Raw genomic sequence first — 57,671 nt, 5'->3', positions numbered from 1 at the left:
AGCTGCGCGGGCCAGCGAGCTACAGGCCGTGATCTCGGAAATACAAACGAAAATTTTGGACTACTGTCTTACGGAAAAGGACATTTTTCCTCGTAAACGTGGCCGTCCATACAAGGCGGAAAAGGCAACCTTAGCGCCGAAATATCGAGACCCAAAAACGGGCAAGACCTGCCACTGTGGAAAACGTGGCCGACCGGCTCGAAGCCACTGCATGCCTGTGTCGACGTGCTCTTCCAGAACATGACGGCCATCGGCATTCCGCTGGAGACGAACGTCAGCTTCGCTGCATTCGGGTCGTCAGCGTTGCCCGCTTCGGGCTGCTTGGCACGTGTCTCTTGCTGCCGCACGGCGGTCTGGTCCGCCGGTGCACGCCGATGGGCGCAGCCGGTCAATACGAGCATTGACGCGAGAGTCGTTGCGATGACCAGTGTGGTCAGTATTTTTTTTGACATTTGGTCTGATTAATTCACGTTGGTTGCTGTGCCAGACCACCCTCGACTCACCAAAGGAGCGGATCATGGCTGACACCAATCTCAAATCAAGTGGCGCTCACCCCGAGCACCACGCCGCCATCCAGTAGTCGTAGCGATACCAACGGTTTTCGCTCCGCCCGCAGAAGCAGCCGCCCCTGCACCCATGGCTCAGGCTCGCCAGACGGCGACTCCACACCGCAGGCTTTAAACCCGGACAGCACGTCAGGATCGAGGTCCGCCACAGCAGGCTCGTCATCACGCTCACCATCTTCCCGCTCCTCGGATAGCACTGCCAGCAATCAGCAAACCCCGCCTCGTATGTGTACTTCTGACCTTCGTCCTGCAACGCCTGGAGCGTTGGACTGGCCGCATCGTTGTCCGCAATGCACCAGCGCGCACTCGGCCGCCGCCAGCCCGCGCTGTTCTTCCGGAGTCCGCAGCGATCGTCTGCTCACGGTTGTCCGTAATGGTTTGTCCCGCGATGCTCTGGATCGCGGATTGTGCGGCATTCAACACGACCACGGTCGACTGATAGGCCGAAGGATCGGCTGTCTGCGCTTTCAGTTGCGCCATTGCTTGGTCGAGCTGCCGTGCCGCCCCCTGGTCCAGATCCGCCGACGCCCCCACAACGTCAGCATGTTGGTCCAGGATGCCTCGATCGTCGGAACGTCCGCCGGATTGTGCGCTTCCTGCACCGCCATCTGGTACGCCTTGTTTTCAATCAGTTGCCGCTCACTCGTATGCAATTGCCGGTCGTAGAAGTCGATTGGTATTTTCCGTTGCACTGTGCGCCCTGACGAAATCAAGACCATCGGCTCCGGCGACAGGGCAAACAGGATCGAGCATCTCTATATACCCGTGCGGTATGCAACGATAAAACCGATAACTAACGTCACGACTCCGAGTAAAGACTGCACAATCAATCGGCGTCTCCATTTTGACGTGTTGGGAGGTACCGGTCGCCCTATCTTCCTTCGATATGGCACCCGAACCGACCATATGCACAAAGCATCAATGAGGCAAAGCAGACCTACCAAAAATACAAGAGCGAGCTCAATTTTGGCAATGCTTGGCTCACCCATACGTTTAAATGGCCCCGCCGCCAAAAATGCCATCGCGCACAAAAAAAGCAATCCATACAAAGTCAGTCGTATCCAATTAAGACATAATTTCAGGAAATTATTTTTCATTTTTGCGAATCTTTACTTGGAACAAAAGACGAGCCGCCTTGAACTAACGAACCAAGTGTCCCGCCTCCTGTCAATGGGAATGCGTTTGGTGCGCCTTGCAACAGGGCAGGTATGCTCGGATTATAGTTTTGAAAAACAATAGGCCGCACAAGTTGCGCCAACACTCGTGTTGTAATAAAGCTAGCACCGTATCCCGCAGCGCCAGATAGAGCTCCAACTGCGAAAGCATATGCTCCACTGCTCGATTCTCCATAATAGGCGTTGTTAAACAACGTATTTGCAGTATTGCTCGCCCCATAGAGCAACATATTACCGATCAAACCCAATTCAGCACCTATCGGTCCAGCAATGGCTCCCGTGCCGGTGGCAAAAACCGATTGTATGGGACGCACGGTTCCTGTTTGGGCATATTGGCCGGCAGCGTCCATGCCGCCGCTAGTCGTTGCGCCAATCGCAGCGAATCCCAAGCCCCCGACTGCTGTTGCAACCGGCAAGCCTGCGACTAGCACACCACCAGTTGCTGCTGCTATCACCCCCCCGCCCATGAGATTGCTGATTTGCTGGTCTCGGTTCGTACTATTGCTGATTTGTGATGCACTTGGTTGCGACAACCCGTTCTGTGCATAGAAGTTGTTAATTCCATTCTGCGGCAGGTAACTCGCATACATGCTGGCGTTCGCCTTCTGTGCAGCGGTCGCCTGAAACTTGTATCCCGGACCGCAGCTCGAACAGTTCGGGTCAGCGGGAAGTAACACATGCGCTTGGCTTAGAAACTCGCTTGCGGCCTCATCCCACTGACCCGGCACACCATTCTGGACCTGGCGGAAGGCCTGCTGCGCAAGTTCCTCCTGCGCGACAGCAATGTAAGCGCTCGATTTGTACCGTCTGTTCGTGGCGGCGGGAGGGGTGCAATCTGATTCCCATCAGATTTGATGGGAATCAGATTGATGAAGCAAATGGCACGAGGACGGCGGCCGGGATCGAAGAACTACACCCGGGAGTTTCGGGAAACGGTGGTCGCTGAGACGAACGATCCGGATCGCTCAATTGCCGAGGTAGCTCGCACGCATGGTTTGAATGCCAATATGGTTGCGCAGTGGCGGCGAAGATCACTGGAGGCGCAACTGGCAACACCGCAACCTTGCCTGGCGCTGCTGCCCGTCGATGTAGTTGATCTTCCAGAGGAAGATGCCGGCAACCACGCCGCATCGCAAGATCAGCGCGTGCCAGCGGTAGCTGCGAGGCCACCGGAGTGCGAGATCGAAATCGAGCTTGGTAAGCGGCGCGTTCGCATCTCCGGTCTTTCGATGGATCGCGCCGAGCAGTTTCTTCGGGATTGTCTGAAGTGATCGGACTCCCACAGAATACCCGCATCTGGATTGCGGCTGGCGTGACCGACATGCGCAGCGGGTTCAACTCACTATCCGCGAAGGTTCAGACCGTACTCGAGAAGGAGCCGTATTCGGGGCATATATTTGTGTTCCGCGGCAAGCGTGGCGATCTGCTGAAGTGTCTCTATTGGAGCGATGGCGGCCTATGTTTACTTGCAAAGCGTCTTGAGAAAGGGCGTTTTGCATGGCCGCGTGCCGACGCGGGCGTCGTGGCCCTGACGAGTGCTCAGCTTGCATTGCTGCTCGAAGGGTTTGACTGGCGACAACCGGTCGAGGCGGCACGCCCGCGCAGTGCTTTGTAAACGTCTGTTACCCGATGATCGGTGTGCGGCAGATGGTCGTAAACTGTCGCAATGGATCTGACCGATACCGACCTGCCCGACGACATTGATGCGCTCAAGGCGCTGGTTCGCGCGCATGCGGCGTCGGCTCATGCAAACGCGCAGCGGGTCGTCGAATTGCAGGACCAGCTCAGTTCCCGCGTAATCGAGATCGAACATCTGAAGCTGACGATTGCGAAGCTGCGCCGCATGCAGTTCGGTCGCAAGTCTGAGAAGGTGGAGCGTCAGATAGAGCAGCTTGAACTGCGGCTTGAGGACCTGCAGGCAGACGAAGGTGCGGCCACCCAGGCTGACTCAAAGAAGGCACAGCAACGGCGCGAGAGTGCCTCTCGCAAACCACTGCCCGATCACCTCGAACGCGAAGAGCGTGTGCATCGGCCCCTCGATGAACACTGCCCGGGATGCGGTGGCGCGCTCAAACCGCTGGGCGAAGACGTTTCCGAACAGCTTGAATACGTGCGCGCGCACTTCCGCGTCATCCGTCATCGCCGTCCCAAGTTCGCCTGTTCGTGCTGCGACTGTATCGTGCAGGCCGCAGCGCCGAGCCGGCCGATCGATCGTGGCCTGCCGGGTCCTGCTTTGCTCGCCCACATCACGACGTCGAAGTTCGCGTACCACATCCCGTTCTATCGCCAGTCCGTCATGTACGCGCGCGACGGCGTCGAGATCGAAGCGGGCACCATGGGCCACTGGCTGGGCAGTCTGACATGGTTACTCAACCCTCTGGTCGACGCGGTGCGCCGCCACGCGCTTGGTGGCACCAAGGTTCACGCCGACGACACCCCGCTGCCGGTGCTCGCGCCGGGCAATGGCAGGACGAAGACCGGCCGGCTCTGGGTGTATGTGCGCGATGACCGGTCCAGTGGTTCGGGCGAAGCGCCGGCCGTCTGGTTTGCCTATACACCGGATCGTCGCGGCGAACATCCACAGCGTCACCTTGCCAACTTCACGGGCGTACTGCAGGCAGACGCCTTCGCCGGTTATGCGGATCTGTACCTGGGCGGTCAGATTCACGAAGCAGCGTGCATGGCGCATGCACGTCGAAAGCTACATGATCTACACGCTGTTCGGGCATCGCCGATCACCAGCGAGGCACTCGAGCGCATCGGCGCACTCTATCGCATTGAAGAGCACATTCGTGGCAAGCCACCTGAAGAACGACGGCGCGTTCGCCAGGAGAAGGCTGTGCCGCTGCTTGATGACATGAAACGGTGGTTCGAGACGACGCTTCTCACACTCTCCGCGAAATCGGACACCACCAAAGCGATCCAGTATTCGTTGAATCGCTGGCCTGCGCTGGTCTATTACTGCAGTGATGGTCAGGCCGAGATTGACAATCTGATTGCCGAGCGCGCATTGCGCGGCGTGGCAATCGGAAGACGGAATTTTTTATTTGCCGGTGCGGACTCAGGCGGAGAACGTGCAGCCGCGATGTACAGCCTGATCGGATCTGCCCGCATGAACGGCGTTGATCCCGAAGCCTACCTGCATTACGTGATCGAGCGCATCGCCGATCACCCAGCGAACCGCATCGACGAACTGTTACCCTGGAACGTCGCTCCTTTGCTGCCCGCCGCCTCACACATCGATCCCGTTCGCTAGCAGCTGGCCTCTCGCCGGTCAACGTAATCAGTGACGGTCCTGTTCAAGTGCTTACACAGCAATCTGAGCGTCGCTTGGCGGAGTGCCGCCATTCATCAATTGAGCAAACGTCTTGGCATTGTCCTTGATCCACTGCTGCTCGGTCGGATGCAACTGCCGGTTGTATTCGTCTGCGAACTAGCGGCCGGGCTGCACTGCACCTCTTAAGCTCTATGACCTAGATCGCTTCCTGACAAAAAAGCAAACAACCCTGATGCCCTCGATCACAAGCGCAAACCCGAACAGAATTCTGAAAACGAATAGCAATCCCTCATGGTTGTTTGATTGCTTTTCTGACATAGGGCGGACATGCCAATGGACAGACGCCTTGGCGATAATATCTGGAAGATATAGAAGACCGAGATACACAAGGGCAATTCCGAAAACTCGAGTACAGGTTCCCTTCCATCCATCGTCGAGGATCAGTTGATCGAGTCTCGAATATCTCATTTCGGCGCCTCCTTACTCGGTACAAGTGACCCTGTGCCTGTGATTGTCGAACCCGTCACGGCACCTGCCAATCCCGGAATCAGGTTCGGGCTGCGAGGTTGCAACAATGCGGGAATCGCTGGATTCAAATTATCGTACACATAGGGGCTAACAATTTGAGCCAACCCCTTTGTCGTCACGGCACCGACGAGATAGCCACCTGATGCGGCAAGAGCGCCCACGCCAGCCGCATACGACAAGCTGTTTGACTCTCCATAGTACGTGTTGTTGAACGCGGTATTAATGCTATTGGTCGCAGCCCCCAACAATACGCTGCTGATGAATTTCACATTGGCACCGATCGGTCCCCCGACCGCCCCAGTTGCAGTTGCAAACGCCGTCTCCGCCGGGCGGATCGTACCAGATTGCGCATATTGACCAGCCGCATCCATGCCGCCGCCGGCCGTGGCACCAATTGCTGCGAACCCCAAGCCGCCGACCGCTGCCGCAACCGGCGCGCCAACAAGTAATGCACCGCCAGTTGCCGCCGCCAGCACGCCCCCGCCCATGAGATTATTGATTTTTTGATCCCGATTCGCGCTGTTGCTGATCTGTGAGGCGGTGGGTTGCGACAAACCATTCTGCGCGTAGAAATTGTTGATTCCGTTTTGTGGCAGATAGCTCGCATACATGTTGGCGTTAGCTTTCTGCGCCGCCGTCGCCTGGAACATGTACCCAGGGCCGCAACTCGGACAATTCGGGTCAGCAGGCAGCATTGCATGTGCTTGACTCAGGAACTCGCTCGCAGCCTCGTCCCACTGCCCTGACACGCCATTCTGCACCTGACGGAAAGCCTGCTGAGCGAGTTCCTCCTGCGCGACCGCGACCTGGGCATCACTCGGCGGATTGCCGCCATTCATCAATTGAGCAAACGTCTTGGCATTGTCCTTGATCCACTGCTGCTCGGTCGGATGCAACTGCCGGTTGTACAGGTACCTACGATCTATTTTTCTCGCGATAAATGGTTATAGTTGCAATGGCGCAAAATACCGCAGCAAGTACCAAGCCATTTACCAAAATTGATTTGGCATCCATCCAGGTCCATTGATACTTCCCGCCATGCATCCAAACAACAATAAAAATTGCCCAAATTTTTACCGCAGCCATTCCAATGAGCGATAGGATAATCAACTTAAGATAAATCGAAATCAGATGAGACATGCTCTATTTTCCCATATTGCTTTTTGCGTCATTGATGGCTTTGGTGCCCATCTCCGACCCCGCAGCACCTGCTGCACCTGCGCCAATGACGGGTATATTGTTCGGAATAAACCAGTTGGTCGCCGGAAGCAAATTCTGAGCCGTCAGGCCTATACCATAACCGATGATCGCTGCACCAGCGTTTACTAGTGACCCAGTAGCGATGCTATCGCTTTTTCCTAAAATCTTATTGTTTGTATAGGTATCCGCTGCTCCCGTTCCCGCATTGACAGCGATATTCCATAGAAGTCCACCGGCAGTACCTAGCCCACCAGCAAGAGCAGCATAGCCTACGTCAACAGGATTGACAGAGCCAGTCTGGATATACTGCGATGAAGCATTCACTGCGCCAGTGATAACGCCAATTCCAACAGGTGAAGCCCATGCCCCCGAACCCAATGCACCGCCTGAGCTCAAGATCGGTGCGCCCGGTATCGCTGCCAATGCGGGGAGTATAGCGGGCGCTGCCAACGCTCCCGCAATTGCCAAACCAATCGCCGGATGCGCCGTTGAACCCGGCAAGGCCATCTGCTCAGGTGTCGGCGTACCATCTGGATTCCCGCCCGACAGAGGGCTTGCCATTTGAGCCGGCGTCGCTGAGAACAGGCTTCCGGCATTCGCCGTAAGGTACTGCGCTGCCACTGCGTTGTAACCAGGCCCGCTCGCAGCGGCGTTATCGACTCGAATGTAGCCGTTCGCGAGCAGCATGTTTTGCGCATCTGTCGATGAAATCGCCTGACCAGTAGTGCGCTCGTAATACGCTGCAAAATCATTCGCATGCTGCATTGCCCAGGTGCGTTCTTCTGGATGCAGTTGCCGGTTGTACAGATCCGCACCCAACGCCCATTCGCCCCGCTCATTGCCCCGCCAGAGCCGCCCAGCGCGCCACCCGCCACGGCTCCCGCGAGCCCCGACGCCACATTCGACAGCAGCTTCCCGCCCGCAGTATCCCCCAGCGCATTACCAACCGCATTCCCGGCGAGGTCGCCCGCCACCGTACCGCCCACCGCGCCAGCAACGCTGCCCCCGCCGAGGGCCGCACCCAGCCCCGCGACGACCGCATGCGATGCGATCCGCGCCGCCCCGTCGTTGCCCCACAGCGCCGCCTCCCGGTTCGCCGCGTCCAGATCCGCCTGGGCCTGCGCCTCATCCTGCGGATCACTCGCCGCATCCCTGGCAGCCTTCGCCCTTTCGGCGTTCAGGTTCGCCTGGTCCTCCAGCTTCGTCGCGATGTCCCCTACCACCTGCATCCCGACCTGTTCCGTTCCCTGCTGCACGGCCATGTCGTTCTGCATCTTCTGCGCATCAAACCCGTTCGTCACCGCGCCGGCGTTCGCGCCCGCCACGTCACGGCTCAACCCCGCCGTACTGTCACGCCCGGTGCCCGTGTCGCCTCGCACCGTGATCGTCGCCGGACTCACCGCCGCATACGTCGTCCCCGAGGCACTGCTGCTCACGCCCGCCACCCCAAGACCCGCCTGCCCCAGTTGGTTTTGGTACGGGCTATCCTTCGACGGACTGAAACTGACGCCTTCCGGCGAACTCTCACCTGCCGAACCGCTCAGACTCGCGCCCAGCGTCGAACCAGAAGACTCGGCCGTGTTCTGCAGATTGGTATAGCCGAACGTCTGCGTCGACAACGTGTTCTTGTCCTGCGTCGCCGTACTCGCGATCACGCCGCCGTCAAGTTGCGTGTGATTGCCCACCTGAATGTTGAATCCACCGTCGCCCGCACGGATTCCGCTTTGCACATTCACCGACTGGAAGCGATTTTTGATGGTCTCGTCGCTGGCACTTGCGCTACCGCTCACGGTCGAGCCATAGCAGATCGGCGGCACGCAGATGCTCATGTTGAAGCCACCGCTCACCTGCTTGCTGTCGTAGCTGTCCGTGTCCTGCACACTCTGGATATTCAGGTCGCGGCCCACGTTCGCATCGACCGTGTTACCCGCCACCTCCGCACCGCGCAGGTTCGTATCACGCCCGCTGGTGATCGACAGGTTGTTCGCGGCGGTAATCTGCGTGTCGCGATTGGTCACACTGTCGCCATTCGCGTGGCCCTTCGCAGCGCTCGCGGCCAGTTCGATCGTGAAGCCGTTCTGCTGGCCGCCCAGCCCGAAACCCACACCAATGCTCCCGCTGCTGCTGCTGTTGCTGCTCGTCTGGTGCGCCAGGTCCTGTGCGCTTTGCAGGTTGATGTCGCGTGCCGCGTTAAGCACCACATCGTTGCCGGAAATCAGCGTACCGCGGGAATTGATGTCCCCGTCGGTAGCAACGCCGCTCGCGTCTTTCGCGCCGCTGCCGGTCGCCACCAGCGTGACGGTGCCGCCTGCGCCCAGCGTGCTGCCGCCGTTGACCGTCGAACTCTGCTGCGACTCGCTGTGGCTGCTGCCGCCACCCACGCTGACGGTCACCTTGACCAGCGCCTGACTACTTGTCCCGGTACTGGCAAGCTGCTCGGCCGTATTGACCACGTCGTAGACGGCCAGCGCCGCCTTGGCACTGTCGATCGCCGCCAGCCGCGGATCGCTCGCGCGGTGTGAGCCGGCCGCCTGGTTGATCGCCGCAGCGGCGTTGCCCGCGGCACCGCCCAGCGCCAGCGTCACACCGTACTGGCTTGCACTCTGGCTCATGCTGCTCTGCTGCGCGTCCGTGCCCGGATCGAGATTCAGGTTCTGCCCGATCAGCGTCAGGTCCTTGCCCGCAGTCAGGTCCGCGCCCTGTACAGTGATGTCCTGATTCGCATCCAGCGTTACGTTGCCCTTGCCGCTCACGATCTGGCTGCGGATCGTACTCTGCGTCTGGCCGGCCGTGTCCTGCACCGAATGGCTGTTCGCTACGCCCACGGTGAAGCCCGTCCCGCTGCCATTGCTGCCCAGGCTGCCAAACTGATGACCGCTAGACTCCTGGTGGCTCGTGTTCGTATCCGTGCCAGCCAGTACATTGATCGCGCCGGCACTCGCCACCAGATCGACGCCCTGCGTCCCGCTGATGCCCGAACCGATCACATCGATGTCGCCCGTGTGGCTCTTCACGATCACGCTGTTGGCGAGCACAGTGGTCGCCTGCTGTTGCGTCGACGACGAGTTGCCGTCCTGGCTACTCCTGCCCGCGTTATACGGCGACGAACTCACGCCACCCGCATTCGGGCCGCCCTGAATCCAGCGCGACAGATCGCCCAGACTCGGGCTCGCCAGTTGAAAGCTCGAACTCGAACTGCTCGACTGCGAGCTCTGCTGCATCTGGTCGGTCGAGGCCTGGAACGTGACATTGCGATTCGCGTCGAAGATCGCCGTGCCCTTCGCACTGATGGTCGAACCGGTCACGCTGATGTCACCGTCGAGCGGCTGACCGTTCGCGTCGGTCAGCGCGCCGCCGGTCGCGACCAGACTCACGTTGTTGCCACCGCGCACCGTGCTGCCCGCATTGGACAGGCTCGACTGGGTGGTCGTGCTTGAACTACTGCTGTGCCCGTACGAGAGTGTCACCGAAGGCGTGTCGAGCGTACTCGCGGTAATCTCATTCGCAATGCCGGTGCCGCGCTGGTAAGCATTACCCGACGAACCCGCCGCCTTGAGGTTGCGGGCAGTGTCGAGCGGCGTACCGCTCACGCCCACCGTGACGCCGCTCGAATGCGCCGACTGCTGATCCCGCGACTGTGCCGTGTCCTGACTCGGGTCGATCGTGATGTTCTGCGCCTTGATACCGATGTTGCCGGTCTTGCCCGTCACATCGTCCGCAGCCTGGTTGGCGATGATGTCGCTACCGCCAATATGAACGTCCTTGCCCGCCGTAATCGACACGTTGCCCTGTACAGCGCCGACCGTGCTACGCGACTGGCTCTGCATAACGGAATTCGCATCGTACTGATCTTTCTGCTCGCTCGATCCAACGCTGAAGCCAAAGCCGCCGCTTCCCGACAGTCCCGAGTGCTTGACATCGTGAAACTCGGAATCCTGATAAGTATCGGTCGCAGCAAGGATATTCACACTGCCCTTCGCAGCGAGCGAAACAGCGTTCGTTCCGACGATGCTGCTGCCGGTCACGTTGATGTCCTTGCCGCTGATGACCGACACACCGTCTGCCGAAATGGCGCTGCCATCGGCCTGCGTCGTCGTCTGGTCGACGCGATTGGCCGCGCTCGTGTGGCTCGCGACGCCGCTGTGGCTATGCGTCTCATTCGAGTTGTCGACATGCGTTTCCGTTGCCGCGTCGACGTTGACACTCCCTGCCGCCATGAGCAACGCATTGCCCTTGTCGAGATCGACCGTGCTGCCCACCACGTTGATGTCCTTACCGGACACGATATTCAGGCTGTTGCCGCTCTTGAGCGTAGTGCCCGTCACCGTATCGTCGGACGTGTGCAACGTCTCCGCGTAGCTGCCGTGATGATCACTACCGGAGCTGTTGCTGTCCACCGTCGACGTCGCGGTCGCCGCCTGCAGCGTCACGTTGCCCCCTGCCGCGACAGTTCCTCCACCGCCCAGGTTGATGTTCGCACCGGTCGCCGTGAGATCTCCGCCCACTGCGATCAAGGATGCACCCCCGACCTTCACGCTGCTGCCCACATCGCTCACGATGTGCGTATCGGATATACCGTTCGCACGAGCAACGACCTTGGTCTCGCCGGTCTGCAACACCCCGAGATTCCAGTTGCCGCCAATGCTCATACCCAGCGCGCCGCCCACATTCAGGTTGGCCGCGTCCTGTTCGAAGTTGCCGCCCGTCGTAATCGCCGCGTTGCCCGTCACGTTGATGCTGGCTACGGGGCCAAGCGTCGTCGTAACACGCGTCGCACCGGTATCGCTGACCTGGTTGAGCGTGTTCGCCGCTGTGTTCAGAACCAGGTTGCCACCCGCTTGCAACGCCAGGCTTCCCGCATTGAGCGTCGCCGAAGTGAGGTTCACATCGCCCGTCGTCACAAGCGACATCTGCCCACCGCTTTGCAGCGTGCCGAACGAACTGTCGATTCTCTGCCCGCTGATCGCGAAGCTGTTCGCCGCCTTGATCGTGCCGCTATTGGTGACCGTTTGTGCGTTCTGCAGATCGATGTTCGTCGCCGCGATAACCGGACCGTTACCCATGTTCTCCTGGCTCGCCTGCGCCAGATAGACCACCGGCACGAGCACCGGCTGCCCATCGACGATCTGCGTCTGCATGATGACGACGTTGCTCGTCAGTTGCGACACCTGCTCGGGCGACAGACCCGTACCAGGCGCCAGATCGAGCGACTTCGCGAGTGCAGCGCCCGACGTCATCAGAGTTTTGAATTCGTCCTGCGTGTTCGCGTAGTTCGTCAGGACCGACTTCCCGGTCATCGACAGGATCTGGTCCTGCACGAGCTTCTGCTCGTAGAACCCATCGCCCAGCCGCATCTGGACCTTGCCGGGGTTCATGCCCATCTGCTGGAAGTAGTAGTCGCTCGACAGCCACTGCTGCTGGCTCGTGAAGGCCGGGTTCGTCTCGACCAGGTACCGTGCGTTCGGCGCGGTATCCATGTGGAAGAGTCCGCCTTGCGGCACCGTGATGTTGTTGAGCACCTTGACGGCCGTCGCGGCCGCAATGGTCGGATTGTTGAAGTTCGCAAGGCCGCTGTTAAGAAGGCGGCCGCCCTGGATTGCCACCGCGCCCGGATGCACACCACTGCCCACGCTGATCAATCCGCTCACCACACCCGCGCCAATTGCCACCGTGCCCTGCGTGCCCTGCGTGCCGATCGTTCCACTCACCGCGCCCGCGCCAATCGCCCCCACACCCTGCGTGCCGATCGTCCCGCTCACGGAACCGGCTCCCGAGCCCGATAAAGTCTGCCCGGGCAGGAGCCCGAGCGGCGTCACCCCTGCGTTGCCCGCGGTGTTGTTGATCGTCACGCCCGTGCCACTGAGCGTACCGCCCGCCGTGAACGAGGATTCGTACGCCGGCAGCGCATACGTGCGGATGTCGGCCGGCGCCGCCTGAGTGTAGCCGCCCGGACGGGAGCCAACGAACGGAGCATCGCCGAACGGCAACTGCCAGTTGTGCTCGCTGTTGTCGTAGTTGTCGTAGTGATATTCACCCGAGTAGGTCACCTGCACCTGCGGAGCACTCTGGCCTTGCCAGCTGTTCTGGTCGAGTGTCGTGGGCGACGCGATGTTGCCCGTCGCGGCCACCTGGCTCCAGTAATTCTGGAACGTCCCGACCGATGACGCTTTCAGGTTGCCGCCGGCGATGATCTGCGATTCCGGACTGACGGACGTGACCGTATTGGCGACTGCGTCGCCCGTATAGGTCGTGTACTGATAAGTGCTGTTCCACTGGCCTCCGTGCGGCGGATCGGTAGGCACGCCGCCGATCAGCGTCGGGTCGCCCCTGGAACCCAGGACCTGCGGATTGCCCGGTCCACACGCAGCCAGGTACGTGGCGTCACATCCTGACAGGCTGATGCCGAGGCTTTGCAGCAGGGCCGGGTCGATCGACGACGTGAAGCCGCCCGTGGTCATCACGCGGCGCGTGTTCGTCACCTGGTTCGCATCGATCTCCATGTCGCCGCCGGACTGGATCAGCGCGGACTGGTTCCGGATCAGATTCGCGTTGGTGTAATTGCCGCTCCCATCCTTGCCGCCAGCCAGAACGACCTTGCCGAGACCGTAGATCGCGGTCATCGCCTGCGTGTCGGTCGCGGTCGTGTCGTCCCGATTCTCGATGTCCGGCGCAAGCAGCTCGAGCGTGCCGGCGCTGTCCGTCGCACCGATCAGCGCGGTGGTGCCCAGATTCGACAGGCTTTGCGTAGCATTCAGCGACACGCTGCCGCCCACTATCGTGCCCGTATTGGTCAGCGTGTTCGAGTGCGTGGTCAGCAGGCCACCGGCCCCCAGCATCCCCGAGTTCTGGATGTCGCTCGCATTGATGTTCAGCCCGTTCACGGCCGACAGAGCGCCGCCGTTGCTGAACGTGCCTGGCAGTGTGAAGCTCAGATCGTGGCCCGCTTTGAAAGCGCAATTCGGCGAGGTGGTGAAGTTCCCTTGCAGGTTCAACGAAAGATCGTTGACCGCACTGTACGTGCCGCCGCCTGCCAGCGTATTCGCAGTGACCGACAGATTCCGGGATGCGTTGATCTGGCCGCTCGTACTGGTCAGAGTGCCCGTCCCGATCCCGACGTCGCCGGCCGTGTTTGCGGCATTGCCGATTTTCCCGCCGGTGTTATCCAGATTGCCGGCGTTGATCTGCAGGTTCGCGCCACTCAGTTGCCCGCCCTGTGTATTGGAGATCGAAGTCGCGCTCAGCGTCACGTTGCCGTTGCCGCTGATCGAGCCCATGCCGGACGTGCCGCTCGCATTGCTGTTGGCGATCTGGCTGCCGCCGTTGATTGTCGTCGCGCCATTCCCGAGATTGGTGATCGCCCCGCCCGAGTTGTCGATCAACGATGCAGCGAGACTCAGCGTGCTGCCGGTCGCCGCGCCGCCCGCGCCGATCACGCCGCCGGCATTGATCAGCTGACCGCCGCTGGTGGCGGTCAGTCCGGTGCCCGACGACAGCCGTCCATTCGTGTTGTTCAGCGTGCCCTGAACGGTCGCAGTCATGACGCCTTGCGACGCCAGCTTGCCCCCGGTATTGTTGAGACTGCCGACCGACACCGATGCCTGTCCATTGGTCACGATCTTGCCGCCGACGTTCGTCAGCGACCCGGTGCCATTGCTCGGCTTGATCGTTAGCGTGCCGGTGCCGGCGTGCGTGATCGTGCCACTGTTGTTGTTCACGGACGCAGAAGCAAGCGTCAGGTCCGTGCTATTGGTCTGGATCACACCGCCGTTCGAGTTGTCGAGCGTGCCACTCACGCCGAGACCCATTGCACCAGTCCCGAGTTGCGTGATCGATCCACCTTCGTTCGTCAGGTTCGTCGCGGTGACACCAAGCTGGTTCGTGGTGATCCGGCCATTGCTGTTGTCGAGCTGCGCAATCGACATCGTCACCGCGTTGCCGCTCACGACGCCGTTTGCGTTTCTGAATGACGCGGCGTTTGCCGTGATCGCCTGCGCGCTCAACGTTCCGTTGCCGTTGTCGAGCGTGCCACTGACGGTGGTGTTGAGACTCTGCCCGGCCGTGATGCTGCCGCCATTCGTCAGCGACGCGGCCTGCACCGTGTTATTGCCAGACGCAGCGATCGTGCCGCTGGTGTTCGTGATGCCCGCGCCGCTTGTGACGCTCAGGTTCCCGTTCGATTGGAGTTGTCCCCGGGTGTTGTTCAGGGCGCCGGCGAGCGTCGCGCTCAGCCCGGACTGCCCCCCAATGCTCCCGCCTGTGTCGTCCAGGCTGCCCGCATTCAGGTCGACCTGTCCGTTGCTGACAATCGAGCCGCCGACGTTGGTGACCGCGCCCGTGCCATTGGCTGCATCGATCGACAGCGTGCCGGTCCCGGCATGCGTGATCGTGCCGCCGTTGTTGTTCAAGGTGGCGGGCGCAAGCGTCAGATCGGTGCTTTTCGTCTGGATCACGCCGCCGTTCGAGTTGTCGAGCGTACCGCTCACGCCGAGCCCCATTGTGCCGGTCCCGAGTTGCGTGATCGATCCACCTTCGTTCGTCAGATTCGTCGCGGTGACACCAAGCTGGTTCGTGGTGATCCGGCCATTGCTGTTGTCGAGCTGCGCAATCGACATCGACACCGCGTTGCCGCTCACGACGCCGTTCGTGTTCCTGAATGACGCGGCGCTTGCCGTCACCGTCTGGGCGCTCAGCGTGCCGCCACTGTTGTCGAGCGTACCAGCAACGCTGGTGTCCAGATTCTGTCCGGCCGTGATGCTGCCGCTGTTCGTCAACGAAGCGGCCTGCACCGAGTTATTGCCCGTCGCAACAATCACACCGCTGGCGTTGTTCAGGATGCCACCGCTCGACACGCTCAAATCCACGTTTGACGCCAGTTGCCCATGCGTGTTGTCCAGCGCACCAGAAACCGTCGCGACCAGACCGGCATGACCGCCGATCGCTCCGCCGGTGTTGTCGACACTGCCTGCCGACAGCGCCGTCCGACCGTTGCTGATAATCGAGCCACCGACGTTGGTCACCGCGCCCGTGCCATTGGCTGCATCGATCGACAGCGTTCCGGTCCCGGCATGCGTAATGGTTCCGCCGTTGTTGTTCAATGTCGCCGGGGCAAGCGTCAGATCAGTGCTTTGCGTCTGGATCACGCCACCGTTGGAGTTGTCGAGCGTGCCGCTCACGCCGAGCCCCATTGCGCCCGTTCCGAGCTGGGTGATCGACCCATGTTCGTTCGTCAGGTTCGCGGCGACAAGAGCGAGGTGGTTCGTCGTGATCTTCCCGCCGCTGTTGTCGAGCTGCGGGGCAGTTACCGACACGGTATCGGCGCTGATCGTCCCGTTCGCATTCTTCAGCGACGCAGCGTTAGCCGTGACCGTTTGCGCGCTTAGCGTCCCGCTGCTGTTGTCCAGCGTGCCGGTGACGGTAGTGTTGAGATTCTGGCCCGCAGTCACGCTGCCGCTGTTCGTCAACGAAGCTGCCTGCACGGACTCGTTACCCGCTGCGGCGATCGTCCCGTTGGCATTCGTGATGGCTGAACCGCTCGTGACGCTCAGGTCCCCGCCCGATTCAAGCTGTCCATTCGTATTGTTCAATGCACCCGCAACAGTCGCATTCAATCCGGTCTGTGCGGAGATCGTGCCGCCCGTGTCGTCCATGCTGCCGGCCGACAGGTTTGCCAGACCATTCGTCACGATCTTGCCGCCGACGTTCGTCAGCGACCCCGTGCCGCTGCCCGAGTCGATCGTCAGCGTGCCGGTGCCTGCATGGGTGATCGTGCCGCCGTTGTTGTTCAACGTCGACGGCGCAAGCGTCAGATCCGTGCTGTTGGTCTGGATCAGGCCACCGCCCGAATTGTCGAGCGTGCCGCTGACATTCACACCCATTGCCCCCGAGCCGAGCTGGGTGAGCGCGCCATTGTGATTCGTCAGATTCGTGGCGCTTACACTGATCTGGTTCGCTGTAATCTTCCCGCCGCTATTGTCGAACTGCGGCGCCGTGACTGACACGGTACTGGCGCTGATCGTCCCGTTCGCGTTCTTCAACGACGCTGCATTCGCTTTGAGCGTCGCGGCGCTCATCGATCCCCCGCTGTTGTCGAGGGTTCCCGATGTCGTCACCTGCAAGTTCTGCGCGGCCGTGGCCGTGCCGCTGTTGGCGAGCGTTGCCGCGTTGATCGTCGCATTGCCGTTGCCGCCAATTACACCGCCCGTCGCGCCCTGCGCCGTCGTGCCCGCAGCGTTCGTGATCTGGCCGCTCGCCGTGAGCGTGAGGCCATCGCCGTTGCCCGACACGATGCGTCCGGCCGTGTTCTGCACGTTCGCGCCCGACACGTTCACCGCGCCTGCCGCTTCGAGCCGGCCCGCCGTATTGTCGATGTTGCCGCTCGACGCCACGTTGAGCGCCTGAGCCGACGTGATCGAGCCTGAACCGTTCTGAAGGCTGGTAGCCGCAATCGTCGCTACGCCGTTCGTGCCAATGCTGCCGTGACCATTGTCGAGCGCACCGGTCTGGACACCCAGCGCCCCCGTGCCCGCCTGGCTAATCGTCCCGTTCGCGTTGGTCAGGCTGCCCGAACGGATCGTGGTGTTTTGCGCGTTCGTCGTGACGGTGCCGCCGGTATTGTCGAACGCACCCGACGCGGCCAGCGTCGTGTCGCTCGCGCCCGTTTGCGACAACGTACCGCCGCGATTTGAAATACCACCTGCCGTCACGCTCAACTGCGCGGCACTCACCTGCCCGTGATCGTTCGTGACGGTCCCTGCGGCATTGGCAGTCAAGATGCCGCTCGTCTGCAGCGACGCACCTGTATGAACGATGTTGCCTGTGTCGCCGCCGGCGCCGGTCGCTGTCAGGGACGCGTTGCCCTTCGTCAGCGTTTGCCCGCCTGCCATGTTCAAACTGCTACCCGACAGCGCGAGATTGCCACCCGCCATCTGCTGCCCGGCGGCAGTCACGGCACCCGAGCCCGTCACCGACAGGTTGCCCGTTCCGGTGACGTTACCGTTCGCGTCGACTCCCGCGCCGAGTGAGCCGGTCGAATTAACGCTCGCGCCCGTGACGCTTGTGTTGCCGAGCGCAGCGATCGTGCCGCTGTTGGTCACCTGCCCCTGGCTATTCAACGTGGTGTTTTGCGTCGCGTAAACGGAACCGCTGTTCGCCACGTCGCCCGCTGCGGAGATCGCGACATTGCCGTTCGCGCTCGCCGAGCCTGACAAGGTTATCTTGCCCTGGCTGCTGATCTGCACGTCGCCGCCTTGCGACGCAATCGTGCCGGCGCTATTGACGCCAACGCCTGCCTCCGTGCCCACCAGCATGATCTTGCCAGCGTACATACCACCGAGCTGCGCGACGTCGATCGCCACACCCGGGCTATTGCCGTCAGGCCCGAGCGATTGCGCACTCAGATCGCTATAGCGTACGTCGTTGTTGCCCGCCACGACATTGAGCGACTGCCCTGCCCACACCTTGCCGTTGATGGCAACGCTGCGCGCGATCAGGTCGACCTGGTCGACGTTGCTGCCGTTGAGCCCCGCCGTTCCGATCTGGATCTGGCCACCCGTCACGTGAAACGCATCGAGACTGCCCGTGCCGCCGAAAACCGGCGTGCCAGTCGTCAGAACACCGCGGCTCGTGTTGATGAAGCCGCAACCATTGCAGTAGATGCCAGCCGGATTGGCGATGACCACTTCGGCCTTCTGGCCTGCCACCTCGGTATAGCCAAGCAACTGGCTCGCATTGCCACCTACGACCTGGTTCACGATGACGCGCGCGCTGCCGGCGCCAAGATTCGGGTTGCCCGTCACGTACCCGCCAAGTTGGGTCTGCACATTGCCCGGCGAGTTGTTCAGGATCAGGCCTTGCGAACCGACGTTGTACTGCGTGTACGGGTTGTTTGAAACGCCGGCCGAATTCGGCGTGGCAATCTGAACGATCGGCAATCCGTTCGCGGTTACGCCAACGATCGGCTTGCTACCCGATGCAGGTGCCGCGACGACCTGGGCATCGACCAGTACCGGTTGCATGCCAAGCACGCACAATGCCGCGAACGCGACGTGCCGCATCGACAGCATGTCGACGAAGCCCACAGGTGCGTGCATTGAAGGCGCGCGACGATGCGTGCTAAAAGGCGTGCCGGCCGAGCGACCCTTTCCTGTACCCGTTGCTGTTTCCTGCACAGCCGTCCAGAGACCACGCGCTGCATTGAAAATGACGCGATAGATATTCTTGTTCATAGCAGGAAACTCACGCTGAAGCCCGCCACCGGCCAGTGGTTCGGGAAACGGGCCGGCTGGTACAAAGGACCGCCGATGAAAACGTCATAGCTGACGTGCCTGAATGCACTGCCGCGCACACCGACCACGGCACCCGCCAGACGGCGGCCAAGCAGATTGTTCGCTTCGGGACCGAATACCTCACCGCCGTCGATGCCGAAATACAGCGCCTGCCCGAAACGCGAAAACGGAATCTCCAGATCGTTGCGAATGAAGACGCCCTTCTCGGCAGCCAGCATCGTGTTGCCATCGAACCCGCGCACGGTATAGCGACTGCCGATCGAAAAGTATTCGGTGGGATAAAGCATGTTGGGTGTGTTCTGCGCACGCACCGTTGTCGAGTAGCGCAGTGGGAAACCCGCGATGGTGAACGGCACGCTCAACGTCGCGTCGACCGTCTCCATGTGGTAGTAGTACGTGGGGATACCTGCGCCCGCGCCCGGCAGATCCGGCTGTGCTCCGAACCACGGCACGCCCCATCGATAGGCGAGCGTGCTGTCGAGTTGCGCAGCGCCGAAGTAATGCTTGTGTTCCCAGCCGACTTCCGCGTAGCTGTTGTCGCGGTGTTGAACACCGATTTCCGTACCGTCGATGAACGCTTCGCTGAAGCGCTTGCCGACGCGGAACTCGACCGTGTTCTTCTGCACCTGATTGCGATAGAACTGGTATTCCGCCTTGACGTCGAAATTACTGGACTTGCCGCTCGACACGAGCGTCGAGAACGCGCCTGCGATCTGTTGGTGGTAGTCGTACTGGCTGGCCGTGGAGGTGAACGTCCAGTTGCCCCAGGGAATCGAGTAATACGCGCTGCTGCCATGCGTGCCGTATTGGCTCGTATGACCGTCGATGTCGTGGTTGTAGCTGACGTTGAAGAGGTCGGACAGACCAAGCGGATTGTCGAGCGTCAGGCTTGCGCTGCCTTGGAACTGGCCGGTCGACTTGAGCCCGCTATCGTCGGCGCTCACGGAAAGCGACCACGGCTTCGTGCGCTTAACCGAAATCACGACGTCGCTTTCCCCGGTCGACGGTCCCGGCACGATCTGCATATCAACATCCTGATTTGGCACGCGCTTCATCTGCTCGAGGCCCTGCTCGAGATTGCGCAGATTCAGTAGATCGCCTGCCTTCGTCGGAAACGCGTTACGCCACGTGCCGTACGTCGACGGATCGGCGAAGCGAATTGCGCTGATGACGCCAGGGATCAGTTGAAGCTTCAGCTTGCCGGTCGAAAGATCTTGCGGTGCAATGACAACGCGTGTCGTGGAGTATCCCTTTTCGATCACGAGCGCCATGACGCGATGCACGATCAGGTTGAGCCCTTCCCTGCCGACACACTGTCCTCGATAGCGCTGCAGATAGTCGTTGACGAACATCAGTTCGCCCGGGAAAAGGGGGTTGGGCAACAACGCACGTGCACCAGCCGACTCCACGGAATCGCTCAAACCGGGTGGCACTTCCAGCCTCAGTTCGTCGACCTTGAAGCACGGTGTTTCGACGGGAACCTTGCCGTCGTCTTCGGCCGAACGCTCGACGGGTTGAAGGGTAACGTTTGGGGCGGTGATCGCACGCTCGCGCTCGATCGCCTGTTCCTGTGCGCGGCGGCGCTGCTCCTGTTCGCCAAGCGGATCGGCTGCCTGCGCGTATGCGACGTCTACGTGCGAGGCTGCCAACAGCGCGGCACATACCGACACGAGCCGACCCAACGCTCCCCAATGCGCGTAACCTGTGCCTACAAAATTGCGCGTCGCTTTCGGCGATCGTGCGATCCGCCCGGATTTGTTCTTTTTCATTACGTCGATCTTGTTATGGCGCCGGAATCGACGCAGCAGTTCTGAACGTCAAACTGGGAGCAGGTCCTGGCCCACACTCCTACGAATGAACCACCGGTCACCGCAATGCCGTTCGGATTGGCCGATATCACGTTTGCGCGCGGGCCGATTACGTCAATAAGGCCGCTAATAACGCTGGGATTGGGACTCGTTACCTTATTGACAATCGTTCGAGCATTGATACCGACGTTATTAAGTGAAGCGCCGGCTCCGTCTACGTTGAAACTGCTATACGTGTTGTTCGAAACGCCTGCGAAGGTCGGTGCAATATTGACCGTCTGATGTCCATTTGCTGAAGTTGAAACCGTGGCGGCCGTTCCGCCGTCAACGGCAATGCCAATTGCATATGTGCTGCAAGGGACGGCAGCCAGCACGGCAACGATCAGCCTGATTTGAAATTGACACAGACGTGGGTTTCTATGGCCCGCGCTACTTCCCCGTGCGCTACTGGACATTCCTGTTGGCACGCAACTGTTCGTTGCGGGTTCTCTCGGTGGATTCGTTCAATACGCGCGACCATTGCAATCGCAGCATTCATACGACGAATAACGACCGTACCCAGGAGGTTCTTTAGAAATATCTGGAAATATTTTTATTACATCCAGATTACGCACCGACAAAGGCCCAAGGATTTCCCTCTTTTAATGTAGGCATACATCTCGCAAACGTTTTACCTGACCTCGACGCTTCTTTTTCATTCTAGAATCAGCATCCGTAAGAATTTTTAATTCACGCGCGACACAACGTCTGTTGCGACAAGGGGAATCAGAGTCAGCTGGTTCTGCGCATTACATGGCCATGTGACACAAATACGTGACTGGTCAATATTCCGTGAAATCCCTCTTCTGCATTGCCGGGGCTGTCTGCTCAGGTGACGTCCTTTTAAAGTCGTCGATGACTGTTCAGTCTGCAGATCTCTCAGGTTCTGGCATGTCGCTCCCGGAAGCCAGGACCTTCTCGGCGTCGCGTTCGCGCGACGCCTCTTTTTCTTTCCTTCAAGTAATGCATCGTGTGATGCGAGTCGAGTCGACCAGGAAGTGTGTGATCCGCATCCGACTCTCCGGACAATCACGGTTTCCTGAACAGCGTCTTCTTTGAAACAGTATTTCGAATTGTCCTAACCACGGCGGACACCCTGGACGCCGCCTGATGCCGCAAGGGTTTCGACCGTCCGGGGTAGTTATCCAACATGACGATATCGGTCAGTGGTCGGACAAGACGGAAGCGTCCATCGCCATATCACCATGGCGAACGCTTGTCGCTCTCTCCAAATCTTCGCAATCGCGCGCGGGCCTCGTTGACTACGTACACCGGCGCACTTGATAGCTGCTGTTCGTACAGATCGAGAATCCGGGTAATCGACGGGCAGTCCGCCACTTCAATGAGCCAAATGTCATCGCTCGCGTTCCTGCTTGCCGCATCCAGAATGCGTTCTGCCTCAAGATAGAGTTCGTGTTCTGCTGCACCAAAGCCGTCCTCCTGAAGATACCAGGCCATATAAAGTGCCTTGACCAGCTCTACCAACAGACCACCGTTGCCCTTACCCACGCGAAAGGCAGCCAGTGCAAGATGATGGTGCAACACAAGTTCGCGGACGGAAATGGCGGGGAGTGGCAGCAGCATGGTCTTGCTGAGCGGTTTTCTGCGCGACTGGCCCACCGCCAGCCGTTTCTTGCGATTCTGTGACATGGGTCGCCGAAGCAATGATCCGCGCCTATTGCAACCAGAACCGGACTTCTACCGTGAAAGTAGCCAAAGCCTTCGGCGCCATCGGCAAAATATTTCCTGCCAGCGTGGAAGACGTGCTGGTTCGGGTCGTAAAGCGCTTGGCTCACAAGCCGATCGCGATTTGCCACTAATCACTCGATTCGAATACCGCGGTACGGTCGTCATGATCTGCAGAAAGCGATCGCTCGCCTGTCAAGTGGTCAGCTATCTGAGCGGACTCGTCGCAACAATATTCGCTTGCTTGGCTTTTAGGCTCCTGTCCGAACATTAGCCAATTGCTCCTCTTTCTCCGGTGCCGTGATGCTCGCAGTCAGCGCGGCTACGAGCAATAGCGCCGCAGACGTCAACATGACCAGGTTGATGCCGTTGAGAATGTCCGAACTCAGGCCATCGCCGACCATCACGCCGAATGCCGCGACACCCAGCGCGCTGCCGACTTGGCGGGCCGTGCTCAGCACCGCGGAGGCAATGCCGGCCGACATCGCGTCGACGTCGGACAGCAAGACCGCCGTCATTGCCGGCACCGCGGCGCCCATGCCCGCGGGAATCAGCACGAATCCGGGGATCATTTGCCAAATACCGCTGTGGGGTCCGAGCCAGCACAACGACGCATAGCCCACTCCTGCAATTAGCGCACCGCCGATCATCACGACTCTCGACCCCGCCCATGCCGCGATCTTCCCACCCGCAAGATTTGCAAAAATGAAGGTGGCTGTCAGCGGCAGGAAAGCGAGACCGGTATGGACGGCTGAGTACCCTCGCGCCTTCTGCAGATACAGGCTCAACACAAAGAGCACACCGGAAAAGGATAGGTTGATCAGAAAGCCGAAAACAAGTGGACAACTGAATCTGGAGTTGCGAAACAACTTGAGCGGTAGCATCGGGAACGCGATGCGCCGTTCGAGCCACACGAACGCGCATGTCGAGAGTACGGCGACACACGCCCCGCCCCAGACCAGCGGATGATGCCAGCCGAGATTCCGGTATTCGATCGCTGCGCCGATCAGACTCGCGAGGGCGAGTACGATCAGCAGTTGCCCTTTGAGATCAAGTTGTCGCGAGCCCGCCTCGTCCATTCGCGCAGGAATGCCCCGGTACGCGATGATGAGACCGACTGCGCAGATCGGCAGATTGATCAGGAAAACGCTGCGCCATCCAATGACCGACAGCAGCACACCGCCGACAACCGGGCCGGCCGCGAGCGACGCGCCGCCGATCGCCGCCCAGATGCCGAGGGCGCGCGCCAGTAAGCGGGCATTGCCGTCGCAGGCTTTGCGCAGCAAGGTGAGCGACGTCGGTAAGAGCAGCGCGGCGGCTATCCCTTGCGCGATCCTGAATACATTCAGCTCGACGATAGAGCGCGAGAAAGCGATCGCGATCGACGTTGCGCCGAGAATCACGAACCCGAGTATGAACACACGTCTGGCGCCAAACCGGTCCGCGAGCGTGCCGGCGGACAGCAGCAGCACCGCGAAGCCGAGCGTATAGCCGTCGACGACCCACTGCAGTCCGGAGATTGATGCGCTGAAAAACTCGGCGAGGTGCGGCAATGCGACGTTGACGATGGTGAGGTCGAGTTGTACGACGCACGACGCGAAACTCGCCGCAATCAGGATGCGGGCAATAGATCGCAAATCATTTTGCTGCTTCATGGTCTCTCCTTGGGCTGTCTTACCGCCTTGCGTCAGGCGCGACCAAACACGCGCCTTCATCGCAGTCGTGAGGTAGGGACGAAGTCCATATCACCGATTTCCATGTTCTCGCCCGCCATGGCCCAGACCACACCGTGGCTCGACGTCCCCACCCCGGAGTGCACCGCCCAGCCGGGCACGATCACGGCCTGTTCGTCGCGAACGATAAGATGCCGGGTTTCATCGGGCTCGCCGAGCAGAAATATAACGGCCGCTTCCGGTTCGAGGCCATAGTGCAGGTAAACCTCGCTGCGCCGTCTGTGACGATGCGTCGGCAAGGGACTCCATACATTGCCTTCGTCCAGCGCCACGATGCCCATCAGCAACTGGCATGTCGGCAAGATCTCGGGCGCTAGATACCTGACGACAGTTCTGCAGTTGCTGTCTTTCTGGTCCCCTCGCTTGACGGACAAGGCCTCGTCCCGGACAACCTTTCTCGTGCGAAACGACTGATGAGCGGTGGCGCTCACGTAATAGAGCTTCGCCGGATGCTCAGGGTCTTCGCTGCCGAAGAGCACCTCGCGCGCCCCGGCACCGACATAGAGGGCATCGTATTCGCCGATGTCGAAGCGCTGCCCGTCTACGTCCACTGACGCCGGGCCGCCGAGATTCAATAGCCCGAGTTCGCGCCGTTGCAGAAAGTACGCCGTCCCGCATGCCTCGCTCAGCGCGCGCGGTAACGTCAGCGGTTCGTATTCCGGCATGATGCCTCCGAAGATCATCCGGTCTTCGTTTGAGTAGGTGGCGCTTAGCCTGCCGCGAACAAACACGTTTTCAACGAGAAACTGTTCTCGCAGCGCGGCGCTGCCGAGTGTTTTGACGTGCGCCGGATTTATTGCCTCGCGCGCGTCAATCACGGTGTCATTCATTAGATGGGCTCGTCGACGTGATAGGCGAAGGAAAGTGGGAGGCACGCTCCCAGCTTCGTGTGCAAAAGTTAGTGACCAAACCGGTGCGATTCCTGGAGCAGTCGGCGAACTTTTTCGATTGATCCCGAGCGATCCTTGTCCTTGAAGACGGCGCTCGCCATCTGCACCGGATCGCCGAAGAAGAAGCGTTCGTAGAGCACCTGGCGCGATCCGAACGCGGACACGGCGGCATCCCAGGCAAGCCGGTAGAGCGGAATGCGCTCGCTCGCTTCCAGCCGGGCAGACTGATAGTAATAGCGGATTTCGTCGCCTAGAGCGCCGTCCAGGTCGGCCTGCGTCGGCATCGCCACGAGGCCGCTTGCTCCGATCTGCTGAATGATTTCGACCATGCGCGGATAGAGGCGGGGATACAAATTGCGTGACGCGTCGAGTGGATCCCAAGCCGGCGTGAAGACACCATATTCGTTGGCCTGCGCATCGGATTCGCTAGCCCGCTTAAACGCCTTCAGCGTCGTTAGATTGACCCACACTTCGGCGATCTTTTCGTGGATGTGCTGGAAGCTCTCCAGGCCGGAACCGTCCACCATCATCGACGCAAGGCCGAGCAGGAACTCCGTCTTCGCGATGTTTTTGCACACTACCTGATACGCCATCTGTGCCAGCGCGCCGGTACGAACCGCCGCAGCATTGCAGATGTTCACGTCGCGATAGCAAAAGACCCGTTCCCACGGCACTAAGACGTCGTCGAATATCACGACGGCATCCATCTCTTCGAAGCGTGAGCCGAGCGGATGGTCGAAGCCGTTGAAACCGTAGTCGACGCTGTCCCGGCAGATGAATTTGAGGCCGGGCGTGGCGGTCGGAATCGCAAACGCAAAGGCATAGCGCGCGCTTTCCTCGGGGCCGTCCGGGAGCCGGGCGGGGAACACCATCAGTTCGTCCGACAAAGGCAGCGTTGCGAGCATGCGCGCGCCGCGAATCACGAGCCCGTCGTCGCGTTCCTCGTGAACGTGCGCGGCCAGCAGCGGATCCGCCTGGCGAGCCGGCCCGGCCAGCCGATTAGGTCGCGGATTCAACAGCGTGTGCGTCAGCGAAAGATCGTTCGCGCGCAGATATCGATGATATTGCGTCACGTTATCGCCGTAAGCGCGATCGCCGTCACGGAAAAATTCGGCAGCGCCGGCGTAGGCCGACATCGCACGGTTCAGATACGAAGGTTCACGCCCCATCATCCCCATGCTGTATTCGGACGAACGCAGCATGGCCGCGCCGACGCGCTCGAGTTCGGTCGGGGTTCGCGGAATCGAAAACGATCGCGCGACCTTTTGATCGGTCAGCGGATCGGTTTCCAGCGTCACGTTCGCCTGTTGCCACTGAAAATCGTACAGACCGGCGAGGCTGCGCACGCCGTTCGCGAGGCCCGGCTCCGATGTGACGTCCTGCACGCGAACGCCGCGGTGCCACACTTGCGCGGGATGTGCGCGGAATCGTTCGAGAACCTCATGTCCCCTTCTTGCACCCATTGTCGAATCCTTTATGAAATTTCTTGAAGTACACAAACCTATTGATTCGATGCGCAGGCCGTCCGCGCATCATCGACGAGCGGAAGAGCCCGGCCTTGCGGCGCTCTGTGCGTCAGGCATTCACTGAGCGCCTCGACGACCTTGCCGACGTGAGGCATTGAGAGGACCGTTTCATGTCGTCCCGGCACGATGCGTTCGCTCGATGCGGCGCCGGACTGGCGCGGCCACGGCTGCCCGCCGCGCCGGTTTGTCGAAGTGAATGTGTGTTCGGCGGCGCGCAGCAAAAGCAACGGCGGCGTCGGCCACGCGGTGGGCCGATAGCCGGCGATGGCGAGGCAATGCGCTCGGTAGGTATCGATCATTCGCCGGATCGATGCGCCATCCAGATCGTCCGGGAACGCGCCGGCCGCGCGGGCAAACTGGACGGCCGACTCGAAGCGCGCGTCGACCGACACGCCCGTGAGGTAATCGGTGATGGCGTCGCCGTTCCAGTTCGGCGCATGGATGCCGTCGCTCAACCAGCGCAGCAGCCACATGGTGTCGTCGGCCGCGCCGATTGTTTCAGTCGTTGCGTCGTTCTCGAACAGATAGGTATCGACGAGGCCCACGAGGCTGACGCTGTGCTTCGCTTCGGTGAGTCGTCGCGCCATCTCATACGCGACGGCGCCGCCCGCCGAGTAACCTATCAGAACGTAAGGACCGCGCGGGTGTTGCGCGAGGAGGTGATCGACGTAGAACGACGCCATCTCGCTGATGGATCGCTGTGCCGTTTGCCCCGCCTCGAAACCGAGCGGCTGAAAACCGAACACAGGGTGGCCCTGAGCGCCGAACAGGGCGGCCAAAGCCTTGAAGCAGGACACTGTTCCGCCGGCCGGATGCACGCAAAAAACTGGCGTGCGGTGGGCGCCCTTTTCGAGGGCCACCAATGGTGTCCATGCGCCGTGCGGTGCATGCCGTGATGCGAGCTGCGCCGCAATCCCGCGAACGGTCGGCGAGGCCAGCAGCGCCGTCAACGGAAGTTCGACATCGAAGTGCGCGTTCAGACGGGCGATCAAACGGACTGCGGCAAGCGAATGGCCGCCGAGCCGGAAGAAGTCGTCGTCGATATTCTCGACCTGTTGACCCAGCACCTCGGTCCACACGGCAGCAACGCGTTTTTCCGTATCCGAGCGTGGTAATACGGCGGCATCCGCGCTGTTTCGGGCGGCACGAAAATCGGGCAACGGCAACGCGCGGGTGTCGAGTTTTCCCGCCACGGTCAGCGGAAATTCACGTAACACGACCACGGCCGCTGGCACCATGTAACCGGGCAGACGCGCTTCCAGCGCGGTGAGCACCGCTGCTGTGTCGAGCGGCTCTCCATCATGCGTCAGCGCGTAAGCAATCAAGGTCTCGCCGCGCTGAGCGAGGTCGCGAACCACCACGCGGCTGTCGAGCACGTCGTTCGCGCCGTTGAGCGCAGCCTCGATTTCTCCCAGCTCAACGCGCTGCCCGCGGATCTTGACCTGACCGTCTTTACGCCCGACGAAGACGATGCGCCCGTCCGCCAGTTGCTTGACTAGGTCGCCGGTCTTGTACAACATGCCAGGCTCGCCAAACGGGTTGGCGATGAAGCGTTGCCCGGTCAGTTCGGGACTCTGCCAGTAGCCGGCAGCCACACCCGTTCCGCCAATATAGAGTTCGCCGATCACGCCGACGGGAACGGGCTGACGCTTTACGTCGAGCACGTAACAGGCCACGTGTTCGAGCGGGCGGCCAATCGTCATCTGCCGGTCGTCCGGTGAACACGATGCCGCGGTCGCGGTGACCGTGGCTTCGGTCGGTCCGTAGCAATTGAGGAACCGCCGTCCGGGCGCCCAGCGCCGGACCAGATCCTGCGTACAGCGTTCGCCGCCAGAGATCACACAGCGCAGCGCCCGAAGGTTGTCGGCAGGCAGCAGGGCCAACGCCGAGGGCGTCAGGTTGGCATGCGTAATCGCCTGATCGCGGATCAGCGCGGCAAGCTCCGGACCGGGCATGACGTCCCGCTTCGAAACCGGAAAGAGCGTGCCGCCGCTGCGCAGCGTCGTGACGATCTGCTCGATCGACGGGTCGAAATTGAACGACGTGAACTGCAGTACTCGGCTCGTGGAATCGATGCCGTACAGCCTCGCCGCGGCGTGCGCGAGATGAGTCACACTGCGGTGCCGGACCATCACGCCTTTGGGTTCGCCCGTCGTGCCCGACGTGTACAGGATGTACGCGAGCGATTCGGTTGACGACGGCAACGGATGCTTATAGACCGGCGGCTGGGCTTCGATGTCGGCCCACGCGTGATCGAGCACGATCGTCCGGGTGCCGTCGCGCGCCAGCGCGGCAACGGCCGGCGTGCCGGTCAGCAGGACGGCCATCCGGGTATCGTCGACGAGGTAGCGTACGCGCTCGTCTGGCAACGCCGGGTCGACCGGCACATAGATCGCACCGGCCTTCCAGATTGCGAACAGGCACAGCACCGCCGCCGCGGACTTGTCCAGATGCAGACCGACGCGCGCGCCGGGCGTCACGCCGGTTTGCACGAGATAATTCGCGATCCGGTTGACCGTCGCAACGGCGTCGCCGTACGACACATGCTGGTCGCCGCAGATGATGGCCGGATGCGCTGGCGCCTGCCGCGCCTGCTGCTCGAACAGCTCGAAGACGAAGCCGCCGGGCAGGTCATCGGCTCGGGGCGAGTGCTGCGCCGCCAACAGCGCCGACCGGTCCTGCCCGCCCATCAGCGACAGCGCGCCGATGGCTTCATCCGGATGGCCGACGATCGAATGAAGCAGGGCGACATAGTGCGAAATCAGCCGCGTGATCGAAGAGGCCTCGTACAGATCGGCGTCGTATTCGCAGTGTCCGGTTAGCGCGCCATTCGGCCCACGGGTCACGGAGAGCGTTAGGTCGAACTTCGCGTAGCCCAAATGTTTGGGACCGTGTACTTCAGCATCGAGGTCCGCGAGTGAGAGACGCCGCGTCGCGGGCTGCATCACGAACATGACTTGGGTCAGCGGCATCGCCATCCCGACCCGATCGGGCTTGATGCGCTCGATAATCTGATCGAACGGGACGTGCTGGTGCTCGAACGCTTCCAGCACCACATTGCTCACGATGCCCAGCACCTGCCGGTACGTCAGCGCGGCGTCCAGCTCCGAGCGGATCACCAGCGTGTTCGCAAACAGCCCGAATAGCCGGCCAAGGTCCGGATGCGGCCGGTTGGCCACCGGCGTCGCGACCGCCAGATCGGTTTCATCCGTATACCTCGCCAGCAGAATCTTGAATGCGGCAAGCAGCGCCATGTAAAGCGTCGCGCCTTCCGAGCCGGCGAGTTGCGACAGTCGCCGGCTCAACGCCGGGTCCACCTCGAAATGTTCGACGTGGCCTCGAAAGCCTGCCGCTTCGTTGCGTTCGTGGTCGGGCGGCACGGTCTTTCGCCCGCTCAGGCCGGCGAGCTTCGACGCCCAGAAGTCGAGCGACGCGCGGCAATTTTCGCCGGTCTGCCAGCGCTCCACGCACCGCGAATAGTCGGCATACTCGAGCGGCAACGGCGGAAGTTGCGCGGGCGCACCGCGCACGAGACCGCTATAGACCATCGAGAGTTCGTCATAGAAGACCGCCATCGACGCGCCATCCATGACGATGTGATGCAACGTCAGCAACAGGCGGTGCTCTCGCGGCGCGAGCCGGAGCAGACGAAACCGGATCAGAGCGTCGCGCGCAAGGTCGAAGCGGCGACGACCCTCCTGCAATGCAATTGCCTCCGCTGCCTGTTCGATATCCGCGCCGGCGTGTAACGTCAGGTCGTCGTACGCGATCGCTGCCGTGGCGGCCTGAGTCACTTCGAGAGCGACGCGGCCCTGCGCGTCCTGAACGAAGCGGGAGCGTAGCGCCTGATGTCGCATCACGAGCAGATCGAGCGTTTGCTGGAGCGCATCGCTATCCAGCGGCCCATGCAGCCCGATTTCAAGTTGCTCGTTGTACGGGCAGCGTTCGTCCAGCACCTGCTCCAGATACCAGAGCCGCGCCTGCGTACTCGAAGCGAAGCCCCGAGCTGTGCGCGAAGGCAGCGCTGCGTCGACGAGTTCCGACAAGCTGCTGTCGTTCAGCGCATCGTGTTCGAGCCATTCGAGAAGGGCCCCCTTGTTATCCGACAGGATCGCGCGGAACTCGCCGTCGAGCGGCTGGCCGTTCGAGGACTTCGCGAACAGTCGTCCTTCCCTGGTCGACAGCACGATGCCGCGTGCGTCGGCCAACGACAGAATGTCTCTAAGGCGCATCAGAGAATCTCCTCGAGATCACAGTCCTCGTCGAACCGTGTTGCCGTACCGGCAGGCGCGCGCTGTTTCTCGCGAAGTGCGTGTGCGTGGACGAGGCCGGGCACGCTCGCTTCCGCGGGTTGAGAAACCAACATGTCGAGCGCGTTGCCGAAGTCAGCCAGCAACGGTTCGAGCGCTTGCGCCGGGAAACCGGCGAGGCGACACGAGCAATCGATCACGAAGTGCTCCGGATACTCCGTCGCGTGGAACTCGACGTCGTACCATTGGTGGCTTCGCCGATTCAATGCGTATTCGGCCTGCAGGCCCGTGAATGCAAAGTCCGCGGCCTTGATACGTTTGGTGTGGATAAACGCGACACTTGACGTGGCTTCACGATCACGCGTCGGCCCAGACATGGCGAGACAGCTTTCCTGCGCGTCGAGCAGGCTTCGCTGCACATCGAGCAGGTACGCCTCGATCGCGTTGTCATTGCCGGCCGGCCGGTGGATCGCCACCCAGTTCGTGCATTGGCCGACGAGCGTCGGAAGATAGTGCAGGCTTTGCCCCGCCATCGGAATGTCGATGGCCGCTTCACGCGAGGTGTCGTGCGAAAGCAGCGCGAGCTGCGTGGCCGCCAGCAGCAGCGTGAACGGACTGCATTGGTACTGCGCGCCGACGGATCGGATCAGGCGCGTCAATGACGGCGGGATGTCGAGGCTTCGATGCACTGTGTTAAATGCATCGGCGGTCAGCGCGGTGTCCACATCGATCATAGCCGTCGCGTTTCCGGTTGACGGCAGAGCGCCAACCGGGCGCGACGATTGTTGACCACGCGCATCCGCTCGCTGCTGCATCACGAAGTCGCGCCATTGCGACGGCTTGGCTGCCGTATCCGGGGCGGTCGACAGGTTGGCGTTGTAGCGTTTCGCGAGCTGTTCGATCAGCACGTCCAGCGACCAGCCGTCGCATATTGCTGCGTGAGCCGAGATCAGAACGATCAGCCGTGCGTCACCGAGCGTTACCACGCTGAAGCGGGCCAGTGGGCCTGTCGCGAGCGAGAACGGCGTGCGTGCGTCGTCGGCGATGATCGCGTCCAGCGATGCGTCGCTTCCGTCGATCCAGCGGATCGGTACGGGCCCAGGCGGTTCGTCGGCGATCCGCAGTCGTGCCGGGGAACCCGCGATCGTCGCGCGCAACGCGTCGTGCCGCGCATACAGATCCTGAATCGCGCGCGCGAGTGCGTCACGATCGACCGCGCCCGTCAAGGTAACGATCGCCGACTCGTGATGAGCCAGCGAAGCGGCCGTGGACAGCGCCGCGCGCTCGACGACGATCTGCTGCACAGGCTGCAACGCGACATCGTCCGCGTCGGCGTGACCGGCCACGGCGCCCCCTACGGCCGCCGGCTTCGCGCCAGGCAGCCGCGCCGTGGCGTGCTCAACAATGTAATCGACAATCGATTCCAGCGTGGACAGTTCTCCGAGGAGTTGCCGGAACGTGACGGTCACGCCGAACTTCTCCTTTAGCATGAAGGTGAGCGGTGTCAGCAATAGCGAATCGAGGCCGAGCTCGAACAGCGACGTCGCCGGCAGTGCATCGTCATAGGGTTCGCCGGAAATGCTTTCCAGAATGCCTTTGAGCTGGCCGAGCAGTTCTTCTTTCGACGCGGCCGTGTGCCCGGGCGCGCTCTCACTTACCTCAGGCTGTGCGCTCACCGTGATCACAGCACTCACGGCCGCAACCGGCACTCCCGCACCTGACGCAGCGGCAGGCCGTGTCGCTGCCGGATCGATCCAGTAGCGTTTGCGCTCGAACGGATAGGCGGGCAATTCGACACGACGGCTTGCCTCGCCGTAGTAGGCCGGCCAGTCGAGTTCGAAACCGGCGAGCCACAGATAGCCGAGCGCGTTCGCGAGCGCGAGCGACTCCGCGTCATCCGTTGCCGAATCGCTTAGCGCAGCGATCGCGAACTGGCGTGCTTCACGCTTGAACTGCATGGATGCCAGCGAGCACAGCGTGGTGCGTGGGCCGACTTCAAGCAGCACGACGTTGTCGTCCTTGCAAAGCGTGCTCACTGCCTCGGAGAAACGTACCGGCAGTTGCAAATGGTTCGCCCAGTACAACGGATCGATCGCTTCGGCATCGGTCATCGGCAGGCCTGTCACTGTCGACACGATCGGCACGCGCGGCGCGCGCAGCGTCATCGCACGCAGGATCTCCAGAAACGGCTCGACAGCGGGTGCCATCATCGAAGAGTGGAATGCGTGCGAGGTGTGCAACGGCTGCGAACGCACGCCCCGTCCATCGAGTGTCTGCTTGAGCGCGTCCAGCGCGACGCGAGGTCCGGCGACCACGCAGAGATTCGGTGCGTTGATCGCCGCGATGGATAGCGACGCGTCGAGATCGTCCGACAGTTGCTCATGCGGCAAGCGCACGGACAGCATGCCGCCCGCAGGCAGTTCGCCCATCAGGCGGCCTCTCGCTGCGATCAGCCGAAGCGCGTCCGGAAGCGCAAATACGCCAGCGAGCGTAGCCGCGACGAATTCGCCGATGCTGTGTCCCACCAGTAAATCTCCGTGGATGCCCCAGCTCATCAGGGTCTTCGCCAGCGCGTATTCGATGCAGAAGACAGCCGGCTGCGTGAAGCGGGTGTGGTTCAGGCGGGCCTGAAGCGCGTCATGATCTGCTTCGCGATTTGCGTCCGCGGGCAGGAACAACACGTCGCGCATATCCTCACCGAGATGCTCCCGCAGAATCGTCGAGCACTCGTCGAGCGCCGCGCGGAAGGCGGGTTCGTGTCGATACAGGTCCGCACCCATATCGACATACTGCGAGCCCTGGCCAGGGAACGCGAACACCAGCCGCGGCCGCGTGGCGCGCGGGCCGCCGCGGCGGTAGGACGCCTGCGGGTCCAGCGTAAAACTGTCGGCGGCGCTGCGTCCGTCCGGGCACCGGAGTTCGAACGCCTTCGATTTGAGCCGCCGGCGGCCCACGGCGAGCGTGTATCCGACGTCGGCCGCAACGTGCTCCTCGCGTGCCGCGACACGCGACGCGAGTGCCCGCAAGGCGGTCTCGCTGCCGGCGGAGAAGGGCAGCAGCGTGTACGGACGCGTAGTTCGCATGGCGGTGTTTGCGGCGGTGCGTAGCGGTGCTTCTTCGACGATCAGATGCGCGTTCGTCCCGCAAAAGCCGAAGGAGCTGATACCTGCGCGCCGAGGCGTCGAGCCCGCGGGCCAGTCGCGCAAATCGGTATTGATGTAAAAGGGGCTGTTGTCGATATCGATGTTCGAGTTGATATCGCTGAAGTTGACCAGCGGCGGGATCTTACGGTGAGTCAGCGCAAGACAGACCTTGATCAGCCCGACCACGCCGGCCGCGGTTGTCGGGTGGCCGAGATTGCCCTTGACGGAGCCCAGCGCACAAAAATTCTTTCTTGCGGTGGCGGCTTCGAACACGTTCCTGAGCGCTTCGAATTCGATCGGGTCGCCCACCGGTGTGGCGGTGCCGTGCGCTTCCATGTACGTGATCGATTCCGGCGAAATCTGCGCGCGTTCCTGGGCCGTCGAGATCACGTCCACTTGGCCCGGGATGCTCGGTGCGAGATAGCTCTTCTTGTGCAAGCCGTCGTGATTGACGGCGGAGCCGATGATGACGCCGTGAATCGTGTCCCCGTCTGCGACGGCGTCGCTCAGCCGCTTGAGCACCACGGCGCCCGCGCCGTCCGAAAACATGGTGCCGCTCGCGTCGGACGAAAATGGCCGGCACTTGCCGTCGCGTGTGAATATGCCGCCCGGTTCGTGCAATTGCCCCGTCATCTGCGGAGTGCGCAGCTCGATCGCACCGGCAAGCGCCATGTCGCACTGGTAGCTCAGCAGACTGTGCACGGCGCTGTCGACGGCCACAAGGCCTGTCGAGCACGCTGTATTGATGCTCAGACTCGGTCCAGTCAAGTTCAGCTTGTGCGACACCAGCGTCGCGATGTGATCCTTCTCGCGACCGATTTCAACTTGCACTTCACCGACCATCCTGATCAGGTCTGGATGGGTCGATACGTTGTAGTGGTAGTAGAAATTGTTGCCCATGCCGGCATACACGCCGACCGCACCGTCGAAGCGATCCGCGTCATAGCCGGCCGACTCCATGGCTTCCCAGGCTACCTCGAGGAAGACACGTTGCTGCGGGTCCATCACGACGGCGTCATTCGGGCTGATCCCGAACAGCGATGCGTCGAACCGATCTGGGTCCTTGATCATCCCGCGAGCACGCACGTAGTGTTCGCTGCTGACTATGTCGGCGGTGATGCCCGGATCGTCTTGTGCAGGCGAGAAACGGGTGACGCTGTCACGTCCGGAGGCCAGGATGTCCCACAAGTCGTCGACCGAATCGGCGCCCGGAAAGCGTCCCGCCATGCCGATCACGGCAATGCGCTCGTCGTCGCCGGCGCTACGGCGTCGTCGACGGCGCGATGCGGGCTTCGACGACGCCGACGGCGCCTGTCCGGCGGCGTGCCGCTCGATGTACGCGGCGAAAGCGTCGATGGTCGGATGCTCGAAGAGCGCCGCGACACTGACCTTGATTGCCGCGTGCTTTCCCAGCATGGCAACGAGACGATTGGCCTGCAGCGAATCGATACCGAGGTCGAACACGCTTGTGTCGGTCTCGACCGTCTTCGCGCCCAGCAGATGCTGCACGACGCCGACGATCAGTTCCTTGTGCGTCCGGTACGGGAAGCGCTCCGGATCGTCCGCGCGTTCGTCTTCGTGATCGAGGGCTTTCAGCGCGTTCCGGTCGATTTTGCCGTTCGGCGTGAGCGGAAGCGTGCGTACGAACACGAGACGGGCGGGTACCATGTAGTCTGGCACCCGGGCGCCGAGCGCGGCCTTCAGCGATGCCGACGTGAGTCCGCTATCGCGTGACGGAACGACGAATGCAGTCAGGCCGGCCACGCCTTCCGGGTTCGTGATTGCGAGGACCGCGGCCTGCTGCACACCGGCAACGCCGAGCAGGTTTTCCTGCACGTCGTTGAGTTCGATCCGAAATCCTTTGACTTTGACCTGGTCGTCCGCGCGGCCTCTCAGCGCCAGTTCGCCGCTGCCGAGAAAATAGGCGAGGTCACCGGTTCGATACAAGCGCGCGTGCGGATCGCCGGAGAACGGATCCTTGATGAAGCGAGCCTGCGTCAGCGTGTCGTCGGTATAGCCCACGGCTACGCCCGCACCGCCGATAAACAGTTCGCCTGTTTCGCCGTTGGCGACAGGAGCAAGGTCGGCGTCGAGCACGTGCAGCGTGGTGTTGTCGATGGGCGTGCCGACCGGGATCGATCGTTCGTCTGGCATGACGCGATGGCAGGTCGACCAGACCGTCGTTTCGGTCGGGCCGTACATGTTCCAGAGACTCCCGGTGGCGCGCAAAAGCCAGCTCGCGAGCGATGCGTCCAGCGCCTCGCCGCCACACAATGCCTTGAGCGCCGGAGCGCCTTGCCAGCCGGCGATGAACAGCATGCGCCAGGTGGCCGGCGTCGCCTGCATCACCGTGACCGCGTGTCGTTCGATCAACTCTGCGAGACGTGCTCCGTCGGCCACTTCGTCGCGCGAAGCCAGCACAATCCTGGCGCCTGTCAGCAGAGGCAAAAAGAGTTCGAGCACGGAGATGTCGAACGACGGCGTCGTGACGGCAAGCAACGTATCGGTCGGCTCCAGACCGGGCCGTTTGCGCATGCTGTGCAGGAAGTTGGCCACCGCGCCGTGATGGACCTTGACGCCCTTCGGCCGTCCCGTCGATCCCGACGTATAGATTACGTAGGCGAGGTCGTCGCGCGTCACCGGCGCCGGGTCGAGCGCGGCGACGGACTCACTCGAGCGGAACCAAGCGTCGCTCAAATCGAGAGTGTGCCGAACGGGCGCATCGATGTTCAACACGCCGTCGTAGATCAAGCACTGCAGGCCCGAGTCTTGGACGATGTAACTCTTGCGGTCGCGTGGATAAGCCGGATCGAGCGGCACGTAAGCGGCGCCGACGCGATGAATGGCGAGCATGGCCGCCAGCATGTGCACGGAGCGTTCAATGTGCAATGCCACGAGATCGCCCGAACCCACACCTGCATCGACGAGTTTCGCCGCAATACGGTTCACGCCGTTATCTATATCGCGGTATGTATATTCGACATTTTCGAAAATAACGGCAGTCTGATTTGAATAGAGATGTGTAGTCGCCTGAACAAGGGCTGGAAGCAAATCGAAAGGGGCGAATTTCATCGGGGGCTCATCTCGCTCGCGCGACACGTTCGGATTTTCGGTGTTAGAGTGGGTTGAATTAAGTCGAGCAACAAACCGCGCAGAGCCTGTCGCAGGGTGGGAGTCAAGCCCGAGCGGCAGACTGCTCTACGCTCGTCACCGCTGGCGAGGAAGTGTCGGTGCGAAGGAATTCGTCTCGGATGGTTGGCGAACAGCGAGCACTCGCCCGGCTTAATTCCTTACAATTAATTTCTATAAATACGAAAGCCGCGGGCATAAAAAAATAAATGCCATCTGCATAAAGGGAATTTTTCCGAACAACGCGGTGAGATTATCGCCGGCGGGTCACAAAGAAAAGCGAAAAATATGCTACGGTTCGAGGAGTTAAAGTATCCGATCGATCCAATGCAACTCCCCTCTTTACGCAATCTGCAAATCTTTGAAGTCGCCGCGCGCCATCAGAGCTTCCGAGACGCCGCCGACGCATTGTTTCTCACGCCTGGCGCGGTGGGGCGGCAAGTCAGAGCACTCGAAGCCGAATTGGGCGTCGAGCTATTCGCGCGTGTCGGGCGTCGGGTCGTGCTGACGCCCCAAGGTCGCGAACTGCAACTGGCCATGGCGGGGGCATTAAAGCTGCTCGCGGATTCGACCAGCCGGCTGAAGCGGGAAGCGACCCAGCAGGCCGGCCATATCTCCGTGACCGTACTTCCGTCGTTCTCTTCGCGCTGGTTAGCGCCTCGCCTGAAGAGCTTCCATTCCGGGCATCCAGACACCCGCGTGGATTTGATTGCGACTATCGCGCCGCTCAATCTTGCCGCGAAGCAGATCTCGTTGGGAATTCGCTTCGGAAGCGGAAAATGGGAGGGGCTTGCGTCGGAACTGCTGGCCGACGAGAGCCTTTTCCCGGTAGCCGCGACCAAGGGCATCAATGGATACGACGGATTGCCGTCGTCGCCGAATCACCTCTTGCAATATCCGTTGCTCAACCCCTACGATGAATGGGGAGAGTGGTTCAAGCGCGCAGGCGTGGTGGGTCAGATTCCTAACAAAGGGGTAACTTGTGAAGACTCGCTACTGCTGATCCAGGCCGTGGAACGAGGCGACGGCGTTGCGCTTGCACGTAGATGGCTCGTTATGGACGCAATAAGAACGGGAGCCATCGTTCGGCTTCCCGGTCCTACAATAAGTGCGCGTCGCGGGTATTACTTGGTTTATCCAGAGAGTCAACCTTTGTCCGACTCGGCTCGTACATTTATTTCTTGGCTCAAAGAAGAAATCCGTACTGCGCAGGCGGAAGAAACAGACTCAACGACCGCCCTGGATCCGAAGCTCGGTTCGAGCGAGACCTGACGTGCGTAGCAAGTCTGGAACATCAATGCTGGCGACGTGAATGGTCAGTGCGCAGGCGGCCTCGCGTTTTAAGAGAGCCCTCCAAACGAACTAAAGCATGACGTTGTGCCCTCGGCTCACTCGAAAGTCAAGCCAGCATGATTTGGGCGCTGAAGAGCGGCGTTGAATGTCCGCTTCAGAGCAAGGCGGCAGACTGCTCAGGGTCGAACTCAGCCAGACGAATGTTTCGCTCGCTGGGCACCAGGAAGCAGGATGGTCACCGTCGCACCTTTAATGCGTTCCGGGCCCATCCCGGTTTTTGAATCACATACCCCCTTCCTGACGCTGGCTAACCCGCGCGACTCCGCCGATGCGATCCCGCCTTGGCGCGCTTCGCCCAGGATGTCTAATGAACCTTTCTCCGCATCGCTTCGCTGGGTGGCCTGACGCTCGCGCTCTTCGCGATGTTCTCGTTGGGCTGCTGCTGGCTCGCCACCGGGACCCGGCCTTCTTCCAGCTAACCATCTAAACCGTGCTTGCGGCCTGGGGTTAAGCGCGACACATCCGCCAGGTCTGTTTGCAGGCCGTCGTGACGATTGAAACGAATTTGAGCCACATATAACTGCTGCGAGCCCTGGCCCTTCCTGCGGCTTCGCCAGTACACATGCATGCTGGCGTCGTCATCCTTCCCAGGAGTCAAGCGATGCTACCCACCTCTTCTCCCCTCGACTATCTCGCCGCCTTCGCGCTCGCCTTCCTCGGCGGTGCGTTGCTCGCCGCATGCCACTGCAAGTACGTGGGCAAGGTCCGGCGCGACACCCATGCCCCTGCATACGCGGCACAGATCCATGCGTGAGCGTCCTCCGTTCTTTCCGTACGACGACGAGGACGGAGACGACGCGTTGATGCACCGTCTGCACCATCTGCATGGGCTGCGCCAGCCGCCAGAGCCTGACGAACGCGAGTCGCCGCGCTTTTGCCCAGGCAAGGGCGACCTCGTCTGGCCGTGTCCGTCGTGTGAGTCGTTGCGCACCGAGCAACGCCACATCGCCCGGCGGATCTGTAGCGCCATCGGTGCTGCAGCGGGTGCAACGAGCGCGATCGCCGCCTCGCTCCCCGGTGCGGAAACAGGCGCGGCCATCGGCCTGCTTGGTGGTCCGGTTGGCGCCGTGTGCGGCGGCATCGCTGGCGCCATCCTCGCCGGGCTTGTGACCGGCGCCGCAGGCTGCGCGACGGGCGCTGCGCTGGGCGAAGCCCTGGACCTCAAGGTGCTCGACAACTGGCGGTGTCTGGCTTGCGGACGCGCCTTCACCGTCCGCTTCAGCTGACCCATTCCGTTTCCGCGTTCCGTTTCGCTTTTCCCCGTTTATTTCCTTTCGTCCTGCCCGGCCGTGCGCCGGGCTCTATGCCCTTCCCCATTAATAAGGAGTTCAGAATGCATCTCGTACAAAGCATGGCCTATGTCGGCGAGCAACCGTGGCACGGCCTCGGCAACAGGCTCGCCCCCAATCAACCGCTCGAAGTGTGGGCGACGCAGGCAGGAATGGACTGGAGCATCGAGGAAGCCGAAGTCCGCTTTGTCGCCGCCGGGAACAAAAACCTCGGATCAATCCACGCGTTTCCCGAACAGAAGGTGCTCTACCGTTCGGACACGAAAGCGCCGCTGTCCGTCGTGTCCGCCCGCTATCAGGTCGTGCAGCCTGCAGAAATCCTGGATTTCTATAAAGATCTGACAGAGGTGTCGGGCTTTGAACTCGAAACGGCCGGTGTGCTCAAGGACGGCAAGAAGCTATGGGCACTCGCCCGCACAGGCCAGAGCGCAACGCTCAAGGGTCGCGACGAGATCAACGGGTATCTGCTCCTTGCGACAGCCTGTGACGGTACCCTCGCGACCACGGCGCAATACACGTCGGTGCGAGTCGTTTGCAACAACACACTCGCGATTGCTCTCGGCGACAGTACCGGTGCTGTCAAGGTTCCGCATCGCAGCCAGTTCGATGCGCAGGCTGTGAAGCGGCAGCTCGGTATTGCCGTGTCGTCGTGGGACGCGTTCATGGTCCGCATGAAGGCATTGTCGGAACACAAGGTCTCCGATACGACGGCGGAAACGTACTTGCGGCGCGTGCTCACGTATTCCACGACCAACCCGGCCGATCGCGATGCCATTACCACCAACGAACGCGCGATCAGGGCGGTCGGCCAGCTCTATGCAGGACGCGGCAAGGGTGCGGACCTCGCGTCTGCATCCGGTACCGCCTTCGGACTTCTGAATGCGGTGACGGAGTATTGCGATCACCATCGACGCGCTCGCAGCAAGGATCACCGGCGCGATGCCGCCTGGTTCGGTGCGGGCGCAACCCTCAAGCAGCGCGCATGGGACGAGGCGATGAAGCTCGTCGCATGAGCGTTCCATCGCTACGGCATAAGCGCCCGGTTGAGCTTCGGCTCACCGGGCTTTTTTCATTTAGGGAGGCGTTCATGTCTGAACCTGAAACAGCTGGACGTGGCAGGAGCCGTCCGGCATTGCGACTCGTTGAAACGAAGGATCTTCCACGCGAGGACTGGCTGAAGCTCAGGAAGAGCGGAATCGGCGGCTCCGATGCGGCGGCAGCCGTAGGACTCAATCCCTACATGAGCCCACTGGAACTGTGGCTCGATAAGACCGGGAGGGATACCGGGCTTGCGAAGCCCGATCCGCACGACACCACAGAGCCCGTCTACTGGGGCACCCTCCTTGAGCCGATCGTCGCGGCTGCCTACACGCAGCAGACCGGCAATCGCGTGCGCAAGGTCAACGCGGTACTCCAGCATCCGACGATCCCTTTCATGCTCGCGAACCTCGATCGTGAAATCGTCGGCGTGCCAGACGTGCAGATTCTGGAATGCAAAACAGCGGGGGAATTTGGTGCGCGGCTATGGCGGGATGGGGGACCCGAGTATGTGCAGTTGCAGGTCCAGCATCAGCTGGCTGTCACCGGCAAGCACACCGCCGATGTCGCCGTGTTGCTCTGCGGCCAGGCGCTCGAGGTGCATCGCATCGCTCGTGACGACGGGCTCATTGCCCGGCTGATTGAACTCGAAGCGCGCTTCTGGCAGTTCGTGGAGTCCGATACGCCGCCCCCGGCGGATGGCTCCGAATCGGCCGACCGTGCCTTGCGTCACCTGTATCCGGGCAACGGCGGCACGGTCGATTTCACTGGCGATCGCAACCTGTCCTCGGTCTTCGCCGATCTGGTTGCCGTGCGGGCTGAAATTGAAGGCCGCCAGATGATCGAAACGCAACTGAAGCAGACCCTGCAACAGGCGATGGGCGACGCCACACGGGCGGTGTTTGAAACCGGCGAAGTCTCGTTCAAACGCAGCAGGGATTCGTCCACCGTCGATCTGAAACGGTTACTCGTCGATCACCCCGAGTTCGAACAGCAATACGTCGCCTCAAAGCCCGGCACCCGGCGCTTTCTCGTTTCCACCTGACTTACCCGCTTTCCGTCTTCCCCCGTCCTCTGTCTATCCAAGGAGAAACACCATGCTCAAGGGACTTTCCATCACTCCGCCCGTTGTGGGGCGCATCTCGATTGGCAGGGTTGTCGAAAAGCAAGGCAAGCGCCTGCCAGAGAAGGATGACCAATTTACGCTCACCACCCAGGTGCAGCAACGCGGCGAATGGATGCTCCATCCACTCAACGAACAGTTGCGGAAGGCGACATCGGGCAAGCTGCGCTCGATTCCGGTCCGCATGCTGTTCGCCGACCCCGACCTAAACCTCCGGGCCGACTACAGCCTGTTCGATCGCGATACTGGCCGGCCCGTGTGCGTCGGCAACGGCGAAACGTGCCGGCGAATCGGCGAAGACGGCAACGGTATCGAGAGCCTGCCCTGCCCCTCGCCCGACGGCTGTGCGTTCGGTCAAAAAGGCAACTGCAAGCCGTACGCGCGGCTGAACGTCATCGTCGGCGACGAAGACGAGATGGGCAGTTTCATTTTTAGGACGACATCCTTCAATTCCATTCGTACGCTCGCCGCGCGTCTGCATTACTTCCGCGCCGTGTCCGGCAACCTGCTTGCCTGCCTGCCGCTCGAACTGAAGCTGCGGGGCAAGTCGACCACGCAAAGCTACAGAACTCCGATCTACTACGTTGACCTCGGCGTGCGGTCGGGCGGCACGCTGGAAGACGCGCTGACGCAGGCAAAGGAACTCGATACCCGACGGCGGGCAGCCGGGTTCGATCAGGCGGCGCTCGATGCGGCGGCCCGTGCAGGATTTGCGAACGGTGCATTCGAGGACAGCCCGGAAGAGCGGGCGGCAGTCGCGGAGGAGTTCTACCCCGACGCCGCTTCGGTCCTTCCGGACTCGAAGGATGGCGGCACGACCGATACGACCACACCGCGCCCGTCAACGCTGCGCGACAAGCTGGAACGCAAGGCCGTGCTGCTTGGTGGAGCGGCGGCATGACTGCGACGTCCCGCTGGGCGTTCGGGCTGGCAATTGGCGCAACGGGCACCGCGCTTAGTCTGTCGATCCTGGCAGGCTGGCAGCGCGGAGGCTCACTGCCCGAACGCATCGTGTGGGTCGCGATCGGCATGGTGCTCGTCACGAGCGCGCATCTGTTGCCGGCGTTGCTCCGGAATGCGCCGCTCCCAGTGCGCGGCACAGGTAGCCTTCTATGGGGAGCGTGTCTGGCAACCGCGTGTTACGGGCACACCCTGTTCTTCGTGCTCGCCCAGCAGCATGCGGGAGAGCTACGGGCGTTGACCGTGAGCGCTGTCCCAGCCCCTGCATCCGCTCGCAGCCTGACGGTCGTGATGTGGGAACGGACAACGTTAATGCGTCAGCTTGCGTTCGCCCAGTCGCAGCATTGTCCGCGTGACTGTTCAGGACTCGAAGCGCGTCGCGTCACGCTCGGTGCAAAGCTTGATGCGCTCGATGCCGAAGCTAACGACATCCGGCGTCAGCAGGTAGTGGACGATCGAGTCACGGCCCAGCGTGACGCGCTACGCGCCGATCCAGTCACGTCGCGACTCGCTGTGTTACTCGGCACGACTACCGGACGCATCGACCTACTGTCGGGGCTCGTGTTCGCCGCAGTCCTGGAAGGAGTGGCCTGTTTGTTGTGGACCGTCGCGCTTCGGCCGCCACCCGCGCCCGCTCCAGTCGGCGCCGTGACTCCGCCTGACATCACACTGCGGCCGGAACCAGTCACGGATGCGACTCACGTGACTCAGCCAGCAGTAACGACATTCAAATCCACTCACGCATCGGCGACCGTTAGTCACGGAGCCATGACCGCCAATCCCGCGCCGCAGGACGATCCCGTCACGCCGTTACCGGTCGCCGAACCGGCCGATGACGACGTGACACAGCTCGCCCGTGACGTCGCGGCCGGTCGCATGCGCCCGACCGTCTCTGACATCCGCCGACACCTTGGCTGTTCTCAGGCCAGGGCCGTAACACTGCGCCGCCAGCTCGCCGAACGCAACGTTACGGCATAAGCCGGGCTCCGCGCCCGGCTGTCTCCTTTCCTGTTCCTTCATCGACATGACCTGCGAGCTGCACGCCCCATTCGGGTACCGGCGCTGGCGTCGCAATCGTCCGGCGCTTGTGCTCCCGAAGTACCGGATGACAACGACGACCCACGATGGCCTGCCGTACTGCCGCGAGGAGGAGTTCACGGCAATACAGTTCCGCGCGCTCACTGCGGCGCCGTTCCCGGAGTGTGCGAACCCGACCAACTGCCTGCGCCTTGTCACGATCTGGAATCGTGCAGGCGCTGGGCGCCACACGTACGAACTGGCATGACGATCCGCACGCCTCGCGCTTTCTCCCTTCCTTTACCCCCTTTCACACCATCCTGGCCGGAGCCCTATGGATACCACAACCGATCTCGTCAAAAGCGTCAGCATCACCAATCTCGCCAACCAGCGCGTCGCCGTCGTCGAACGCGTGCGCGCCGCCCTCGATCTGCTCACCGAAGCCGAGCAGCTCGCGCGGGCTGCACACCTAGGATTCCCCAGGCTCGTCGTCGACGACAACTATGGCTGTCGCGGCAGGTCAACTATTACCGGGGAGTATGCAAAGCGCGACGAGGCTGAAGCCGCCATCGTCAGCGTGATCGACACACGCGGCTGGAGTTACCTGCTGTCCGAATCGGGACTGCGCACCTTCATGGATGCCCGCGCCCGCGAGCAGTGGAACAAACAGCTTGCCGAAGGCGACGTACCCGAACTCACTGCCGCCAACATCGAAGCCACGTTCGCGCAGCTCTACGGCTCGCGCGGCGACATGTTCGAACGCGGTGTGCTTCAGTGCTTCCGGCGGCTGTCGTGGGATTACAGGACCAACCAGCCGTTCAAATTCGGCAAGCGGATCATCGTGAAATACCTGCTCTCGCAAGGGAGCACGAATCACCGCGTCACCGACGAGCTGGACGACCTGATCCGGGTGTTCTGCGTACTCGACGGCAAGCCCGAGCCGGATCACCGGCACGGCGCGTACTGCTTTATCTCGGAGGCGCGTCAGGCGCGGCAGACTCAAGCCGAAAACGCCTACTTCCATCTGCGCTGGTTCGCAAACGGCAACGGGCACGTAACGTTCAAGCGGCCCGAACTGGTCGAGAAGATGAACCTGATTCTCGCGAAGCACTACCCGAACGCGCTCGCCTCGGAAGCACGGTAGTTCCCCCGGACGCGTCCTGCGTCTACTTCCCTTTCCCTTGCTTCAGAGACCTCGCATCCGGCCCTGTCCGGAGGCACACGCTCGTCCCTTATCAGGAGAAACCATGCATCAAACCCCTTTCATCTATCGCCCGCCGCGCCCTTGCCCCTGGCTCAAGGGGATCGGCGTCGCGGCGAGCATCACGGCGATCAGCATCGCCGCCGCCCTGTGCTACGAACAGTACCGGAAACGCGAACTGGTGCGTTCGCTCGCATCCATGCCGGGTGCAGCGGACATCCTGCCTGCACTGCACACCAACGCCGCAATGCTGCTCGATGCGCTCGGACGAGCCGTACGGCCGGCATCTCACGACAAGCCGTAACGCTTCATCCGCCTGCCCGTGCGCCGACGCCTGCCGTCGGCTCGCCGGCCCTTCGCCTGCACTTCACCCACACGCTTCCGGCCCAGCCGGAGGCCGGTGTTCGCCCATATTCAGGAGATCATCACCATGAATCTGCCTTCAACCCACCACGCCAGACCGCGCTTCAGGCCTGGCCGGATCTTCGCCACGCCTGCCGCACTGCAAGTCATCGCCGACGCGAAAGTCTCGATTCTCGACCTGCTCATCCGCCACCTTCGCGGCGACTGGGGCGACCTGTCCGAATCTGATCGGCAGCAAAACGAGCTGTCGGTCGAAGCTGGACTGCGCATCCTGTCCAGCTACGTGCTGCCCAACCAGCAGACAGTCTGGGTCATCACCGAGTGGGACCGCTCCGCCACCACGTTCCTGTTGCCCGGCGACTACTAGCGGTCAGCGCGGCAACGACGACATGGGCTGATCCAGCAACGCATCGATAAATGCATGCGGATCGGCATCGAGCACCCGGAGGAAGTCCATCAGCTCAACGAGATCGAGGCGGCGGACGCCACTCTCGGCCTTCGAAACGAAAGCTTGTGGCCGTCCGAGCCGGTCCGCGACTTCCTGTTGCAGCAAGCCGCGCTGCTTGCGCAAGTCCGCGAGCAGCGTCGCGATCCGCTGATAGCGGGGGTCGTGGATCGGATGGGTCATGGGGAAATTCTAGATACACAAAACGGATATTCTGTATCCGTATACGGTATATTCAAGGAGGTTTACATGTTTCAACTCGTCTGGCTGTCCGGCGCAGTAGCGACGGCACTCGGCATTGCCCTCGACATGCACCGGCTACGGGCTAACCGCGTTTGCCTCCGGCCAGCCGGCTGGATCATCGCGGCCGCGTGCATCGGGCCGCTCGCCGGAGTGGCATACCTGATTCAGCGGCGCGCAGCACGGGACGCTCTGATTGACGCGGTATGGCAGCTCGTCGGCGATTCATCCCACCCCGCGAACATGCGCCGCGAGCGCCTGATCGCGCTCGAACGCAGTGGCCTGCTGGGCGCACCGATCTTCCGGGCATGCCTGACGACACTGGACACAGAGACCGGCGATGCAACGTCAACGCACGACGGGGAGCCGACGCACGTAACCGATGGAGATGTGGGCCAACCGGAGTAACGCTGGCCGCGTCGGCACAGTCGTAACAGACCGGCAGTTCGCGCGCGTGGCCTGATCGCCGCATTCGTTTTTTCTCTCACCCAAACGCGCAAGTCTCCCGGCTGGGGAGATCTGTCCGGTAATCAGTTCTGGAGCAGCTCATGGCTTATTCGTGCACTGACTTTTTCGACGATGTAATGCGGTGTCTCGTCGAGTCTCAGGCAATTACTCAAGCTGAAATCCCTGTCGACGATCCCGGCTCAGCCGCTGACCTTGCAGTTGAGGCAATCGTTACGATGAATCGCTCCGGCCTGTCTTCGCGCTTCGTGCGTGAGCTACTGGACGAAGTCGAGTCACTGGGCGCCGTGGCCGAAGCACTGGGCACCGGCGCACCGGCGTTTCTTTTCTATCTGCAGGCGGCGATCCTCAACGACAGTTGCGTCAAGGCGCACGGCGCCGACTCAAAGCTCGTCGCGCTCGTTGAGCGCCTGCCATCAGCGACCATCTGGATGAAGCATATCCAGACTATCGCGGCTCGCGTCTGATTTTTCCTTTAATCCGTACGGGACACGCTCCGCCATACAAGGGAGACACCGTCGGACGCCACAAAACCATCCACCACTTCAACAGGAACACGACATCATGAAGATCAAATGCGATATGGGATTCGCTCGACTCGCGCTGTACGCCTGCATCACCGCAAGTCTCGCCGCTTGCGAACACAGCGCCCCTTCTGAAAGCGACGCGAAGCAGGCTGTCACGGATACGCTTGGCGACTGCAAATACTTCGAGCTCAAAGGCTTCAAAAAGACGAACGGCATTCCGGGCGACAGCGGGAGCGACTACCGGGTCGAGGTCCATTACACGGTTCGCATGTCACCCGACAGTGACGTCAAAGACTATGTGAAGCAATGGAGCACGCTTTACGACAGGTATCAATCGATGAAAGCCGATGCGGAACAGAAGTCGAACGATTACTACAGCCAGAAGCAGGCCTATGTCGACGCCAACCCGAACGATCTGAGCGCAGGGCAGACATTCGAGGCGCAGCATCAGGACCAGTACAAGCCGATGATGGACGAAAAGATCGAGGTGGGCAATCTGGCGAGCCGACTGAACCTCAACAGTCCGGGCCAGTTCTTCCGGAGCAGGATCGTGCAGACGTGTCCCAACGTAACCCTTCCGTTCCTCAGCAACTTTTTCAGGGGCAAGCCGACGGATCTTGCAGACGACGTCGACATGGAATTCACGCAGACGATCAGCATGATCAAGACCGACAACGGCTGGCAGGAAGCCCGGTAACCAGTCGGCTCTCAACCGTATGGCCTGCTGCGTCAGGCAGCGGGCCTTGCCCGCAATTGGCCTTGCCCGGTGTGCCGTGTGCAGCGGACCGCCCTGCGCGATGTCCACGGCGCCTGCGCCATTCCCTGAATGCCCCCTGCTTGTACGAGACAGTAATCATGCGAATCGCCATCGTTCACGACAAACCAGTCGACCTTGAATTCATCACGGCGACCCTTGCGCCTGCCGGCCACGACTGCCATGCGTTCTCGTCCGGCCACGCGTTCATTCACCGCCTGCAGCGCGAAAGCTTTGACCTTGTCACGCTGGACTGGAACCTGGCCGGTATGCCCGGCGATGCAGTGCTGCGCTGGATTCGCGAGAACTGCCCGCCAAGGCTACCGGTCATGTTCATCTCCAACCGCTCGGCGGAGATCGACATCGTGGCTGCCCTCACTTCCGATGCTGACGACTACGTAGTGAAGCCAGTTCCCTCGGCGGTGTTGCTCGCGCGCGTGACGAACCTGTTGCGCAGTGCCTGGCCACAGCACCGGTCGGAGGTAGAGACCTTCGGGGACTACGAGTTCGGCCTGGCGCAAAGAAGCGCCACGCTTTGCAGCCAACCTGTCGCTCTCTCTACGAAGGAATTCGACCTTGCGCTTTTGTTCTTTCGCAACATCGGGCGGCCACTTTCGCACGCGCACATATTCGAGATGGTCTGGAAGCATTCTCCGGAGATCCTCACGCGCACCCTCTCCACGCACGTCTCAGCGGTGCGGGTGAAGCTCGACCTTCGCCCGCAAAATGGCTACTGTATCGTTCCCATATACAGTTACGGCTACCGGCTCGAGAAGATCGCAAGGCGTACTGCTCCACTCGCGCCTCCAGAAGCGGAGGTGCATACGGTCTGAAACCTGGGTTTGTCGCGCGGGCAATTTCTCTGAACTCGTTCGCCGTTTATCATCGGCCGTTATTGGCCAGATTTCGCGAGATATGCGCCAATCGGGGCCGCAACCCTCTCATCGCAGAGGGTTGCCACTTCAATGCCGCCTTCGATTCATTTTTTTTTGCAGCCCGCGAGCGACCTCCATTCAGGTCGCTTCCATTGGACCGAGTACACAACGAGACGACCAACCCAGGTCGCGCAGGCCGTTTCATCGTTCATACCAGTCACATCAGTGGTCTGGAAGACTCTGACCGGTTGGAGTAGGCTAAAGTACCTGTGATCGACACCAGGAGCATGTATGGCAGGATTCCCTGGCGACGCCGCGGTTGAGTGGCGGGATGAAGACAGCGTCCTGTGGGCACATCAGGACGGGCTGGTGATCGCGCTCGTGCCCAGAGAGTCACTATTTCTGCCTGCACTAAAGATTGTGCGGGAAAAGCTCGCGGAATTTCGCGTCGACGCTCCCGGCACAGCCGGCGAATTGATCCTCGACGCTACGCAGGACTGGATCTGGGATGACAGCGTAGGCGCGGTGGATTTCACGAACCTGGCAAACGTCCACGGTCTTAAAAACGCCCGGATCACTCTGTCCCTCGCCGATGCCGAAGACCTTGAGTCGACGGGACGGCGGCATTTCTTTGAATATCGGCAGGCTCTTGACTTCGCCCGTGCCGTCGTAGGCAACCGTTACACGGGATAGAGCCGTTTGGCATGCACGCAATTCCGGCCGCGAGGCGGCGGGAGGCAAGAATGTCAGAAAGAATAACGCAGGTATTGAGCCTCCACCGGATCACGCCGCGGTGCTATGACCTTACCAGCGTCAGGACAGGAAGCGTACGGGACCAGTTGATCCGCGCCACGTTACTCGCGGACGCCTTGTTGAGATCAGGTCTTGTCGCTGTTCAGCGCCGCGACAGTGATGATGAACAGAAGGCCATAAAAAGGAAGCGACTCCTCGTGCTGGGGGCTGGCGTCGCCGGGGTAGCACTGGGGTTGTCCGCTGCGGAGCAGGGCGCAGACGTGACGATTGTGGAAAAGGAAACATACCCTTTCGGGACTTTGGCTAGTTGCTACTGGCGAACTGTCGATCCAACGGAGTATGACTGGCCACACCAACACTGGAACCAGGGATCGCTACCGATCGTACTGCCTGGAGCCCCTGTCGCAACGGGGCCGGGAGGCCCCCAATCGCCAATCCAGTTGCCCCTGCCCCCGAGTCGGCTTACTGGGTCCAGGCTTGCAGGTGTCTGGTCCAGTCTTCATAGCTCAGCACTGTCCCCGCCCGTACCGGACTCGACAATCGCGGTCGGTGCAGGTTCATTGACCATCCTGTACGGCCGAAACGCCAACGATTTGACAATCGACGACAGCCTTGCGGCATCTGCGCTCGCAACGCGTGTCCCCGGCCACCCAATGCTCACCGTGTCGGATGCGGCCGCGACCGAACTGGTGCGGGTGACGTCGGGTTGGACGACCCCATCCTGGAATAGTGAGAAGTTTGCAGCGATCGTGTCCTGCATCGGCTTCGGGGAGGAAATCACGTCCGAGAGACCTCCGCCCCCAACCGGCCAGCGAGGCAATTGGAACGGGTTCACCGGCCATCACTTCTGGCAAGACTACGACGGAATGAAGCGTTCCGGGTTCTTCAAACGAACCAATCGCACCATGCCAACAGCGATCCTGATTTCAGGGTCCGGCGATGGTGCCATGCAAGATTTCCAGAGAGCGGCGACCGGGCGGTTCGGCCGGGATCTTTACGAGAAGATCAAGAGTGCTTTGCCCACGGGGCGCTTTACACCAGAAGGATTCATGCAGGACGCCATTCTTGCCGAAGATTATGCTCGGCGGGCTCATGGGTGGCGCCCTATCGGTGCGTCAATCGACGCGACCTTCCAGCACTGGCATGACGCATATGAGCGCGCCGTGAATGAAGTCTGGAGCAGATGGAACTCGGCGACTAAGGAGCATGAAGCCGTCGCAAAAGCCGTGCTAAGGCCGGAGGTTATCAATGAACTGACCGGCAGCCCTGGACCACGGGTGACGGTACGGTGGGTCATTCGTGAGTCGACGCCCGCGTATACGTACGGCCTTAACCGTTTCCTCAGCCTGCTCGTCTTGCGGCTGATGGCGCTCCTTCAGGGCGCCGACCACGGCAGACCACATACGCTACTGACACAGCATGAGATTCATGCCATCAGCCCGCATCCGCCCCACGTGTGCTCGGGAAACCCGGCAGGCTGTTATGCCATTGTGCATGACGTCCTGTTGAGAAACGTCGTAACTCATGCTTCAGTGTGGAATCAATTTGATCTGATTCTGATCAGGCACGGACAGGAAGCCTCTCCGCTACTTGGCGGAGCGTCCGTGCCCGAACAGCAGGTGCCTTTTGATATCCCGCGATAGGAGCGTGGTCGGCGCTCGCTAAAGCCGGTGCTCCGGCTGTTCGACGCGACGTCGCGGTCGTTCAGACAAAGCAATAATTTGCCGGGCGCGCGGCAGCGTGAACGTTGTCCATGGACGCGGCGTGTTTGCCTCGGCATAACGACCAAGGCGATCGGCAACAGCCAGGGCGGGGCTCCAGCGTCACACCGTTATTTCCCGCCAGGACACTGGACCGTCGGAGACCGCCCATTCTTAACGATCGTCTGCTCCTGCTGGATACAATCGGCCTGCGCCTTGAGCGCGTTGTCAGCAAAACTCGCATTGGTCCCCGCGAGTCCGGCATAGCCGACCGCGATCTGCTCATTGCTGACCGCAAGTCCTTCTTGGCCCGTTACCGCGCCGTTTCTCGCCGTGATGGCCGCGTTGCGGGCGGTAACTGCACTCGTGTACGCCGCCCCGGCATTTCCAACTGCCGTCAGCCCGGCGCCAATCGTCGAGTTGTCCTGGAACGACAGAATATTCATCGCCCCGTCTGGACCCAGCGTCAACGCGAGGCTCATATCCTGACCGAACCCATTATGCAGGGGCATATCCAGTTTCTTTCCAAGCTGTGGTACGGACACCTGAACCTGTTGCTGGAGGTCAACATTGGCCCCTGTCGGGTCCGGAGGGACAACTCCAAACTTGTCCGCGGGTCGGCAAAGACCCAGGCAAGCACGGAAAAATCCTGTCGCTGGTTGGCGCACGACAAGCCCGTCATGTTCAGTCGCGCCACCCGGAGCAACTCGAGGAGCTGAAGGGTCCGACGTGGCCGTGGGAGGCCGAAGCGAGAACTTTCTCACAAACAGCTCGAACGATACGTCCGTCATCTCCGGCACGAGCACGTTTTCGCCATTCTTTGCACGGGCCGCCGCCGCGATCGCAGCTGGGTCGTTTTCCGGGACTTCGGTCACTGGGTTTGCCCCGTTGAAAGACACATCGAGCCATCCGTTCTGGTAGCTCTTGTCGACCCATTCGTCTCTGACATATTTCAGGAGATCGGCCATGTACAGGTGGTTGTCGGACAAGGTGCCGTCCTGCTCGTTTACAAAATCACCGATCTTCGGTTCGATCGTGATCGGAATGATCAGGGTGACCGCTTTGGTCGCATCCGCGACATCATTCGCGGCCTGCGAGATCGCCGCGTCGGACGCAGCCGAAGGAGAGGACGCACCGGTCGCTGACCTAGTCTTCGCCTGCAGTGCCTTGAGGGCGGCCTTTTTCGCCTTCAACTCGTCGACTGCTCTTTTAGCGTCGGCGCTACACGCCGAAACAATCTCGTACGGCGGTTGGGTGGGCTGCGGAACCTGCCCGACAAGATAAGAGTCGAGAGTATTCTTGTAAGCCAATGCGTGCTCCGCCAGTTGCCGCTGTTGCGTTGCAGCCTGCTCTGCCGGGACATGAACATTGCCTATTAAAGCGGCACCGGCGATCGATGCTACGGTCTGCAGAAACACGCCGGAGATCTGAAGGGTTTGATCGCTGGACTCGGTATTCACGCTCTGCAAGGTCTGATCGCCGGCAGTGCTGACCTTTAGATTGGTCGACTTCCAGAACGTCGAAAGCTGCGTATAGTCGACGTAGTACCGCTCATCTGGATCGGCTTCAAACGCCTCTGCAGTGGCGGCCACGACTTTCAGGTTGAGAGAGGGGAAGGCAGAGACTTTTGCCGGGTCGCAATTGACAAGCGTCACCGAGAAGGTAGTTGTTAGCCTTGCTTTGCTGAGCGCGTACGGGAAAGCCGCCGGCGGAACCTGCGACGTCTCGTCAGCCAGATGGTAAGTCACGAGGTCAGTGCAACCGATAATCAAAAGAACGGATGCAAACGCCAGCGCTCTCTGAGCCAACGCAGTCCGATTCATTGGAGTCTCCTGTGAACAGCCCCCTGCAATGTGCCGAGGTTTCCGCCGAAGAATGACCGGCAACAACGCGTCTTTACGTCTGGGAACGCACAGACCTACGCCGATACAACGGAATCCCCCTATGAAACTGCCTGCCCGACCTGCCAGGAAGCAGGCGCCGTGAGCAATCGCGCGCGCGGGCTCTGCTCCCCAGAGGGAGCCGGGCAGCTCCACCTCGCGCGGTCATGCTGGCTCGGCAGATCGCGCTGCGGGCAGGACTGAGCGCCCCAGGTAGCTGGTAGGACCGCCGGGGCCCAGCCCCTTCGCAATCCCATCCACGGCGGAGTGCTACTGCCCCAGCTGGCTCTGCTGCGAGACTGTTTGAGCCGCACTTCAGGCACCAGAAACGAAAGAACCGCCCGAAGGCGCGTTGACTAGGCTGATTAACTATTAGGCACACGGCAATTTGTATTGCAGCATCGCCAAGAGCATCAGCAGGAAGGTCCCGATCATTTGTGGCGTCGAAGAATCCTGATTGGGCTATGACGCAGTGGCTCAGGCGCCGTCGTGGTGGCCACGCGTATGAGTGGCACCGGTGTGCTGCGACGAGGGCTTTTTCTGTTGGCCAGCCATTGCCGCCGCCAGTGGTCGGCGAATGAAATCAGGCAGCGCCTTATCCAGAAACCCAAGTGCCAGCCCCACGACCAGTGCGACCACGATATTGTCGCCAATGTGCAGGGCCGAGAAGGAACCGAGGTTGAAGCTGACGACACCGGAAAGCAGAATCAGCATCGTAAAAAAGGCTGTCAGCCCGTAGCCGAGAAAGCGAGACCACGGCTTGAGCATGTCGGCTTCGACGATATTCAGCTGAGTGAATTCAAGTGTGGAGCAACTCCAGAACCGTGACAGCCAGATACCCCACATTGAGGCCGCGAGTGCCGCGCCGACGTGAAAAGGCGCCGTGTAGAGGTCGAACGACACCTTGTCGGACAGTGCGATAGTGGTTGTGGTGGCCGGCGCCAAGTCGCGTAGGTACGCTGCGGTTATCAATTGCACGGCGAGTCCAATGAAGAGCAGGGAGCCACTTGAAATCATTGCGACCCGGGCGAGGTCACTTAGATATTTGTCTTTGATAGCAGGTCCTTCGCGGTCCAAAACCTCCTGCCGGAAGTCCGCCAGCCACTTCGTGCCGTAGCCCAGCATCGCTGGGCTGTCACCAAAGATAACCTGCGCGTACTTAAGAAGTCGTTCGAAATCTGCTCTGAATGTGGCGTCGTTGCTGGTGGCGGCACGTACGACGTTGACCGTGACATCAAAAGCCCGTTGCAGTTCGCCCTGCTCCGGAGGGATAACACGTCCGGTGAAGTTGGGGTTTGGAGAAAAAAGAAGGCGAGAGCGCACACTAGGGTTCTCCTGAACTACAAACGCGCAGGCCAGCTGCGTGCCTCGTTGATCTGCACCTCTCTGACCTGCGCCCCCATGTCCCGTGCCCGTGCCTGTATGGCGGGGCGGTCGGCTTCCTCGGCCCCCTGCCGATGTGCCGCCAGCCTGTTGTGCGTTTTCGGGCTTCCGTGTGCGTGGGCGAAGTGCGATAACCGGGCCCACGCCGTCCTTGCCCGCAGGCTGTCGTTTCCGGGAGTGCCGCCCTCTTTGCGCAGAGAGGGCAGCAGGGTCCTGCGAAGCCTCTGTCTGGGTGTGCTCCCCGGATTCGCTCTGGCGCTGGAGCTTCGCGTCGGGCGAAGCGTCGAGGGGGGCTGGTGGCTCAGGGGCTACATTCTTGTCAGGCGGCTCCGGGTCGAGATCGCCGGGGGGCTGGCTCATGGGATTAGCTTGCCGCAGTGCGGGCAATGTTTGCCGGGAAGTGGACCCACGTCTCCCATTACCGGCGGTCGGTCGAAAAAATCCCGCGGCAATGCGCCGATGCTTACGGCCTGCTCAAGCAAGGGGCCAAGACGGCTGAGTTCGTGCAGTAGCGATCCGCGGTCGAGGTTGAGCATCGGACCCGCCCCGGTTGCGAGTTCCTGGTGAAGCTTGCTGAGTTCTGGTGGAAGCATGGTCGGGTCTCCTTCGTCCAGTGCATTGGGTCGTGCATCGCGCAGTCCGGGTGCCGCCGCGCTGGCAGTTTCCGCTAAAGCTGCCGGCAGGTTCGAAGGGAATGCTTTCAGACCTGCCCACACAACGCTGATAGGTGCCAGACCCGTCAATCACTGTAGGAGACGTGCCCCAATGCCTGGGGCACACCTTGCTAAATTGTGTGCGGTGTCCCACAAATGTCTCGGCCGTGCTTAATCGCGACTTTCCGAGGTGACGAGCACTGACGCGAAACGAGGGGTATTCCAAACCGCGTGAAAAAAAAGACGGTCTGAAGTAGCACGGAAAAGAGGGAGTCAACCATGTCAGGAATGGCCACAGCAGTCGCGCTTCGAGCTTCGATCAGCGTTGTGCGTGCCCGGCCGACTCTCGCAAGAAACCGTCCGGCGAGCGGCTTGACACCTTAAGCGTCCAACTGCATAACGACGCTGCGGATACCCGGGAGATGTTATTGCCCGCGGGCGTGTTCCGCAGCGTGCTGCAGATCAGCATGGACGGGGGCAAGACCTGGTGGAGTCTCGCGCCGCCGGGCGAATTAACCGACAGTATCGTCGACGTCGTCAGCAATCGCATCTGGATGCGCGACACCAAGGGCCGTCTGGTATCGGGACATTCAGTGAGTGACGTTCGGTAAGCCGATTGGGCAATCGTACGCGGAGGGCAAGCGCCCCGGCTGAAGGTGATCCGCGGGACGGCATAGGCAGGTGCGCTACCCGGCGCACCTGCCATCGAGACCGCCATCTTTTTTTGCCTGCCGCGAGCATGACAGGCGTTCGTCAGCGCCCTGCCGGTTTCCCCATCTCTTCCGCTGATAGAATTCCTCACGAACGGACCGTGTCACTGATCAGGAGCATCATGGATTACCGCGTCAGCTACGAACATAGCCTGAAAAGTGCACCGGACGACTTTATCGTTCACGTGCCGCCGCAGCTCGTCGACGATGTGCCGGCCAACGTGCCCCGCGCACTCCTGCCTGAATACATCACCGACCTGATTCTGAAGCGCTCGCCTCAGATCGGAAAAATCCGCTGTCTACGGATTCTCTGAGGAAGCCATTCAGCTGACGTCGGGTTGGGAACGTCGCGGCTTCAGAGTCTGGCCGCCTCTCGTGTGTCGGCACACTTAAGGCACTTGGGGCAGCAGACAAGGGCAGGCGTCGATCAACCCTGAACAACTCCAGTCCTCGTGTCTCTTGAAGGCAGCCATTTGCTGAGTGCAGGACTCGACGCATCGCAAATGTCCCCTTCGGCGGATGAATTGCCAAACGACTCGAAAGAAATAAATGGCCGTCCCAACTTCGAAACGGTCGCTGCAAAAACAAATTAATAGTTTTCCTCCGACAAGACACTGTCCGGACGAGACATAGACGATCAATATGCCGTTGCCGTCTCCTTACTGGTGCAAATGACGCATAGCTGCCTCGTTATCCCGTAGCGTGGAGCCAAAGCGCGTCCTTGCGCCTTACGTTCACGTTCGGAGATAGGAGATTCTTCATGGAAATTTGCATAACGATCGGTGGGCAACGACATTGCTACGAAGTTCCAGTGGTGGAACTTCCGATCACGATCCATAAGCCCGGCCCAGGACCAGTCAATTACCCATGGCTTATCCGCGATGCGGTCATTCTCGCGGCAGTGAAAGCAGCCGCAGACAAGGTCGCAGACGCCGATGTCCGGGAGAAACTGGCCGCCGGAGTTAGTGCGGCCTTGAAGGCGGTAGAGGAGCGAGCCGGCTCCCACGTGAGCATACAGGAGTGAGTTTGCGCCACCGGTAGGGCCTGCACCATGCGGGCCATACCGGCATCTCAGGTAAGTTGCAGATTTTCGCTTGAACCCCGGCACTCTAGGTCCGCTCCCGTTTCGCACCCTATTCGCCAAGCCTGCAGCGGTTCGAGATTACAAAAACGACAACTGAGGTGTGCTCCGCAGGTGATCCGGCAGACGGGGTTCGACCATGAGGCGTCATTCGCTCGTCGTATCGCGCAGTCGCTCAGACGTCGGTACTGACCAGTCAGCGGCCATTCGATTGGCGATGACAGATGTTGCTTCATCAGTCGAAGTGATCGTTCAACTGTCGATGTTGGTAGAGCAGCTAAACACCACTCACCGGACCTTCGCCACGAACAGTGGCGAAGACGGCTTGGCGGGTAGCGATTGCGTATTTTCGACCCTCACGGACGGTAGTGCTACGTCCAACGCAACAGTTGCTTTACCGGTTCTGGTGACCGTAGGTGTGCCTGCTTGGACAGCGTCAAGCAGAACGTCCGGTTTACCGACATTCATCTTGGCCGGTCGGCCGAGGTGATTGTCGCTGTTTAGCTGGCCATGGTTGTCGCTCCGTTCGGGTTGTCAGTGGGTAATTGACGGCGTCGCTCCTTCTGTTTGTCGCTGGCTTTGCGGCGCCGGTAGCTTTCGACGTTCAGCTCGAAGATCGTCGAGTGA

Annotated in this window: 41 protein-coding genes and 2 pseudogenes (1 of these 43 running past the window's edge); 26 read left to right on the top strand and 17 right to left on the bottom strand. The window is 61.1% G+C overall.

Features of this window, described 5'->3' with window-relative positions; all coding sequences use genetic code 11:
* Positions 1 to 244, top strand: partial view of an H-NS histone family protein gene (locus FSO04_RS18740; protein WP_154561268.1) — the 3' portion only. It extends 56 nt beyond the left edge of the window; the window shows 244 of its 300 coding nt (coding positions 57-300); its start codon lies beyond the left edge, outside the window; its stop codon occupies positions 242 to 244.
* Positions 245 to 628: 384 nt separating this feature from the next.
* A complete protein-coding gene (locus tag FSO04_RS48735) occupies positions 629 to 760 on the top strand; it encodes a SymE family type I addiction module toxin (protein ID WP_154561314.1) in 132 nt (43 codons plus the stop codon).
* Positions 761 to 1,033: 273 nt separating this feature from the next.
* Here FSO04_RS48735 and FSO04_RS18730 read toward each other — a convergent pair whose 3' ends face one another.
* Entirely contained in the window at positions 1,034 to 1,258 is a 225-nt protein-coding gene (locus FSO04_RS18730; protein WP_154561266.1) for a hypothetical protein, read from the bottom strand.
* A 401-nt stretch (positions 1,259 to 1,659) separates the two neighbouring features.
* On the bottom strand, positions 1,660 to 2,331 hold the full coding sequence (locus FSO04_RS18725; RefSeq protein WP_154561264.1) for a hypothetical protein: 672 nt from the start codon (positions 2,329 to 2,331) through the stop codon (positions 1,660 to 1,662).
* A gap of 279 nt (positions 2,332 to 2,610) precedes the next feature.
* Here FSO04_RS18725 and tnpA point away from each other — a divergent pair, with 279 nt between their 5' ends.
* From tnpA to tnpC, 3 genes are read left to right on the top strand one after another with little or no spacing between them, the layout of a single operon-like run.
* Positions 2,611 to 3,012, top strand: a complete 402-nt coding sequence (gene tnpA / locus FSO04_RS18720; RefSeq protein ID WP_154561262.1) for an IS66-like element accessory protein TnpA — start codon at positions 2,611 to 2,613, stop codon at positions 3,010 to 3,012.
* Positions 3,009 to 3,356 carry an IS66 family insertion sequence element accessory protein TnpB gene (gene tnpB, locus FSO04_RS18715; protein ID WP_133892454.1) on the top strand — a complete coding sequence of 116 codons (348 nt, stop codon included), beginning with the start codon at positions 3,009 to 3,011 and terminating at the stop codon, positions 3,354 to 3,356. Before tnpA ends, tnpB begins: the two co-directional genes overlap by 4 nt.
* Positions 3,357 to 3,407: 51 nt before the next feature.
* Positions 3,408 to 4,997 carry an IS66 family transposase gene (gene tnpC / locus FSO04_RS18710; protein WP_154561260.1) on the top strand — a complete coding sequence of 530 codons (1,590 nt, stop codon included), beginning with the start codon at positions 3,408 to 3,410 and terminating at the stop codon, positions 4,995 to 4,997.
* 485 nt (positions 4,998 to 5,482) lie between these two features.
* Here the strand turns inward: tnpC and FSO04_RS18705 are convergent, their stop codons facing one another.
* The 12 genes and pseudogenes from FSO04_RS18705 to FSO04_RS18650 all read right to left on the bottom strand — a co-directional run bounded on the left by FSO04_RS18705 (position 5,483) and on the right by FSO04_RS18650 (position 37,177).
* Positions 5,483 to 6,442 (bottom strand): hypothetical protein, encoded by a 960-nt coding sequence (locus FSO04_RS18705; RefSeq protein ID WP_154561258.1) that lies wholly within the window; start codon positions 6,440 to 6,442, stop codon positions 5,483 to 5,485.
* A 19-nt stretch (positions 6,443 to 6,461) separates the two neighbouring features.
* Complete coding sequence (locus tag FSO04_RS18700; protein ID WP_154561256.1) at positions 6,462 to 6,686, bottom strand: hypothetical protein; 225 nt, start codon at positions 6,684 to 6,686, stop codon at positions 6,462 to 6,464.
* Positions 6,687 to 6,689: 3 nt separating this feature from the next.
* Positions 6,690 to 7,142: a hypothetical protein gene (locus FSO04_RS47575; RefSeq protein ID WP_233464902.1), complete on the bottom strand. Its 453-nt coding sequence runs from the start codon at positions 7,140 to 7,142 to the stop codon at positions 6,690 to 6,692.
* Positions 7,139 to 18,970 carry a hemagglutinin repeat-containing protein gene (locus FSO04_RS18695; RefSeq protein ID WP_233464901.1) on the bottom strand — a complete coding sequence of 3,944 codons (11,832 nt, stop codon included), beginning with the start codon at positions 18,968 to 18,970 and terminating at the stop codon, positions 7,139 to 7,141. Before FSO04_RS18695 ends, FSO04_RS47575 begins: the two co-directional genes overlap by 4 nt.
* Positions 18,967 to 20,799: a ShlB/FhaC/HecB family hemolysin secretion/activation protein gene (locus tag FSO04_RS18685; RefSeq protein WP_166618208.1), complete on the bottom strand. Its 1,833-nt coding sequence runs from the start codon at positions 20,797 to 20,799 to the stop codon at positions 18,967 to 18,969. The genes FSO04_RS18695 and FSO04_RS18685 overlap by 4 nt, the downstream gene beginning before the upstream one ends.
* An 80-nt stretch (positions 20,800 to 20,879) precedes the next feature.
* A pseudogene (locus FSO04_RS18680) lies at positions 20,880 to 21,293 on the bottom strand (two-partner secretion domain-containing protein); the annotation flags it as partial.
* Positions 21,294 to 22,077: 784 nt separating this feature from the next.
* Positions 22,078 to 22,527, bottom strand: coding sequence for a hypothetical protein (locus tag FSO04_RS18675; RefSeq protein ID WP_154561254.1), 450 nt, complete (start codon positions 22,525 to 22,527; stop codon positions 22,078 to 22,080).
* 287 nt (positions 22,528 to 22,814) lie between these two features.
* Positions 22,815 to 24,218, bottom strand: coding sequence for an MFS transporter (locus FSO04_RS18670; RefSeq protein WP_154561252.1), 1,404 nt, complete (start codon positions 24,216 to 24,218; stop codon positions 22,815 to 22,817).
* A gap of 56 nt (positions 24,219 to 24,274) precedes the next feature.
* Entirely contained in the window at positions 24,275 to 25,126 is an 852-nt protein-coding gene (gene kduI, locus FSO04_RS18665) for a 5-dehydro-4-deoxy-D-glucuronate isomerase (protein ID WP_154561250.1), read from the bottom strand.
* 68 nt (positions 25,127 to 25,194) lie between these two features.
* A complete protein-coding gene (gene hpaB, locus FSO04_RS18660) occupies positions 25,195 to 26,649 on the bottom strand; it encodes a 4-hydroxyphenylacetate 3-monooxygenase, oxygenase component (protein ID WP_154561248.1) in 1,455 nt (484 codons plus the stop codon).
* Between the two features lie 38 nt (positions 26,650 to 26,687).
* Positions 26,688 to 30,944, bottom strand: a complete 4,257-nt coding sequence (locus FSO04_RS18655) for a non-ribosomal peptide synthetase (RefSeq protein WP_154561246.1) — start codon at positions 30,942 to 30,944, stop codon at positions 26,688 to 26,690.
* The gene (locus FSO04_RS18650) at positions 30,944 to 37,177 is read right to left on the bottom strand and encodes a non-ribosomal peptide synthetase/type I polyketide synthase (protein WP_154561244.1); all 6,234 of its coding nucleotides are present in this window, start codon (positions 37,175 to 37,177) and stop codon (positions 30,944 to 30,946) included. Before FSO04_RS18650 ends, FSO04_RS18655 begins: the two co-directional genes overlap by 1 nt.
* 345 nt (positions 37,178 to 37,522) lie before the next feature.
* On the opposite strand from FSO04_RS18650, the gene FSO04_RS18645 reads away from it, so the two are divergent.
* The 11 genes from FSO04_RS18645 (at position 37,523) to FSO04_RS18600 (ending at position 45,945) form a co-directional block, all read left to right on the top strand.
* Complete coding sequence (locus FSO04_RS18645) at positions 37,523 to 38,506, top strand: LysR substrate-binding domain-containing protein (RefSeq protein ID WP_154561242.1); 984 nt, start codon at positions 37,523 to 37,525, stop codon at positions 38,504 to 38,506.
* Between the two features lie 682 nt (positions 38,507 to 39,188).
* The gene (locus tag FSO04_RS46410; protein WP_166618207.1) at positions 39,189 to 39,341 is read left to right on the top strand and encodes a hypothetical protein; all 153 of its coding nucleotides are present in this window, start codon (positions 39,189 to 39,191) and stop codon (positions 39,339 to 39,341) included.
* Entirely contained in the window at positions 39,334 to 39,813 is a 480-nt protein-coding gene (locus FSO04_RS46890) for a hypothetical protein (protein WP_154561240.1), read from the top strand. Before FSO04_RS46410 ends, FSO04_RS46890 begins: the two co-directional genes overlap by 8 nt.
* Before the next feature lie 107 nt (positions 39,814 to 39,920).
* Positions 39,921 to 40,889 carry a DUF932 domain-containing protein gene (locus tag FSO04_RS18635; protein WP_154561239.1) on the top strand — a complete coding sequence of 323 codons (969 nt, stop codon included), beginning with the start codon at positions 39,921 to 39,923 and terminating at the stop codon, positions 40,887 to 40,889.
* A 74-nt stretch (positions 40,890 to 40,963) separates the two neighbouring features.
* On the top strand, positions 40,964 to 41,959 hold the full coding sequence (locus FSO04_RS18630) for a YqaJ viral recombinase family nuclease (RefSeq protein ID WP_154561237.1): 996 nt from the start codon (positions 40,964 to 40,966) through the stop codon (positions 41,957 to 41,959).
* A 52-nt stretch (positions 41,960 to 42,011) separates the two neighbouring features.
* Positions 42,012 to 42,938 (top strand): recombination directionality factor, encoded by a 927-nt coding sequence (locus FSO04_RS18625; protein WP_154561235.1) that lies wholly within the window; start codon positions 42,012 to 42,014, stop codon positions 42,936 to 42,938.
* Positions 42,935 to 43,975 (top strand): hypothetical protein, encoded by a 1,041-nt coding sequence (locus tag FSO04_RS18620; RefSeq protein ID WP_154561233.1) that lies wholly within the window; start codon positions 42,935 to 42,937, stop codon positions 43,973 to 43,975. Before FSO04_RS18625 ends, FSO04_RS18620 begins: the two co-directional genes overlap by 4 nt.
* A 127-nt stretch (positions 43,976 to 44,102) precedes the next feature.
* On the top strand, positions 44,103 to 44,282 hold the full coding sequence (locus FSO04_RS18615; RefSeq protein ID WP_154561231.1) for a hypothetical protein: 180 nt from the start codon (positions 44,103 to 44,105) through the stop codon (positions 44,280 to 44,282).
* A gap of 66 nt (positions 44,283 to 44,348) precedes the next feature.
* A complete protein-coding gene (locus FSO04_RS18610; protein WP_154561229.1) occupies positions 44,349 to 45,158 on the top strand; it encodes a DUF4942 domain-containing protein in 810 nt (269 codons plus the stop codon).
* A gap of 103 nt (positions 45,159 to 45,261) precedes the next feature.
* Entirely contained in the window at positions 45,262 to 45,519 is a 258-nt protein-coding gene (locus FSO04_RS18605) for a hypothetical protein (protein ID WP_154561227.1), read from the top strand.
* A 126-nt stretch (positions 45,520 to 45,645) separates the two neighbouring features.
* A complete protein-coding gene (locus tag FSO04_RS18600) occupies positions 45,646 to 45,945 on the top strand; it encodes a hypothetical protein (RefSeq protein WP_154561226.1) in 300 nt (99 codons plus the stop codon).
* Positions 45,946 to 45,948: 3 nt separating this feature from the next.
* On the opposite strand, the gene FSO04_RS18595 is transcribed toward FSO04_RS18600, so the two are convergent.
* Complete coding sequence (locus tag FSO04_RS18595; RefSeq protein WP_154561225.1) at positions 45,949 to 46,206, bottom strand: helix-turn-helix domain-containing protein; 258 nt, start codon at positions 46,204 to 46,206, stop codon at positions 45,949 to 45,951.
* A gap of 66 nt (positions 46,207 to 46,272) precedes the next feature.
* Between FSO04_RS18595 and FSO04_RS18590 the strand changes: the two genes are divergently transcribed.
* From FSO04_RS18590 to FSO04_RS18565, 7 genes and pseudogenes are all read left to right on the top strand, one after another.
* Positions 46,273 to 46,671 carry a hypothetical protein gene (locus FSO04_RS18590; RefSeq protein ID WP_174825297.1) on the top strand — a complete coding sequence of 133 codons (399 nt, stop codon included), beginning with the start codon at positions 46,273 to 46,275 and terminating at the stop codon, positions 46,669 to 46,671.
* 140 nt (positions 46,672 to 46,811) lie between these two features.
* Complete coding sequence (locus FSO04_RS18585) at positions 46,812 to 47,195, top strand: hypothetical protein (protein WP_154561224.1); 384 nt, start codon at positions 46,812 to 46,814, stop codon at positions 47,193 to 47,195.
* A 97-nt stretch (positions 47,196 to 47,292) separates the two neighbouring features.
* The gene (locus tag FSO04_RS18580) at positions 47,293 to 47,952 is read left to right on the top strand and encodes a hypothetical protein (RefSeq protein ID WP_154561223.1); all 660 of its coding nucleotides are present in this window, start codon (positions 47,293 to 47,295) and stop codon (positions 47,950 to 47,952) included.
* Between the two features lie 158 nt (positions 47,953 to 48,110).
* Positions 48,111 to 48,842: a response regulator transcription factor gene (locus FSO04_RS18575; protein WP_154561222.1), complete on the top strand. Its 732-nt coding sequence runs from the start codon at positions 48,111 to 48,113 to the stop codon at positions 48,840 to 48,842.
* Positions 48,843 to 49,175: 333 nt separating this feature from the next.
* A complete protein-coding gene (locus tag FSO04_RS18570) occupies positions 49,176 to 49,577 on the top strand; it encodes a hypothetical protein (protein ID WP_154561221.1) in 402 nt (133 codons plus the stop codon).
* A gap of 11 nt (positions 49,578 to 49,588) precedes the next feature.
* Positions 49,589 to 49,924, top strand: a pseudogene (locus FSO04_RS48730) (FAD-binding protein); the annotation flags it as partial.
* Positions 49,925 to 50,197: 273 nt separating this feature from the next.
* Complete coding sequence (locus FSO04_RS18565; protein ID WP_233464900.1) at positions 50,198 to 51,280, top strand: hypothetical protein; 1,083 nt, start codon at positions 50,198 to 50,200, stop codon at positions 51,278 to 51,280.
* Between the two features lie 188 nt (positions 51,281 to 51,468).
* Here the strand turns inward: FSO04_RS18565 and FSO04_RS18560 are convergent, their stop codons facing one another.
* Both FSO04_RS18560 and FSO04_RS18555 read right to left on the bottom strand, forming a co-directional pair.
* Entirely contained in the window at positions 51,469 to 53,160 is a 1,692-nt protein-coding gene (locus FSO04_RS18560; RefSeq protein WP_154561219.1) for a hypothetical protein, read from the bottom strand.
* 534 nt (positions 53,161 to 53,694) lie between these two features.
* Positions 53,695 to 54,540 (bottom strand): hypothetical protein, encoded by an 846-nt coding sequence (locus FSO04_RS18555; protein WP_154561217.1) that lies wholly within the window; start codon positions 54,538 to 54,540, stop codon positions 53,695 to 53,697.
* Between the two features lie 1,135 nt (positions 54,541 to 55,675).
* On the opposite strand from FSO04_RS18555, the gene FSO04_RS18550 reads away from it, so the two are divergent.
* The 3 genes from FSO04_RS18550 (at position 55,676) to FSO04_RS18540 (ending at position 56,987) form a co-directional block, all read left to right on the top strand.
* On the top strand, positions 55,676 to 55,864 hold the full coding sequence (locus tag FSO04_RS18550; protein WP_154561215.1) for a hypothetical protein: 189 nt from the start codon (positions 55,676 to 55,678) through the stop codon (positions 55,862 to 55,864).
* Positions 55,865 to 56,085: 221 nt separating this feature from the next.
* Positions 56,086 to 56,277 (top strand): hypothetical protein, encoded by a 192-nt coding sequence (locus FSO04_RS18545; RefSeq protein WP_154561213.1) that lies wholly within the window; start codon positions 56,086 to 56,088, stop codon positions 56,275 to 56,277.
* A gap of 446 nt (positions 56,278 to 56,723) precedes the next feature.
* Positions 56,724 to 56,987 carry a hypothetical protein gene (locus FSO04_RS18540; RefSeq protein ID WP_154561211.1) on the top strand — a complete coding sequence of 88 codons (264 nt, stop codon included), beginning with the start codon at positions 56,724 to 56,726 and terminating at the stop codon, positions 56,985 to 56,987.
* Positions 56,988 to 57,671: the final 684 nt, after the last annotated feature.

Origin of the sequence: Paraburkholderia madseniana, assembly GCF_009690905.1 — a bacterium.
Taxonomy (GTDB): domain Bacteria; phylum Pseudomonadota; class Gammaproteobacteria; order Burkholderiales; family Burkholderiaceae; genus Paraburkholderia; species Paraburkholderia madseniana.
Note: the sequence above shows the minus strand (reverse complement) of the source record. Positions and strands in the feature narration are given on the sequence as shown.

Excerpts from the sequence above, each read along its gene's own strand:
- FSO04_RS18725 (WP_154561264.1), bottom strand. The coding sequence starts at position 2,331 with ATGTATGCGAGTTACCTGCCGCAGAATGGAATTAACAACTTCTATGCA.
- tnpA (WP_154561262.1), top strand. The coding sequence starts at position 2,611 with ATGAAGCAAATGGCACGAGGACGGCGGCCGGGATCGAAGAACTACACC.
- tnpC (WP_154561260.1), top strand. The coding sequence starts at position 3,408 with ATGGATCTGACCGATACCGACCTGCCCGACGACATTGATGCGCTCAAG.
- FSO04_RS18700 (WP_154561256.1), bottom strand. The coding sequence starts at position 6,686 with ATGTCTCATCTGATTTCGATTTATCTTAAGTTGATTATCCTATCGCTC.
- FSO04_RS18695 (WP_233464901.1), bottom strand. The coding sequence starts at position 18,970 with ATGAACAAGAATATCTATCGCGTCATTTTCAATGCAGCGCGTGGTCTC.
- FSO04_RS18685 (WP_166618208.1), bottom strand. The coding sequence starts at position 20,799 with ATGAAAAAGAACAAATCCGGGCGGATCGCACGATCGCCGAAAGCGACG.
- FSO04_RS18675 (WP_154561254.1), bottom strand. The coding sequence starts at position 22,527 with ATGTCACAGAATCGCAAGAAACGGCTGGCGGTGGGCCAGTCGCGCAGA.
- FSO04_RS18670 (WP_154561252.1), bottom strand. The coding sequence starts at position 24,218 with ATGAAGCAGCAAAATGATTTGCGATCTATTGCCCGCATCCTGATTGCG.
- kduI (WP_154561250.1), bottom strand. The coding sequence starts at position 25,126 with ATGAATGACACCGTGATTGACGCGCGCGAGGCAATAAATCCGGCGCAC.
- hpaB (WP_154561248.1), bottom strand. The coding sequence starts at position 26,649 with ATGGGTGCAAGAAGGGGACATGAGGTTCTCGAACGATTCCGCGCACAT.
- FSO04_RS18655 (WP_154561246.1), bottom strand. The coding sequence starts at position 30,944 with ATGCGCCTTAGAGACATTCTGTCGTTGGCCGACGCACGCGGCATCGTG.
- FSO04_RS18650 (WP_154561244.1), bottom strand. The coding sequence starts at position 37,177 with ATGAAATTCGCCCCTTTCGATTTGCTTCCAGCCCTTGTTCAGGCGACT.
- FSO04_RS18645 (WP_154561242.1), top strand. The coding sequence starts at position 37,523 with ATGCTACGGTTCGAGGAGTTAAAGTATCCGATCGATCCAATGCAACTC.
- FSO04_RS46410 (WP_166618207.1), top strand. The coding sequence starts at position 39,189 with ATGCTACCCACCTCTTCTCCCCTCGACTATCTCGCCGCCTTCGCGCTC.
- FSO04_RS46890 (WP_154561240.1), top strand. The coding sequence starts at position 39,334 with ATGCGTGAGCGTCCTCCGTTCTTTCCGTACGACGACGAGGACGGAGAC.
- FSO04_RS18635 (WP_154561239.1), top strand. The coding sequence starts at position 39,921 with ATGCATCTCGTACAAAGCATGGCCTATGTCGGCGAGCAACCGTGGCAC.
- FSO04_RS18630 (WP_154561237.1), top strand. The coding sequence starts at position 40,964 with ATGTCTGAACCTGAAACAGCTGGACGTGGCAGGAGCCGTCCGGCATTG.
- FSO04_RS18625 (WP_154561235.1), top strand. The coding sequence starts at position 42,012 with ATGCTCAAGGGACTTTCCATCACTCCGCCCGTTGTGGGGCGCATCTCG.
- FSO04_RS18620 (WP_154561233.1), top strand. The coding sequence starts at position 42,935 with ATGACTGCGACGTCCCGCTGGGCGTTCGGGCTGGCAATTGGCGCAACG.
- FSO04_RS18615 (WP_154561231.1), top strand. The coding sequence starts at position 44,103 with ATGACAACGACGACCCACGATGGCCTGCCGTACTGCCGCGAGGAGGAG.
- FSO04_RS18610 (WP_154561229.1), top strand. The coding sequence starts at position 44,349 with ATGGATACCACAACCGATCTCGTCAAAAGCGTCAGCATCACCAATCTC.
- FSO04_RS18605 (WP_154561227.1), top strand. The coding sequence starts at position 45,262 with ATGCATCAAACCCCTTTCATCTATCGCCCGCCGCGCCCTTGCCCCTGG.
- FSO04_RS18600 (WP_154561226.1), top strand. The coding sequence starts at position 45,646 with ATGAATCTGCCTTCAACCCACCACGCCAGACCGCGCTTCAGGCCTGGC.
- FSO04_RS18595 (WP_154561225.1), bottom strand. The coding sequence starts at position 46,206 with ATGACCCATCCGATCCACGACCCCCGCTATCAGCGGATCGCGACGCTG.
- FSO04_RS18590 (WP_174825297.1), top strand. The coding sequence starts at position 46,273 with ATGTTTCAACTCGTCTGGCTGTCCGGCGCAGTAGCGACGGCACTCGGC.
- FSO04_RS18585 (WP_154561224.1), top strand. The coding sequence starts at position 46,812 with ATGGCTTATTCGTGCACTGACTTTTTCGACGATGTAATGCGGTGTCTC.
- FSO04_RS18580 (WP_154561223.1), top strand. The coding sequence starts at position 47,293 with ATGAAGATCAAATGCGATATGGGATTCGCTCGACTCGCGCTGTACGCC.
- FSO04_RS18575 (WP_154561222.1), top strand. The coding sequence starts at position 48,111 with ATGCGAATCGCCATCGTTCACGACAAACCAGTCGACCTTGAATTCATC.
- FSO04_RS18570 (WP_154561221.1), top strand. The coding sequence starts at position 49,176 with ATGGCAGGATTCCCTGGCGACGCCGCGGTTGAGTGGCGGGATGAAGAC.
- FSO04_RS18560 (WP_154561219.1), bottom strand. The coding sequence starts at position 53,160 with ATGAATCGGACTGCGTTGGCTCAGAGAGCGCTGGCGTTTGCATCCGTT.
- FSO04_RS18550 (WP_154561215.1), top strand. The coding sequence starts at position 55,676 with ATGTTATTGCCCGCGGGCGTGTTCCGCAGCGTGCTGCAGATCAGCATG.
- FSO04_RS18545 (WP_154561213.1), top strand. The coding sequence starts at position 56,086 with ATGGATTACCGCGTCAGCTACGAACATAGCCTGAAAAGTGCACCGGAC.
- FSO04_RS18540 (WP_154561211.1), top strand. The coding sequence starts at position 56,724 with ATGGAAATTTGCATAACGATCGGTGGGCAACGACATTGCTACGAAGTT.